This window comes from Slackia piriformis YIT 12062 (genome assembly GCF_000296445.1).
Taxonomy (GTDB): Bacteria; Actinomycetota; Coriobacteriia; order Coriobacteriales; family Eggerthellaceae; genus Slackia; species Slackia piriformis.
The window spans coordinates 463,872-517,500 of record NZ_JH815198.1 but is presented as its reverse complement, the minus strand read 5'-3'; the positions used below and the strand labels follow the sequence as shown (position 1 = coordinate 517,500).

Annotated in this window: 46 protein-coding genes and 2 tRNA genes (2 of these 48 only partly in view); 13 read left to right on the top strand and 35 right to left on the bottom strand. The window is 59.3% G+C overall.

Annotated features, from left to right (window positions below; genetic code table 11):
• Nucleotides 1-2,338 carry the 5' portion of a U32 family peptidase gene (locus tag HMPREF9451_RS02320; protein WP_009138687.1) on the bottom strand. It extends 131 nt beyond the left edge of the window, so 2,338 of the gene's 2,469 nt are visible here — the first part of the coding sequence; the start codon lies at nt 2,336-2,338; the stop codon falls past the left edge of the window.
• A 37-nt stretch (nt 2,339-2,375) separates the two neighbouring features.
• On the opposite strand from HMPREF9451_RS02320, the gene HMPREF9451_RS02315 reads away from it, so the two are divergent.
• Together HMPREF9451_RS02315 and HMPREF9451_RS02310 are read left to right on the top strand one after the other, a co-directional pair.
• On the top strand, nt 2,376-4,772 hold the full coding sequence (locus HMPREF9451_RS02315; RefSeq protein WP_009138686.1) for a transglycosylase domain-containing protein: 2,397 nt from the start codon (nt 2,376-2,378) through the stop codon (nt 4,770-4,772).
• 214 nt (nt 4,773-4,986) lie between these two features.
• Complete coding sequence (locus tag HMPREF9451_RS02310; RefSeq protein ID WP_009138685.1) at nt 4,987-5,826, top strand: P-loop NTPase; 840 nt, start codon at nt 4,987-4,989, stop codon at nt 5,824-5,826.
• A 313-nt stretch (nt 5,827-6,139) separates the two neighbouring features.
• Here HMPREF9451_RS02310 and HMPREF9451_RS02305 read toward each other — a convergent pair.
• A tRNA-Ala gene (locus HMPREF9451_RS02305) sits at nt 6,140-6,215 on the bottom strand.
• A gap of 294 nt (nt 6,216-6,509) precedes the next feature.
• Here HMPREF9451_RS02305 and HMPREF9451_RS02295 point away from each other — a divergent pair.
• Nucleotides 6,510-9,947: a SpaA isopeptide-forming pilin-related protein gene (locus tag HMPREF9451_RS02295; RefSeq protein ID WP_009138683.1), complete on the top strand. Its 3,438-nt coding sequence runs from the start codon at nt 6,510-6,512 to the stop codon at nt 9,945-9,947.
• Between the two features lie 118 nt (nt 9,948-10,065).
• Here the strand turns inward: HMPREF9451_RS02295 and rplT are convergent, their stop codons facing one another.
• Genes rplT through infC form a run of 3 tightly spaced genes read right to left on the bottom strand, consistent with a single transcriptional unit; the run spans nt 10,066 to nt 11,233 of the window.
• Nucleotides 10,066-10,422 carry a 50S ribosomal protein L20 gene (gene rplT / locus HMPREF9451_RS02290; protein WP_009138682.1) on the bottom strand — a complete coding sequence of 119 codons (357 nt, stop codon included), beginning with the start codon at nt 10,420-10,422 and terminating at the stop codon, nt 10,066-10,068.
• A 17-nt stretch (nt 10,423-10,439) separates the two neighbouring features.
• Entirely contained in the window at nt 10,440-10,637 is a 198-nt protein-coding gene (rpmI, locus tag HMPREF9451_RS02285; RefSeq protein ID WP_009138681.1) for a 50S ribosomal protein L35, read from the bottom strand.
• Nucleotides 10,638-10,675: 38 nt separating this feature from the next.
• The gene (infC, locus tag HMPREF9451_RS02280) at nt 10,676-11,233 is read right to left on the bottom strand and encodes a translation initiation factor IF-3 (RefSeq protein WP_009138680.1); all 558 of its coding nucleotides are present in this window, start codon (nt 11,231-11,233) and stop codon (nt 10,676-10,678) included.
• Nucleotides 11,234-11,582: 349 nt separating this feature from the next.
• Between infC and HMPREF9451_RS02270 the strand changes: the two genes are divergently transcribed.
• Nucleotides 11,583-12,458: a PHP domain-containing protein gene (locus HMPREF9451_RS02270; protein ID WP_232204085.1), complete on the top strand. Its 876-nt coding sequence runs from the start codon at nt 11,583-11,585 to the stop codon at nt 12,456-12,458.
• A 132-nt stretch (nt 12,459-12,590) separates the two neighbouring features.
• Here HMPREF9451_RS02270 and hisE read toward each other — a convergent pair whose 3' ends face one another.
• The 14 genes from hisE to HMPREF9451_RS02205 all read right to left on the bottom strand — a co-directional run bounded on the left by hisE (nt 12,591) and on the right by HMPREF9451_RS02205 (nt 24,623).
• On the bottom strand, nt 12,591-12,908 hold the full coding sequence (gene hisE, locus HMPREF9451_RS02265; RefSeq protein ID WP_009138678.1) for a phosphoribosyl-ATP diphosphatase: 318 nt from the start codon (nt 12,906-12,908) through the stop codon (nt 12,591-12,593).
• Nucleotides 12,909-12,910: 2 nt separating this feature from the next.
• Nucleotides 12,911-13,237: a phosphoribosyl-AMP cyclohydrolase gene (gene hisI, locus HMPREF9451_RS02260; RefSeq protein ID WP_009138677.1), complete on the bottom strand. Its 327-nt coding sequence runs from the start codon at nt 13,235-13,237 to the stop codon at nt 12,911-12,913.
• A 45-nt stretch (nt 13,238-13,282) separates the two neighbouring features.
• A complete protein-coding gene (hisF, locus tag HMPREF9451_RS02255; RefSeq protein ID WP_009138676.1) occupies nt 13,283-14,065 on the bottom strand; it encodes an imidazole glycerol phosphate synthase subunit HisF in 783 nt (260 codons plus the stop codon).
• A gap of 13 nt (nt 14,066-14,078) precedes the next feature.
• Entirely contained in the window at nt 14,079-14,816 is a 738-nt protein-coding gene (locus HMPREF9451_RS02250; protein ID WP_009138675.1) for a 1-(5-phosphoribosyl)-5-[(5-phosphoribosylamino)methylideneamino]imidazole-4-carboxamide isomerase, read from the bottom strand.
• Nucleotides 14,813-15,493, bottom strand: coding sequence for an imidazole glycerol phosphate synthase subunit HisH (gene hisH, locus HMPREF9451_RS02245; protein ID WP_009138674.1), 681 nt, complete (start codon nt 15,491-15,493; stop codon nt 14,813-14,815). The genes HMPREF9451_RS02250 and hisH overlap by 4 nt, the downstream gene beginning before the upstream one ends.
• A gap of 9 nt (nt 15,494-15,502) precedes the next feature.
• On the bottom strand, nt 15,503-16,087 hold the full coding sequence (gene hisB / locus HMPREF9451_RS02240) for an imidazoleglycerol-phosphate dehydratase HisB (RefSeq protein WP_009138673.1): 585 nt from the start codon (nt 16,085-16,087) through the stop codon (nt 15,503-15,505).
• A complete protein-coding gene (gene hisC / locus HMPREF9451_RS02235; protein ID WP_009138672.1) occupies nt 16,084-17,166 on the bottom strand; it encodes a histidinol-phosphate transaminase in 1,083 nt (360 codons plus the stop codon). The genes hisB and hisC overlap by 4 nt, the downstream gene beginning before the upstream one ends.
• Nucleotides 17,167-17,172: 6 nt before the next feature.
• Nucleotides 17,173-18,552 (bottom strand): histidinol dehydrogenase, encoded by a 1,380-nt coding sequence (gene hisD / locus HMPREF9451_RS02230; RefSeq protein WP_040625964.1) that lies wholly within the window; start codon nt 18,550-18,552, stop codon nt 17,173-17,175.
• Complete coding sequence (gene hisG, locus HMPREF9451_RS02225; RefSeq protein WP_009138670.1) at nt 18,549-20,171, bottom strand: ATP phosphoribosyltransferase; 1,623 nt, start codon at nt 20,169-20,171, stop codon at nt 18,549-18,551. Before hisG ends, hisD begins: the two co-directional genes overlap by 4 nt.
• A 254-nt stretch (nt 20,172-20,425) precedes the next feature.
• A complete protein-coding gene (locus HMPREF9451_RS02220; RefSeq protein ID WP_009138669.1) occupies nt 20,426-21,355 on the bottom strand; it encodes a hypothetical protein in 930 nt (309 codons plus the stop codon).
• An 84-nt stretch (nt 21,356-21,439) separates the two neighbouring features.
• A complete protein-coding gene (locus tag HMPREF9451_RS09790) occupies nt 21,440-21,580 on the bottom strand; it encodes a hypothetical protein (RefSeq protein ID WP_156789199.1) in 141 nt (46 codons plus the stop codon).
• A gap of 165 nt (nt 21,581-21,745) precedes the next feature.
• Nucleotides 21,746-22,672 (bottom strand): SufB/SufD family protein, encoded by a 927-nt coding sequence (locus HMPREF9451_RS02215; RefSeq protein WP_009138668.1) that lies wholly within the window; start codon nt 22,670-22,672, stop codon nt 21,746-21,748.
• A gap of 22 nt (nt 22,673-22,694) precedes the next feature.
• The gene (locus tag HMPREF9451_RS02210; protein WP_009138667.1) at nt 22,695-23,471 is read right to left on the bottom strand and encodes an ABC transporter ATP-binding protein; all 777 of its coding nucleotides are present in this window, start codon (nt 23,469-23,471) and stop codon (nt 22,695-22,697) included.
• A gap of 141 nt (nt 23,472-23,612) precedes the next feature.
• The gene (locus HMPREF9451_RS02205; protein WP_009138666.1) at nt 23,613-24,623 is read right to left on the bottom strand and encodes a substrate-binding periplasmic protein; all 1,011 of its coding nucleotides are present in this window, start codon (nt 24,621-24,623) and stop codon (nt 23,613-23,615) included.
• A 533-nt stretch (nt 24,624-25,156) separates the two neighbouring features.
• Here HMPREF9451_RS02205 and HMPREF9451_RS02200 point away from each other — a divergent pair.
• Both HMPREF9451_RS02200 and HMPREF9451_RS02195 read left to right on the top strand, forming a co-directional pair.
• On the top strand, nt 25,157-25,843 hold the full coding sequence (locus HMPREF9451_RS02200; RefSeq protein WP_009138665.1) for a ComF family protein: 687 nt from the start codon (nt 25,157-25,159) through the stop codon (nt 25,841-25,843).
• A gap of 202 nt (nt 25,844-26,045) precedes the next feature.
• Nucleotides 26,046-27,353 carry a glycosyltransferase family 2 protein gene (locus HMPREF9451_RS02195; protein ID WP_009138664.1) on the top strand — a complete coding sequence of 436 codons (1,308 nt, stop codon included), beginning with the start codon at nt 26,046-26,048 and terminating at the stop codon, nt 27,351-27,353.
• 6 nt (nt 27,354-27,359) lie between these two features.
• Here the strand turns inward: HMPREF9451_RS02195 and HMPREF9451_RS02190 are convergent, their stop codons facing one another.
• Together HMPREF9451_RS02190 and HMPREF9451_RS02185 are read right to left on the bottom strand one after the other, a co-directional pair.
• Nucleotides 27,360-28,226, bottom strand: coding sequence for a TIGR03915 family putative DNA repair protein (locus HMPREF9451_RS02190; protein WP_009138663.1), 867 nt, complete (start codon nt 28,224-28,226; stop codon nt 27,360-27,362).
• A 7-nt stretch (nt 28,227-28,233) separates the two neighbouring features.
• Nucleotides 28,234-29,538, bottom strand: coding sequence for a putative DNA modification/repair radical SAM protein (locus HMPREF9451_RS02185; RefSeq protein WP_009138662.1), 1,305 nt, complete (start codon nt 29,536-29,538; stop codon nt 28,234-28,236).
• Between the two features lie 171 nt (nt 29,539-29,709).
• Here HMPREF9451_RS02185 and HMPREF9451_RS02180 point away from each other — a divergent pair, with 171 nt between their 5' ends.
• Nucleotides 29,710-30,072, top strand: a complete 363-nt coding sequence (locus HMPREF9451_RS02180; RefSeq protein WP_009138661.1) for a hypothetical protein — start codon at nt 29,710-29,712, stop codon at nt 30,070-30,072.
• A gap of 64 nt (nt 30,073-30,136) precedes the next feature.
• On the opposite strand, the gene HMPREF9451_RS02175 is transcribed toward HMPREF9451_RS02180, so the two are convergent.
• The 4 genes from HMPREF9451_RS02175 to HMPREF9451_RS02160 all read right to left on the bottom strand — a co-directional run bounded on the left by HMPREF9451_RS02175 (nt 30,137) and on the right by HMPREF9451_RS02160 (nt 33,630).
• Complete coding sequence (locus tag HMPREF9451_RS02175) at nt 30,137-30,913, bottom strand: HAD hydrolase family protein (RefSeq protein WP_009138660.1); 777 nt, start codon at nt 30,911-30,913, stop codon at nt 30,137-30,139.
• Between the two features lie 121 nt (nt 30,914-31,034).
• A tRNA-Thr gene (locus HMPREF9451_RS02170) sits at nt 31,035-31,109 on the bottom strand.
• Nucleotides 31,110-31,250: 141 nt separating this feature from the next.
• Entirely contained in the window at nt 31,251-32,264 is a 1,014-nt protein-coding gene (locus HMPREF9451_RS02165; protein WP_009138659.1) for an aspartate-semialdehyde dehydrogenase, read from the bottom strand.
• Nucleotides 32,251-33,630, bottom strand: a complete 1,380-nt coding sequence (locus HMPREF9451_RS02160) for an aspartate kinase (protein ID WP_009138658.1) — start codon at nt 33,628-33,630, stop codon at nt 32,251-32,253. Before HMPREF9451_RS02160 ends, HMPREF9451_RS02165 begins: the two co-directional genes overlap by 14 nt.
• A gap of 297 nt (nt 33,631-33,927) precedes the next feature.
• Here HMPREF9451_RS02160 and thrC point away from each other — a divergent pair, with 297 nt between their 5' ends.
• Nucleotides 33,928-35,409: a threonine synthase gene (gene thrC / locus HMPREF9451_RS02155; protein ID WP_009138657.1), complete on the top strand. Its 1,482-nt coding sequence runs from the start codon at nt 33,928-33,930 to the stop codon at nt 35,407-35,409.
• On the top strand, nt 35,406-36,293 hold the full coding sequence (thrB, locus tag HMPREF9451_RS02150) for a homoserine kinase (protein ID WP_009138656.1): 888 nt from the start codon (nt 35,406-35,408) through the stop codon (nt 36,291-36,293). The genes thrC and thrB overlap by 4 nt, the downstream gene beginning before the upstream one ends.
• 108 nt (nt 36,294-36,401) lie before the next feature.
• Here thrB and HMPREF9451_RS02145 read toward each other — a convergent pair whose 3' ends face one another.
• From HMPREF9451_RS02145 to HMPREF9451_RS02110, 8 genes are all read right to left on the bottom strand, one after another.
• Entirely contained in the window at nt 36,402-37,376 is a 975-nt protein-coding gene (locus HMPREF9451_RS02145) for a protein kinase family protein (protein ID WP_009138655.1), read from the bottom strand.
• A 15-nt stretch (nt 37,377-37,391) separates the two neighbouring features.
• On the bottom strand, nt 37,392-37,805 hold the full coding sequence (locus tag HMPREF9451_RS02140) for a zinc ribbon domain-containing protein (RefSeq protein ID WP_009138654.1): 414 nt from the start codon (nt 37,803-37,805) through the stop codon (nt 37,392-37,394).
• Nucleotides 37,806-38,061: 256 nt separating this feature from the next.
• Nucleotides 38,062-38,943 carry a radical SAM protein gene (locus HMPREF9451_RS02135; RefSeq protein ID WP_009138653.1) on the bottom strand — a complete coding sequence of 294 codons (882 nt, stop codon included), beginning with the start codon at nt 38,941-38,943 and terminating at the stop codon, nt 38,062-38,064.
• An 87-nt stretch (nt 38,944-39,030) separates the two neighbouring features.
• Nucleotides 39,031-39,957, bottom strand: a complete 927-nt coding sequence (locus HMPREF9451_RS02130; protein ID WP_009138652.1) for a DegV family protein — start codon at nt 39,955-39,957, stop codon at nt 39,031-39,033.
• Nucleotides 39,958-40,084: 127 nt separating this feature from the next.
• Entirely contained in the window at nt 40,085-40,984 is a 900-nt protein-coding gene (locus HMPREF9451_RS02125; protein ID WP_040626313.1) for a DegV family protein, read from the bottom strand.
• A 125-nt stretch (nt 40,985-41,109) separates the two neighbouring features.
• Entirely contained in the window at nt 41,110-41,832 is a 723-nt protein-coding gene (locus HMPREF9451_RS02120; RefSeq protein ID WP_009138650.1) for a GltB/FmdC/FwdC-like GXGXG domain-containing protein, read from the bottom strand.
• Nucleotides 41,833-41,935: 103 nt separating this feature from the next.
• Nucleotides 41,936-43,444 carry a glutamate synthase-related protein gene (locus tag HMPREF9451_RS02115; RefSeq protein ID WP_009138649.1) on the bottom strand — a complete coding sequence of 503 codons (1,509 nt, stop codon included), beginning with the start codon at nt 43,442-43,444 and terminating at the stop codon, nt 41,936-41,938.
• Nucleotides 43,434-44,537 (bottom strand): class II glutamine amidotransferase, encoded by a 1,104-nt coding sequence (locus HMPREF9451_RS02110; protein WP_009138648.1) that lies wholly within the window; start codon nt 44,535-44,537, stop codon nt 43,434-43,436. The genes HMPREF9451_RS02115 and HMPREF9451_RS02110 overlap by 11 nt, the downstream gene beginning before the upstream one ends.
• A gap of 469 nt (nt 44,538-45,006) precedes the next feature.
• Between HMPREF9451_RS02110 and HMPREF9451_RS02105 the strand changes: the two genes are divergently transcribed.
• Genes HMPREF9451_RS02105 through purC form a run of 4 tightly spaced genes read left to right on the top strand, consistent with a single transcriptional unit; the run spans nt 45,007 to nt 50,859 of the window.
• The gene (locus tag HMPREF9451_RS02105; protein ID WP_009138647.1) at nt 45,007-47,100 is read left to right on the top strand and encodes a glutamine synthetase III family protein; all 2,094 of its coding nucleotides are present in this window, start codon (nt 45,007-45,009) and stop codon (nt 47,098-47,100) included.
• 8 nt (nt 47,101-47,108) lie between these two features.
• The gene (locus tag HMPREF9451_RS02100) at nt 47,109-48,728 is read left to right on the top strand and encodes a CTP synthase (RefSeq protein ID WP_009138646.1); all 1,620 of its coding nucleotides are present in this window, start codon (nt 47,109-47,111) and stop codon (nt 48,726-48,728) included.
• Complete coding sequence (gene purF, locus HMPREF9451_RS02095; RefSeq protein ID WP_009138645.1) at nt 48,725-50,146, top strand: amidophosphoribosyltransferase; 1,422 nt, start codon at nt 48,725-48,727, stop codon at nt 50,144-50,146. Before HMPREF9451_RS02100 ends, purF begins: the two co-directional genes overlap by 4 nt.
• Complete coding sequence (gene purC / locus HMPREF9451_RS02090; RefSeq protein WP_009138644.1) at nt 50,143-50,859, top strand: phosphoribosylaminoimidazolesuccinocarboxamide synthase; 717 nt, start codon at nt 50,143-50,145, stop codon at nt 50,857-50,859. The genes purF and purC overlap by 4 nt, the downstream gene beginning before the upstream one ends.
• Before the next feature lie 164 nt (nt 50,860-51,023).
• On the opposite strand, the gene HMPREF9451_RS02085 is transcribed toward purC, so the two are convergent.
• A complete protein-coding gene (locus HMPREF9451_RS02085) occupies nt 51,024-52,556 on the bottom strand; it encodes a nicotinate phosphoribosyltransferase (RefSeq protein WP_009138643.1) in 1,533 nt (510 codons plus the stop codon).
• A gap of 119 nt (nt 52,557-52,675) precedes the next feature.
• Nucleotides 52,676-53,629 carry the 3' portion of a PSP1 domain-containing protein gene (locus tag HMPREF9451_RS02080; RefSeq protein ID WP_009138642.1) on the bottom strand. The gene runs 426 nt beyond the window's last position, so the window shows 954 of its 1,380 coding nt (coding positions 427-1,380); the start codon falls outside the window, past its right edge; its stop codon occupies nt 52,676-52,678.

Sequence of the window (53,629 nt, the reverse complement as noted above, 5' to 3'; positions counted from 1 at the left end):
TGAGCGTCGTGTCCACCATGAAAGACGATATACCGACCGCGATAAGCTTGCAGGCTAGGTGAGCGGCGTCGAGCTGTACCGCGTTGTAGAGGTGGCTTCGGCCGCACGAATCGGTGACCACCTGGAACTGGTAGCCCTTTCTGTCTTCCAGGAAATGCGGGCTTTTGCGGCGGACGCATTCGCTGCATTTCTGGTTACAGGGACCCTGGCTCATAAGCAGACAGTGCTCGGTGGTCATAAGCTCCTGATAGCCCGAGACCGTCAAGCCCAAAGCGACAGGCGCGTCCTTGCCGATCGCCTCGATCTGGTCGAGGGTCAGCTCCGGAGAAAGCCATACGCGCTTGGCCCCGAGGTCGGCAGCAAACTGAAGCGAAAGCGCATTGGTGAGAGGCACATGGGAGCCGATTTCGAACTCCATGCCAGACTCGCTGGCACGCAAGGCCTGCCCGAGATTTTCGACAAGAAGGGGCTTGCCGGGCTTTGCATACTCCCAAACGTCGAAAGGTTCCTCGGCGTTCATGGGCGCCTTGTCGACGACGGGCAGAGCCATTACGCATTTGCTCGGATAACCGGCTTGGGATGCAGTGGCCGTAAGCTGGCCAGCAACGCACGCTTCGCCGCGGCGGTAGTTCAGAACAGGAACGTAGATGACGTCCGCCCCAGCGCGCTTCGCGGCCCGGGCGCATGCAGGATTCGTCGCCAGCGCCACGACCTCGCAGCGTTGATTTTTCGCGGGAAGGGCGTGCACAGGCTCGGGAGATTTCGTCAACGGCCGCTCGCGGCGCCCGGAAAGCATCGCATCCTCAAGACGCTTCAAGGCTTGGGTGCGCGCCTTATGCAGCGCCGAGAACCCAATGCCGACGCCCTCGTCGACCGACACCTCGAGGGACTCGAAGTAAAAGGGGGTGTTCCCGAGGCGGTCGATATGCTCACGCGCCTCTTCTTCGCTCACCGCCTTCGTCCTGGCCTGTTCGATAATTGGACCCTCAAAGCGAATCGACGCCTGGGCGCAAGACGCCTCGATGACGAGAGGCTCGCCGATACGCAGAAACGCCTTGGCGTTCACGGGAAGACGCGGTTCCATGGCATCATCCTCAAACGCCATGGAAGCATCCCTCACGCGAAAGACCCGATCGCCTTTGCTGACGCGCTTTTCGACGCGGAAGCGCCATTGCGACCCTTTTCTTGAAAAATCGGAAAGCGTGCAGGCGAAATGGCCCTTGTTCGTCCAGAATTCGAGCAAATCGCCTTCGTGCAGCTCGATTTCCGACGAAAGGAAGACCTCTCCGTTGCGGACATCGCCGACGCGCCCCACAAAAACGCCTCTGTTGTTCGGCCTTCCGTAGCTCATGATCTCGTTTCCACGACGGCCCTTCAAATAGCCCTCGGTGAATCCTCGGCTGAACGCCTCCGTAAGGATTCGGCGTTCGTCTTCGGTGGGGCCTACATGCGAAGCGCGCAGCTGCTGCGCAAGCTCCACCTCGTCTTCACAGCAAAGCGCATCCGCCGCATCGGCCAGGCGGTCGAGGACGCGGCGATACACGCCGACCACGGAAAAGACGTATTCGGGGGATTTCATGCGACCTTCGATTTTGAGGCTGTCAACGCCAGTTGCTCCCAGCTCTATAAGCATATCGATAGAGCAGAGGTCTTTTGGGGAAAGGAGATGGTCGCCCTCGGAAGGAAGGGCGTTTTTCACCGATGCGTTGTGGAGCGAATAAGGAAGACGGCATGCCTGGGCGCACATTCCCCTATTCGCCGAACGACCGCCGATAAGCGAGCTCATGAAGCACTGCCCCGAATAGCAGATGCAAAGCGCGCCATGCCCGAAGCATTCAGCGCTCATTCCGCACTCGTGCGCCGCTGCGCTTGCCTCCGCGACCTCGAGCAGTGTCAGCTCGCGTGCCAACGTTACACGATCGGCTCCGAGGCGCGCCGCCGCGCGCACGCCGTCTACCCCATGCGTGTTCATCTGGGTCGAAATATGCAGGCGCGCCTCGGGAAGCACGCGCTTCACTTCGGCCGCAATGCCGAGGTCTTGAACGATGAACGCATCGACGCCCCGCCTCCATGCCTGACGCACGAGCTCGACCGCCCGCTTCGTCTCTTCGGGCAGCACGGCGATATTCACCGTCATATAGACGCTGACACCGCGCAAATGGGCGTAATCGCATGCCTGGGAAAGGTTTTCGAGCGTGAAATTATCAGCCCCTCGGCGGGCGTTGAAGTCTTCGCAGCCAAGATAGACCGCATTCGCCCCCGCTTGAACGGCGGCGTGCAGACAGGCCACGTTGCCCGCCGGAGCGAGCAGTTCAAGGTCTCTATATGGGTTCGTCATGGAAAAAATCCTTATCGTCGTATAAGCAACTTTGCGAATGATACCGCTTTCGGGTATCGTAGCCATCATGAAATCACGGAGAAAACAGCGCGAATCGCGCGCACACGCTGGGCTGTGGACCGTACTCGTCGTTACGGTGGGTATCGGAGCGGCCTTATTCGGTTGCTATCAGGGCGCTATGGCGCTTGTCGACGAATGGTGCAAAGACTTGCCAGACGTCAACGACACGGATGCCTTCCAGCTTCCCGAGCAATCTACGATCTACGCCAACGATTACGACCCGTCCACCGGCACGGGCACTGTCTTGGCGGAGCTTTACCTGGAAAAACGCGAGCCTCTCTCTTCGCTTGACGAAGCGGGAGCCTACGTTGCCCAAGGAACCGTCGCCACCGAAGACGTTCGTTTCTACGAGCATAAAGGCGTCGACCTGCAAGGCATCGTGCGAGCCCTTTTCGTAAACCTGGCAGGAGGCCAGGAGGGAGCCTCCACTATTACGCAGCAGTATGTGCGCAATACCATCATCGCCGACGAGATGACCGACATCTCGATCAAGCGCAAGGTGCGCGAAATCGATCTCGCCGTCAAACTCGAGCAAATCTACTCGAAAGACGAGATTCTTCTCATGTACCTCAACACCATCAATTACGGCGATGGCTGCCACGGCATCGAGGCCGCCGCCCAGCATTATTATTCGAAGCACTCCAACGAACTAACCATCGCGCAGGCGGCGACGCTTATCGGCATCCCGAACTCGCCCACGCTGTACAATCCCGTCACCAATCCGGAATCCTCCATTCAGCGCCGCAACGTGGTTCTTTCCCGCATGCTCACCAACGGTGTCATCACCGAGGACGAATACAATGCCGCAATAGCGGAAGACCTCAACCTCAACGTTGCCCCCGAAGAGGGAACGAATGGCGTATACAAATACGAATGGTTCACGACCTACGTTCGCGACCTGCTGCAAAGCGACGAATATCTCGCAAAAGGCGTCACGTACGACAAGCTTTTCGAGGGCGGTCTCACCATCGTGACGAGCCTCGACCCCGTCATGCAGGAATACGCAGAAGAAGCCGTTGCCATCCAATATGAAAGCGGCGCGGTGAAGCAAGGGCAGGAGTTTGCCCTTACCCTCGTCGACCCGAACACCGGATTCATCAAAGCCATGATCGGCGGCAAGAATTTCTACGAGGGCGATCAGCTTAACATCGCGACAAGCTCCGACGGCCGTCAGATCGGCTCTACCGCCAAGGCGTTCACCCTTGCAGACGCCATCGAAAAGGGCATCAATCCGGCAACCCGCATCAACTGCGACCGCGGCCCCGTCAAAGTCAACGGAGCATCCATCTATAACTACGGCCAGCAAAACTACGGCACGTTGAGCATCGCTGACGCCATCGCCGTCTCCTCCAACACCGGATTCGTGCGCCTGTCCTACGTAGATTCAGAGAAGAGCGGCATCACGCCCGAAAGCATCGTCGCCATGCAGGAACGTCTCGGTCTGCGCGGAGGCAAGCTCGTGAACTACCCGACCGCCGACAAGCTTCCCGCCGTGGCCACCACGACGCTTGGCGTTGGCCAAGCGAACACCACCGAGATGGCTTCAGCCTTCGGAACATTCGCCGCAGAAGGCGTGCATCATGACGCCACCGCCATCTTGACCGTAACGGACCGCAGCGGCAACGAGCTGGTCAACAACACCAATCAAGAGGGTGAGCAGGTCCTTTCCAAATCGGTAGCCTATGCGGTCACGCAGACGCTCGAAGGTGTCATCTACAAATCCATGGGAACGGCCTCTGCGGCAGCCCTTTCTTCCGGACAGATTGCAGCCGGTAAAACCGGAACGACGGACAATTGGCACGATCTCTGGTTCGTCGGATACACGCCCCAGCTTTCCTGCGCAGTATGGACGGGCGATCGCTCCAACCAGCTTGAGCTATACACCGATTCGTGGTGCCAGGAGATTTGGCGCTATGTCATGGAACATGCTCTCGAAGGCGTCCCCAACCAGGAATTCACCCCCGCCCCCGAGCCCGATTACAAGAACTCTTTCGGAGGCTCGTCCGTCTCGAAGGATGATGAGGACGACGAGAAAGACGAGAAGGATGAAAACGAGGAGTCCGACGATTCCTCCGACAGCAGCTCTTCCGATTCGTCCACGAACCAATCGGGTAGCAACGGCAACTCCTCGGGCAATACGGGAACAAACGGCCCCACGACCGACCCCACCCCCGATCCGGACCCCACACCGACGCCCGATCCGGAGCCCACTCCCGATCCGGAGCCGACGCCCGACCCAGAGCCCACTCCCGATCCGGAGCCGACGCCCGACCCAGAGCCTACTCCGAACCCCACGCCGACGCCCAGCGCGCTCTATGCAAGGCAACCGGTGTACGAGGTTTCTCAGCTTGTTGCCCACCGAGCGGCCGCGTAGATTCCCTCGACACACAAAAAACCTTGGCGTGACCGGTTTCGACACGTCTCCGCGAAGAAGCGAGCCCCCACGGGCTCGCTTCTTTTGTTTCTGGGAAAGATCTGCGGCCCTCTTGCCGCACGCAGGCAAGGGCGTTCTCCGGGGTTGCGGTAGTGCTATTATGGAGCGGTAGATTAAAGCCGGGCATTGCCCAGGCCGCACGAAAGAGGCGAATATGAACGAAACCCCAGAACAGCAAACACCCGAAACATGCTCCCACAACTGCGGGTCCTGCTCGAGCTCCTGCGGAGAGCGCACGGAGCCGCAAAAGCTCTCCCCCAACGCCGCATCGAAGATCACGAAGGTGATCGGCGTTGTCTCGGGCAAGGGAGGCGTCGGCAAAACCCTCGTCACGTGCCTTCTCGCATCGGAGCTTCAAAAAGCAGGAAAGCGCGTCGGCATTATGGACGCCGACGTGACCGGCCCCTCCATCCCCAAGGCTTTCGGCGTCAAGGGACCCTTGTCTGCCGATGCGAACGGCTTGAACCCCGGAGAGACCGAATCCGGCATCAAGATGATTTCAACCAATCTCATGCTCCCGCAGGAAGACATGGCCGTAGCGTGGCGCGGGCCCGTGGTCTCTGGCATCATCAGCCAGTTCTTCAATGAGGTGAACTGGGGAGAGCTCGATTACCTCCTGATCGATATGCCCCCGGGCACAAGCGATGTCTTGCTGACTGTTTTCCAACAAATTCCCCTTGACGGGATAGTGACCGTATCTGCGCCGCAGGAACTGGTGGCCATGATCGTGGGCAAAGCCGTCAATCTTGCCCACGACATGAAGGTGGATGTTCTTGCCCTGGTGGAGAACATGGCCTACTTCGAATGCGACGATTGTGGCAAGAAGCACTACATCTTCGGCGAGCCCCAGGGTGCAGACGTTGCGAAGCGCTACGACATACCTTCATATGCAACCCTGCCCATGGATCCCGCTATTGCAACCCTGGTCGATGCCGGCGAAGTGGAGCGCTACGACGTCAAAGACGCCCTCAAACCGGTTCTTGACGTACTGTAGGCCCTTTCTGCCCTCCTTTACGCAAATAAACGCCCTCTTGTCCTCCAAGGCCAAGAGGGCGTTCTGCTGTCGAGATGCCGCCGTGCGCCAAGCCTCTACGTTTATAGGTTTTGAAAAACCACGCTTTGAGGCCTTGGAAGAACGCCGACTCGTATCTTCACGTGATCTGTATTCAGGGGTTCAAGACCCCTCCCTACGGGCAGGGTGAACAAAACGCCGGCGTGAAGAAAGTCCAAGCTGCCGCTCCCCCTTCGCACCCCATTTGAACAAAAAAATAAAAAGACCAGGACAATGTCCTGGTCTGATGTTTCAATGGTGGAGCCTAGGGGGATCGAACCCCTGACCTCATGGCTGCCAGCCATGCGCTCTCCCAGCTGAGCTAAGGCCCCGTATCATCCGCTCTGAGTTATTTTCTCTTGCGCGGTGCGAGAACTTATTATACAGAATCGATTTTGAGGGTCAACAACTTTTTCCAACTTTTTTTGAAAACTTTTTTCGCCACGCAATCCCGCGAAATACCGCCGCCTCGCGCGCGAATCATGCGCGATAGCTCAGGCCGCCATTCGGCCAAGACCGCCGCATGATATGCGCCATTTCTCGCCAAGGTTCCCGAAGGATTCCGCCAAAGAAGCGCCAAGGCCGCCTCCGTACCATGAGACCAAGCTTTACTGAAAGGAGCGGCCATGCCTGCACATGAGAACAACCTTCCGTCGGAAAGCGCCTGCATCACGCGACGCTCGCTTCTTGCCGCGGCGGCCGGCGCCGTGGCGTCCGCTGCTGCACCTTCCAAAATCGCGCATGCCTCCCCCGCCCCGTCAGCGTCCACCCCCAATGAAGCCTTCGTGCCCCTGGACGTCTACCTAGGAGCATCGAAACGTATCGTCGACGAGCTCTCCGCCCACGAGCACGACTCCTACTACCTCTCCACGCCGTTTGGCAACACGGGCCCGAACGGCGAAGGAGGAAGCATCGATAGCTGGGATTGCTGGCATCCGAACGGCCGACCGAAAGAGAACGGACAGTCCTACATGAACTGCGCGGGCTTTCTCGTCGCGGTCTTCGAGGCATGCGGGGCCGATTGCGACATCGTGGGTTCGTACGTCGGTTCGTCTGGCTATAACAGGGGGAACAAGGCGAACCTTTCACGATGGAAGTGCTTTCTCGACGACCACGCCTCCATGAAAAAGGAGTACCAGTCGAAAGAAGAGCTTCTCTCCAGCGGGGAGCTTCGCAAAGGGGACATCATCATCGCAGAACCAAACGACTGGAATGCGCCCGGAGCTGACTGCCATGTCATGTTTTTCTGGGGCGATTCGCCCTCGGAAGACAAAGCCTGGCATTCCAGCGGCCATGCCGACGGGGTTGTCGCGGGAACGGTTCCAGGCAATGCCATCTCGCGCATCTCGGCCAAACACGCCGACTGCTACTGGATACACGCCCCCCTTGAAAACCTCATCGACATAACCATCAGGAAAACCTCTGCCGACATCTCGGTAGCCGACGGCACGGAAGAGGGATCGTACTCTCTCGAGGGCGCGTCCTTCAGCGTATTCGAAAGCTTCGACGGCGAAGAGTTGTCGGGGCTGATAACCTCCTTTACCACCGATGCAAGCGGGTCCGCCGCAGTAAGCCTCCCTCCGAATTGCGACGTATGGATCAGAGAAGACGAGGCTCCTTTGGGATTCGTCCCATGGAGCGAGCCGAAACGCTTCCACGTCGAGAGAGGCTCCGAGGTAATAGAACTCGCCGACAGCCCCTGCAGCGTCAGACTTATCCTGAAGAAGGTAGACTGCGAGACGAATGGCGGCGCACAGGGGCACGCATCCCTCGAAGGGGCGCTTTACGAACTTGTCGACTCAAAAGGCAAGGTTCACCAAGCAAAAACGACATGGGACGAATCTAGAGAGGCATGGGTCGCCGTCTTCGAGAAGCTTCCTCGGGGAAAGGCGCGCATACGCGAGGTTCAACCTTCCCCGGGATATGTCCTGGACGACTACGGCGGAAGCCAGCATGACGGATGGATGGAGGTAGAGCTTACACCCAATTCGCACGAACCGGAATTCGAGATGCCCGTGCACGAGCATGCGGAGCAAATCGTGCGAGGAGACATCTGCGGGGCGAAATACGACGGGTCGAGCGAGGAAGAAATCCGCTCCCCTCTTGCGGACTGCGAGTTCGCATTCTGGCTCGAAGACGATGGGTCGCTGGAGGCAAAAGGCTACGAAGTCACCGAAGTGCTCGACGCTTTCGGGCTGCCGATAAAAAATAGCGACGGAACCGTCTTGAAAGGATCGTACATCGGGTCGGTCACATCGGGCGCGGACGGTCGCTTTTCGAGCAGAAGCCTTGCCTCGCCCGAATCGAACAAAGGCTCGCAGGAACGCGGCGCCCTCGTGTACGGAAGCTATACGCTGGTCGAAACATCGTGCCCGAACCCCTCTCTGGCCCTCCTAGAGCCCATTTGCCATATAGAAGTGCACGCGGAGGGACAGGAGGTGTTCTTTATCCTAGAAGACCGCCTCATAGCCTCTCCTGTTCGAATTCGGAAGACCGATGCCGCAAGCGGCAAGACCATAGGAAAGCCGGGAACGCTCATAGAGCTCCTCAGGAAAGGAGAGGACGGAACGTATGAGGTCGTGGAATTCGACGCGCACTACCCCGACAGCCACAAAGTCTCGGTCTTTTCCATCCCTGCTTCAGGAATCGTGCAATTCCCCGAAAAGCTCGCCTACGGGTCCTACGCCATCAGAGAAGTAGAAGCCGTGGCACCTTATCTGCTGCGAACGGAACCGGTCTATTTCGAAGTAAGCGAAGAGCACGACTGGGCAAGCGATGACCTTCTGGAGATAGACCTTCCCAACGAGGCCGCAACGGGAACGATCAAGGCAGCAAAAATAGACGCAGAGAGCAAAGAGGCCGTCGCGGGAGCACGCTACGAAATCATCGCGAAAGACGACATAGCAACCCCCGATGGAACCGTCCATTACAAAAAGGGCGACGTGGTTCAAACGGTAGAGACCGACGAGCAGGGGGCCTGGACGGTAGAGGGTCTGTCTCTTGGAAACGGCTCCGTGACGTATCTAATCGTAGAAACCGCATCTCCTGACGGCTACGTGGCGGAAAGCGAACCCCGCGAAGTGACGCTTTCCTACGAAAGCCAGACCGTTGCAATCGTGGAAGAGGGCATAACGATCGAGGAGCAGCCCTGCCGCCTCGTGGCGACCAAGAAGGACAAGGCCTCGAAAGAGCCTATCGAAGGCGTCGTGCTCGACGTGTACCGAACCGAAAGATCAAGCGCGATTGAAGAGGACGCTCCTTTCTTGAGCGCCTCGACAGACAGCGAAGGAAAGGCCGTCTTCTCTAAGTTTCCCCGCGATGCGACCTACCGAATCGTCGAGGCGGAAAGCCGCATCGACCTCGGATACCCCACGCAGCATGCTGAGGCGGCGCTCTATCTCTCCCCCGACGGACGCTGGTACAGCGACTTTGCGGCCTACGAAGAGGAAAACGCGACTTCGACGCAAGCGCAGGATCAGAAACAAGAGCAGAAGGAAGACGAACCGGACCAATCGCACCAAGAGGCTGCGCCCCACGGCGCAATCGAAGGAAGCGTGGCTCTTGAGAACGATTTCACCAAGGTGTCCATCTTCAAAGTCGACCGGGACGCATACCAAAACATGAACAGGAATCAGACCGAAGAATCGGAGACATTGCGCCAAGGCTCGGATATACGTAACGCGCTGCTGGAAGGAGGAGAATTCGAGCTCGTCGACGAAAAGGGCGAACCCGTCCCTTGCGCCGAGGGGGTTTCTCGATGGTCCGCCTCGCCGCAAGAACCGCAGACATTCACCCGCCTCGTTCCCGGAGCGGAATATACAATCGTCGAACACGAAGCGCCGAGCGGATACCGGCGGGCAAAAGACGCGACGACATTTCGCGTCGAAGACACGAACGAAGTACAGATCGTCATCGTCGAAAACGAAAAGGAGCCTGCGACGCCGTTTGCGAAAACGGCCGATTGGGGATCGTCTGCTGCGACAATTTCGGGAGTGCTGGCCGCAGGGAGCGCCGCATATCTTTGGTATGCGCGAAGAAGGGCCTCTTTGGAAGAGGAATCGTAGGCAAACGCGCCTACGAGTCCGCCCTACCATGGTGCAGGTGCGGCATGCCCGACCAATCACCGAACATGCACCATGCAAAAAGGGCCGCATATGCGGCCCTTTTCATACGGGGTAGAGGTTATTTCTGAACAGCCTTGGCAACCTCGACGAGCTGAGCAAATGCGTCGGGGTCGGAGATGGCCATGTCGGAAAGAACCTTGCGGTCGAGCTCGACGCCAGCCTTCTTAAGACCGTTCATGAACACGGAATAAGACATACCGTTGATGCGAGCCGCAGCGTTGATGCGGGTAATCCAGAGACGACGAATCTCGCGCTTCTTGTTGCGACGATCGCGGTACTGGTACTGCAGCGAGTGCTGGACCTGCTCTTTAGCAGCACGGTAGGTACGGGATTTCGCGCCGTAGTAACCCTTTGCACGGTTGAGAATGACGCGACGCTTCTTATGGGCGGAAACTGCACGCTTTACACGAGGCATTGACTATCACTCCTTGATTAACGGATACCGAGGTTCTTGCCGACGACCTTGCGGTCTGCTGCGGAGAGTTCGGTCTCATGGCGGAAATTACGGATGCGCTTGGGGCTCTTCTTGGTCTTGATGTGGCTCTTGAAAGCCTTGGCACGCATGATCTTGCCAGAGCCGGTAACGCGGAAGCGCTTGGCAGTGCCCTTGCGAGTCTTCATCTTAGGCATGACGTATGTCCTTTCTCCTACTCGTTTCGGCGCCTCAGTTATTTGGCGTCTTTTTCTGCTGCCTTTTTCGCACTTGCCGGCAACGGAGCAATGAGCATGTGCATGTTGCGGCCTTCCATCTTCGGCGCATTCTCGATAACGGCTACGTCCTTGAGGTCGTCTGCCAAACGTTCGAGAATGGAAAGGCCCTGTTCGGGGTGAGCCATCTCGCGACCACGGAACATGATCGTGATCTTGACTTTCGCGCCGCCCTCCAAGAAACGAAGCACGTGCTTCTTCTTGGTGGTGTAATCGCCGACGTCAATCTTGGGACGGAATTTCATTTCCTTGATTTCGATCTTCGTCTGATTCTTGCGGGCCTGCTTCGCCTTGATTGCCTGGTCGTACTTGAACTTGCCGTAGTCCATGATTCGGCATACGGGCGGTTCTGCGTTCGGTGCGATTTCCACCAAATCGAGACCCTGCTCATCAGCGATGCGCTGAGCCTCGCGAGTGCTGAAGATGCCCATCTGAGATCCGTCGTAACCGATCAAGCGGCATTCGCGAGTACGAATTTCGTCGTTGAGCCTTGGCTCCTGAGCTGCTATCGCGCTCACCTCCTCTATCTCTCGCTTTCGCGAGTATTGCTGCAACAAAAAACCCTGCGCGCATGCGACAGGGCTTCCGAATGCAGAATTCTTTTATTCAGAAAACCCATCAGCTTGCGCCGAAATAGGCGGAGGGCACCTGCCCTCACTTGAAACAGCTTGCATATAATACCACACATGCCGCGAATGGCAATGCATTTTTTAGATTTCTCCGCAATGGACCATCGGCTCATTGGCTCCTGGCTCGCCAACGAAGACCGATGCGCAAGCCCAAACGAACACTTTGACGGCAAACCGGTAAAACCCGCGTTCGACGCATGCATCGGCCGTCATTATACGCCGCAATAACGAACCGAAGATGAAAAACGCAGCCGAGAAACGCCAAAGCGCGTATCCTGACAGCAGCACCGCACGCCATTGCCATAAACCAGGAGGAACCATGGAGCTCGTGGATTGTCACACCCACACCATCTATTCGGACGGCGGAAGCACGCTGGACGAAAACATCGCCGCCGCCGAAGCACGAGGCCTGACGACCATAGCCTGCACGGATCACTTCGCCCATCCCGCCTTCATGGATTGTGCCGTCGACGAATCGCGCATCGCGGAGCTTGGCAGCCGCATCGAACAAGCACGCCTTTCCCACCCGAACATCGATATCGTGTTCGGGTGGGAAGCGGATTGGTACGAAGGGTGCGAACGAGACATTCCTCTGTTCAAGGCGGGGGCAACGTTTCTTCTGGGCTCGGTGCATTATCTAGGCGAGTTCGCCATAGATTGGTCGGAAGATATGCGCATCTGGGACGCCGAAGGAGCCGACGAAGTATGGCGTCGATACGCCCAGGCCTGGTGCCGCGCATGCTTTTGCCCCGTAGGCTTTGACAGCATGGCACATCCCGACCTGCCACGCCTTTTCGAAAACGAAGGGTACGCCCCCTCTTTGGACCTAGGTCCGCTTTGGGACGATATGGCCGAAGCGGCGCATGAGTCCCACGTCCGCATCGAGCTCTCCACGGCGGGACTGCGCAAAAGCGTCCGAGACTTCTACCCCGCCTTCGAGCTCCTCAAGCGATTCCGCACCGCAGGGGTTCCCCTGACCGTCGGATCCGACGCGCATTCCAGCAAAGACATCGGCTACGGAATCAACGAAGCTTACGCATGCGCACGACGCGCAGGATATGCAAGCATCGACGTCCCCACCTCTTCGGGGGAATGGCGCCGCGTGGCCTTGTAGAAAGCCGGGAGACATAACGCCGCGCGACGCCGCAAAGCTTTAGAGGAATGACGCCGCGCGCCCGTCAGATGGATAGAACCTGTTGACTCCCCCATACACCGAGCAGTTCCGAAATCTTCGGGAAAACGGCGCCTACTTGCGCCGGGCGTCGAGCTCCCCCGCAAGCTCGTCGATTCCAACGCCGTGATACTCAAGAGCCACCAGCAGGTGGTATATCAAATCGGCGGCCTCGTAGCGAATGTGGTCGTGATCGCGGTCCTTGCATGCAAGCGCAACTTCCACGGCCTCCTCGACCACCTTTTTCAAAACCTTGTCTTCTCCGCTCTGCAGAAGAAGCGCCGTATAGCTTTTCTCGGGATCGGCGTCGCGGCGAGAGCCGATGACCTCGGCGAGGCCGCATATGGTCTCTCCGATATTCCCAGGTTGCACGTTCGCTGTGCGCTCGCCCATGATTACCTCTCTATCTTCTTGAAAAAGCACGTCTTGCTGCCCGTATGGCATGCGGGCCCTTCGGCATCCACTTCAACCAGAAGCGTGTCGGAATCGCAATCGGCGTAGAGGGCAACCACATGCTGGATGTTTCCGCTCGTAGCCCCCTTGTTCCAGAGCTCCTGGCGCGACCGCGACCAAAACCAGGTCGTAGACGTCTGAAGCGTCAGACGAAGGGACTCCTCGTTCATCCAGGCCATCATGAGCACTTCTTTTGTATCGTGCTGTTGGACGATGGCGGGAATCAGCCCTTGTTCGTTATATTTCAATGCAGCCTCTTCAAGCTTCATATGGCCCTGCCTTTCACTCAAGCCGCCAAGGCGAATGCGTACGCATCAGAAGTCGAGACGAACGGGAATCCCCTGCGCCGCCATGTACTCCTTCACCTGCTTGACCGTATACGTTCCGAAGTGAAACACGCTCGCAGCAAGCACGGCATCGGCCTCGCCGTCGATGATGCCTTCGGCAAAATGTTCTAAAGACCCCACGCCCCCCGACGCGATGACCGGGATGGGGACCGCACGGGACACGGCGCGCGTCAGCGCGATATCGAACCCGTCTTTCGTGCCGTCTCTGTCCATGGATGTAAGAAGAATCTCGCCTGCGCCCCGCCGCGCGCACTCCTGCGCCCACCACACGGCATCGATACCCGTGGCCTTTCTTCCTCCGGCAACGAACACCTCCCAGCGGTCGGCCCCTGGAGCGCCCGGAACGCCCACGCGCTTCGCATCGATCGCGCACACGACCGCCTGGCTGCCGAACGCCGCCGCGGCAGCCTCGATCAAAGAAGGGTCTGCCACCGCCGCAGAGTTGAGCGAAACCTTGTCGGCCCCTGCAGCCACCATGGTGCGCATGCCCGCCACATCGCGAAAACCGCCGCCGACCGCATAAGGAATAGAAAGCTGTCGTGCAGCTTCCGACGCCATTTCGATCGTGGTCTCCCTTTTATCGCTCGTGGCGGTTATGTCGAGAAAAACCACCTCGTCCGCGCCCTCGGCATCGTAGAAACGGGCCAATTCGACAGGATTGCCTGCATCGCGCAAGCCAACGAAGTTCACGCCTTTGACGACGCGCCCGTCCTTCGCGTCAAGACACGGTATGACACGCTTTGTCAGCATGAGAGCATCCCTCCTAACCGCGAGCGGCCGCAAGAGCCTGCGAAAGCGTAAAGCTGCCCTCGTAAAGGGCGCGCCCCGTAATGCATCCTTCCACGACCCCGTCTTCCAGGCGGGCAAGCTTCTCGATATCGCGAAGGGAGGCTATACCGCCCGATGCGACGACGGGAAAGCCCGCGACGTTCGCAATGTGGCGATACGCCTGGTCGTCGATGCCCGTCTGCATGCCGTCGCGGGCGATGTCGGTGAATACCAGGTGTCGAAAGCCGAAATCCGCCAAGCGGGCGACGAGGTCATCGGCCGAAACGCCCGCGCCCTCGCGCCATCCATTCACTTTCACCATACCGTCTCTCGCCGCGACGTCTGCGACAAGCAGCTCGCCATAACGAACCGCCGCCGCTTCGGCGAACGACGGGTCGCGCACGACCGCCGTGCCAAGCGCAATGCGAGAAGCCCCCGCCTCAGCCAATTCGTCGATACGGTCGAGAGAACGCACGCCGCCGCCCACATCGATCGAAAGCCCCTCGATGGAGCAGAGCTTCTCAACGGCCTTTCTGTTCGCCTCAAGCTCGTCGGCCCCTTCTTCGAAAGCGGCGGAAAGATCGACAACGTGCACCCAGCGCGCACCCTGGTCGAGAAACGAACAGGCCACGGCAACGGGGTCTTCGGAATACACCTTCGCATGCTTGCGGTCGCCCTTTTCGAGCCGAACGACTTTGCCTGCGATAAGGTCGATTGCGGGAAAAACGATCACGACAGACCCTCTCCTTTGCGCTCTTCGAGATGGCGGGATTGTTCGCAGTCCTGCACGATATGCACGAAATTGCGCAAGACCTCCCGGCCTTTCCCCGAGGATTTCTCGGGATGGAACTGGCAGCCGAAGACCAGACCGCTTGCGACCGCCGACGCAAACCGCACGCCATAGTCGGTCCAGCACGCCACGACTTCGTCATCGTCGGCATCGACGATGTAGGAATGGGTGAAGTAAAAATGCGATCCGCTCGAAACGCCCTCGAAAAGCCTCTCGCCCCGATCCGTGATGGAAACGTCATCCCAGCCCACATGCGGTACCTTGAGACCGCACGACGGCAATCTCACGCACGACCCGCGCAAGATTTTAAGCCCTTCGACCCATTCGCCGCACGAAGCGCCCTCTTGTCCGCGGTCGAATAGCAGCTGCATGCCAAGGCAGATGCCCAGAAAAGGGCGCCCGGCACGCACCGATTCAACAACGGCTTCGGCCTGCCCGCTTTCGCGCATGTACGCCATGGCATCGGCGAAGCTGCCGACGCCCGGCAGCACGACGGCGTCGGCTTCGCGGATGGAAACAGGATCGTCCGAGACGAACGCGTCCGCCCCCGCCGCGCTCAAACCGCGCTCGACCGACATCAAATTGCCCTTGTGATAATCGACTACGACGATTCTCGCCATGGACGCCTCCTACAATGATCCTTTCGTGGACGGAACGCCGGTCACGCGCGAATCGGGCTCGACCGCTTCCCTTAAGGCGCGGGCGCATGCTTTAAACGCCGCCTCGACGATGTGATGACCGTTTTCCCCGCACACCAACCGCACATGAAGCGTAATTCCCGCCTCACGCGCGAAAGCGAGAAAGAACTCCTTGGCAAGCTGAGTGTCGAAAGACCCTATTCGCTCCACCTTCGGATCAACCTCGTAAAACGCCTGGCCCCTGCCCGAAATATCGACGGCCGCCATGACGAGCGTCTCATCCATGGGGACGAACGCATCCCCGAAACGACGGATTCCCTTCTTGTCCGCAAGCGCCTCGCGAAACGCCGCTCCGAGCACGATGCCCGTATCTTCGACCGTATGGTGGTCGTCTACCTCGTAATCGCCCTTCACGCGCGCGGAAAGATCGAAGCATCCGTGACGGGCGAACGCGGTGAGCATATGGTCGAAAAATCCGACACCGGTCGATACATCGGCCGTTCCCGCCCCGTCGAGGTTCAGCGCCACCTCGATGTCTGTCTCAAGAGTTCGGCGTGCGATTGTCGACTCCCTCATTTCATTTCCTTTCGAAGCATATCGAGCGCCGATACGACGCGCTGGTTCTCCCCCGGCGTTCCCACCGTGATGCGCAGGCAATCCTTCAATCCCGCCGAGCGCGAGAAGTTTCTCACCAGGATAGAGAACCTGTCGCGCAGCCGTTCATAAACTTCAGAGGCATTCGGCATGCGGACGAGAACGAAGTTGCCCTCGCTCGGCCACACCTCGATGCCGTCTATCTCAGAGAGTCGATCGATAAGACGCGCACGCTCGCGGCGAATCTCCTCGATGTCGAGCTGATAGGCAGCCCGACCCTGCACCGCAACGCGTGCGACGGCCTGGCTTAGCACATTGACCGAATAGGGCTGGCGCACAGCGGCGATTCCCCGGACGACATCGGCCGGTCCTATCAGATATCCGCAACGCGCTCCCGCCAAGGCGAACGCCTTGGAAAACGTGCGTAGCACGGCGACGTTGCCGCAGGACGAAACCAGAGGCAGACACGTCGAGCCTTCTTTCGCGAATTCGACATATGCCTCGTCAACGATGACAAGGGCGTCTGTGGAAGCGGCCAGCTTCTGAACCCATGCCGGGTCGACGAGATTGCCCGTGGGATTGTTGGGCGACGTGAGCATAATCAAGTCGGCTTGCGCCGCCGCCTTCTCGACCGATTCGCAATCAATGGAGAAATCCGTCTCGTCGCGCACGATGGTCACGACGTTCGTTCCCGTGAGCTTCGCATACAGCGCGTAGATGCTAAACGTGGGAGGACAGTCGATCAAGGTGCGCTGCGAGCCGCCGAAAGCAAGCAGCAGGTCAAAGATGATCTCGTCTCCGCCGTTGCCCACGATCACGCAATCGCGCGAAACGCCATGCCAAGAAGCGATATCCTCGCGCAGGGCATCCGCCAGAGGGTCCGGATAGCGATTGAACGCCGATTGCGCCACCGCTTCGTTCATGGCTTCGCGCAATGCGCGAGGAACGCCGAAAGGGTTTTCGTTCGCAGAAAGGATGACTTCCTGAACGCAGGCGCCGGGATCGTAAGGCTCGAGGTCGACGAGGTCGTCGCGCATACGCATTGCATTCTGTGCTGGCATGGTTCTCTACATCTCCAAAAAACGAGGGGCGGCAAGCTTCTCGGGCCAGGCTATCGATCCGATGTCGCCGAGGTCTGCCCCATCGTAGCCGTCAAGCCCCTCTTCGATAAGCTTGCGACGCAGGCCCACCGAAAGGGCATGGGCCCACAGACCCTCCGCCTGTGCAAGCGTCTGAGCCGCCGGACCGTCCGAGGAAAGGCCTTCGGGCGTATAGCACACGACCGACGAGCGCTTGACGAAATCCTCCACCGACAAGGGATTGGAGAAAAGCGCCGTGCCGCCCGTGGGAAGCGTATGGTTCGGGCCCGCCACGTAATCCCCGAGCGGCTCCGAGCTCCACGGACCGACGAAGATGGCGCCCGCGTTTTCGATCTTTCCCAGAAGGCCCATGGCGTTTTCGCAGTGCAGCTCCAGGTGCTCGGGGGCGATGACGTTGACCGCATCGATCGCGGCGTCCATATCGGAGGCGACAACCACCACTCCCTGGGTATCGAGCGACTCTTTGGTGATGGCGGCACGCGGGCTCGCGGCGACGAGCACCTCGATGCGCTCCTGGACCTTTTTCGCAAAGTTGGGGTCGCACGTCACCAGGTAACATGCGGCCAAGGGGTCATGTTCTGCCTGGGCCATCAGATCGGCCGCCACAACGGTTGCGTCGGCCGAAGAATCCACGAGCACGCACACCTCGCTCGGACCCGCGACCATATCGATGCCGGCGTCTCCGGAGACAAGACGCTTCGCCGCCGCGACGTAGGCATTGCCCGGGCCGGTTATCTTGGCGACGCGGGGAATGGACTGCGTTCCGTACGCCAAGGCGGCGATGGCTTGGGCTCCTCCGACCGCGTATATCTCATCGACGCCCGCGACCTTCGCGGCGGCGAGCGTATAGGGGGAGATTCCTCCGTCTTTCTGCGGAGGCGTGACCATCACGATGCGTTTTACGCCGGCAACTTTCGCAGGAACGGCATTCATGAGAACCGTAGACGGATACTGCGCCCGTCCGCCGGGAACGTAAATGCCTGCCGAAGGAACGGGGGTCACCTTCACGCCGAGGATAGTGCCATCTTCGCGAGCGGTGAACCACGACTGGGCAAGCTCTCGCTCGTGGAAATCGCGAATCTGGTCGGCGGCTTTTTCCAACGCATCCAGAAATGCGGGGTCGACGCATTCGAGCGCCTTATCCATGGTGTCAGAGTCGACGGAGAAGCTTTCCGGGACGACTCCGTCGAATTTCAGGCAGAAATCGCGCAACGCGTCGTCTTCGCGCTCCTGCACCTCGGCGATGATGGCCTGTGCCGATTCCGTGATGGAGGCAGGAAGCACGCCCTGGCGCGGAAGCTGAGAAGAGGCAAGACGCTGGCCTTCGGACAATACGATCGTGTTCATGAACATACCTTTCTCGAAGCGGCCAGCGCGTCTGCGAGCTGGCGCACCCTTTCGTCGCAACGCAAACCGACGGGGCTTGCGAAAAATCTTGCACTGCATTCGATGACGTCGTCGACAACAACGAGATCGTTTTCCCTGAGCGTCGTGCCCGTGGCCGTGATGTCGACGATGCGGTCGGCCATGCCCACCATGGGGCCGAGCTCGATATTGCCGTGGAGGGTGACGATATCGACCTGCTGTCCTATGCGGTCATAATACGCCTGGGTGATGCGAGGATACTTCGTCGTCACACGAATGCTCCCATGGCTGGCATAGCGGGCCTGGGCCTTGCCTTTCGCCGTACGCGGCTCGGCCACCACGAAGCGGCAGCGGCCATAGCCTAAATCGGCCATCTGAACGAGGTCGAGGTTCGCCTCGATCAAAGAATCGCGACCGCATATGCCGCAATCGGCGCCGCCTGAAGCGACGAACGCGGGGGCGTCGGTGGGGCGAACGATCACGTAATCGACCCCTTCGGCGTGAACGACCAGCTTGCGACCCGGATTGCGCAAGGCCTCTACATCGAAGCCGGCCTTTCCCAGGGCATCGACCGTGTCGTTGAAAAGCGAGCCTTTGGGAACCGCAATGCGCAAAGGGCGCTGCTGGGGGGCGTACGCGAGCGCCTCTTCAATCTGCTCGAGAGACAAGGCGAAGCCCGCCGCAGGCATGTCTTTCTCCCCCAGGCGTGAAAAGGCATCGTCGTATCGACCGCCCGATCCGAGAGGAAAGAACACGCCGTCGGCATATATGCTAAACACCAAGCCCGTGTAGTAATCGAAAGAATTCATGATCGAGAAGTCGATCACGAGCCGGTCCCCGAATCGCAGCGCACGAGCCGCTGCGAAGAGCTTCTCCAGCTCGTCGACGCACGAGGTGTCCACCCCGCACGGAGCGAGCAGTTCGCGAACCTGCTCGATAGCCTCCGCGCCTCCGCATACGCGGGCAAGCCCGCAAAGGGCGCGGCGAGCGTCCTCGGACACTTCGAGGGTCTGCACAAGTTCATCGAGGTCGACGAAGTCGGACCCGTGTATGCAGCCCAACACTGCCGCACGGTCGTCCTCCTTAAGGCCGCATGCATCGAGGAGTTCTTTCATGGGGCGGACGCTGCCGCAGGCAATACGCCATTTCGACACGCCCGCGGCATCGAGGGCTTCGGCGGCGAGAGATACGACCTCGATGTCGGCAGAAGCCCCGGCATCGCCGATGAGCTCGGCACCAAGCTGGGTGAACTGCCTGGAACGACCCATGAACTGAGCCTGCTCGCGCACGATAGGGGCAGCATAGCGCAGCCTGAACGGAGCGGCCGCATGCTCGAGACGCGTCGCGGCAAGACGGGCGATTGGCATGGTCAAGTCGCTTCGCACCATAAGAAGCCTGCCGTCCGCGTCAAAGAGCTGAAACGGAGTGTCGTCGACGCTGGAGGCGCGTTCGAGCGAACGCCGGTCTTCGAGAAGAGGCGTTTCCACAGGCAGATATCCGTGAACGGCAAGCACATCGCTCACTGCGCGCGTTATGCGTTCGCGTTTCAACGCCTCCTCGGGCATGATGTCCCTGAATCCCCGCGGGGTAACCGGTTTCACTTCGGCCGCACCTCCTGATGTATCGACTCCAATGGCGGAAAAGCACAGACGATTCCCGCGCGATTACTTCCAGAATGTACTTTAGCATAGTAGAGTGCTAAAGCGAAGCATTATTACACGAATATGGCAAAGCTTTGCCAGACGCAAACGAGGGGCTCGAAAGCCCCTCGTTTGCTGACCCTTTCCTGCGGCGGATTCATGCGCGCCGTAGGACGTTTTTCAATTGTATTCGCTTCGCTCGCGAACAACAGGCGCTAAGCGCTCTTGACGTACAGATACACCTGACGAATCGTATCGGCAAGATTACCCGAAACATTCGCGGCCGAATAATCGTAGCTGAGCTTGCACGACCAGGCATACGACGCCCCGTCGGCCTCGCCGGTCCCCTCGAATGTGTACATCTCCTGGGCAATCGTCTTTCCATCGTCGGCGTAGCTGCGATAGCTTTCGGGAGAAGGCATCTCGACAGCGCCTTCTTCGGTCGGCACGCCGGCCATGCTCACCAGGTTTTCGACCAAATGCTCGGTCTGAACCGCATCGACGAAGCTCACTTCCCCGTACCCGAGAGAGCCGACCGATGCCGAGTATCCGGCCTCGGTAATCACGCCCTCCTTGTCGAGCGTCAGATACACCGACGGCGTATTGCCCTTGGAGTCGCTCGTCTCGTCGGTCAGCGCCAACGTCACATTGCGGCCGACGACCTCCGTGGTCTTCTCGTCTCCTTCGCCCGTTTCCTCGGTGATCTCTGAAGAGCTCGTTTCAGTCGCGCCACGGCCGATGAGAGCGACGGCTTCATCTTCCGTTTTCCCAATCAGCCCGACAAGCTCGGGCGTTTCCTTGCGGTCGGCCGACGTGCTTCCCGCATCGAGCGTGGAGGCGGAGTCTTTGGAATTCTGGCTCGACTGAATCGTGCTTTGATAGGCGACGTCGCGCGCTTCGCCGATAAGCATCCATGCGAAATAGCCAAGAGCCGCCATCAGAAGGACAAGCGCGACCGACACTACAATCAAAGCCGTGCGCATCCTTCGGGATTTCACATGGTGTGCCGGCATCTCCTCGCGATCGTCTTTTTTCCCGAAACCAAGGCCTTGGTCCTCGGAGGAAGCGTCCTTGTCGGCACCCTCCATCGAATCATTGAGCTCCTCTTCGTTCAAATCGCTTTCGCGCTTAGCGTGCTTAGCCATATATCGCCTTCCTTTCATCAATCGCGCGCAAGCCTGCGCCAACCCAGGAATCGACCCGGGCACGCACGTTTGCCGCGAAGCGGCTTACGAAAGTACAAAATACGCAATGCCCACAGCAACCCCGATGGCAGCGATTGCAATAATGACCTTTTGGGTCGTGCTCATCGGAGGAACGCTTTCGAGGTCTTCTTCCGTCTGGCGACGGTAATCGTCGTGCTTCATCATGCGGCATGCACCGTCCTTCATTCAATCCGTCGCGATCGGCGCGGCATCGTTTTCATGCATTATACGGGCAAGGCCCGCATTCCGCGGGCCCTGCTTGTAAGATTCACAGCGTCTCGAAGCGTTTTGAACATCTTCGCGCGCTCTGTTTGTGCGAAGCGAACGACGCTACGAAAGGAAATCGTCCAGAATCTCCGCTTCGGCCTCTTCTTCGGTCAGGCCGAGCGTCATAAGCTTCACGATCTGGTCTCCCGCGATCTTGCCGATGGCGGCCTCGTGGATGAGCTGGGCGTCTTCGCTTGCCGCCTCGATGCCAGGAATGGCCTTCACCTTCGCGGACCCCATGATGATGGCATCGCACTGGACGTGGCCGCGACATGCAGCCTCGCCGACGACCAAGGGGTTGAAAATCTGGACAGAATTGTCCTGAGCGACGCTTCGAGAAATGACCTGCACGCTCGAATCGTCACCCTTCAGATAGACGTTCATGTTGGACGTCGCCGTCTGGTCGCCGTGGGTGAGCAGTTTCTCGGTCAAGACCAGCTTGGCGCCCGCTGCAAGCTCGGCGTTGGTGTCGCGAATCGTGGAGGAGACGCCTCCGAGCTGGGTCATCTCCATCTCGCAATGAGACCCTTCGTCCATGTACACGTTGGTCGTGGGGTTCAAGACGCGCTCGCCCGTTCCCTCCCCTTCGCCGTAGTGCTTCTCCATGTAGCGGACACGGGCGTTCTTGCCGATCCAGAAGCTGTGGATGCCGTCATGCTCGGCCTTTTGGTCGCTCGTGTTATGGATGCCGCAGCCTGCGATGATGGTGACATCGGCGTCGTCTCCGATATGAAAATCGTTATAGACCACGTCGGTCAGTCCCGCCTTGGTGACGATGACGGGAATATGAACGGTTTCGTTCTTCGTGCCAGGGGCGATGGTGATTTCGATGCCCTGCTTGTCCGTGAACGAGTCGATGGTGATGTTCGCGCTCGAATGGCGCTCGACAAGCTGGCCGTCCTTGCGGATATTGAAAGCGCCTCGCGGCATGCCGTGCAAATCGGCAATCTGCTCGAGCAGTTTCTCGTCAAGAGTGGAAAGATCTGCCATGACGTATCTCCTTACAGAATCACTAGCAGTTCGTGGAAATCTCGGTAAGATGCAGCTCGGTCGGCTGGGTGAGCTGGCAGCCGTGGAAGCCGCGGTCGGTGAAGCCGAGCTTGGGAAGGATTTCCTCGCGCGGACCCATGTCCTGAATGCGTCCGTCGCGAAGACAGACGATGTCGTCGGCGAGCTGGATGATGCGTTCCTGGTGCGAGATAATCACGATGCTGCGGTCGTCGCGGGTCTCGTGGATATCGCGAAACGTCTCGGTCAGACGGTCAAAGCTCCACAGGTCGATGCCCGCCTCGGGCTCGTCGTAGATGGCCATCTTCGGGTCTCGCGCGAGCATCGTTGCAATCTCGATGCGCTTTACCTCGCCGCCGGAAAGGCTCTTGTCCACCTCGCGCGTGAGATAGGCCGCAGAACACAGGCCGACTTTCGCCAAATACTCGTTGCACTCAAGGGCCGGAAGGCGCTTGCCCGCTGCGAGCTCAAGAAGCTTTTTGACCTTCATGCCCTTGAAGCGAGCGGGCTGCTGAAAGCCGTACCCGATTCCGAGCTTGGCGCGCTCGGTGATGGATGCATGGGTGATGTCTTGGCCGTTGAAGACGATGGAGCCGGACGTCGGCTGCTCGATACCCATGATGAGCTTCGCCAGCGTGGATTTGCCGCCGCCGTTCGGGCCGGTTATGACCGTGAATCGACCGTCTTCGATCGTAAGGGAAAGGTCGTCGATGATGCGCTTCGTCTCAGAGACTCCCCCTTCAACAGGCACCTCGAATACCAGATTCTTTAGTTCAAGCATGACTACGTCCTCTATCTCATGTCTCGTATGCTAATTGCTACTAAAACAATATCATATAAATAATGCGGGGCATCCTTCGTGTCAAGGAAACCCCGCATTGTGCAGAAAAAAGAAGCGCATGACGCCCTTCGGACGGACGATTTAAGCCGCTGAGGACGTTCCCTGAGGAAGAACCGCGTTCGCCCCAGCTTCCGTCTTCGGCTCTACGCCGTCATCCGTCGAAGCGGACGAATCCTCCGAAGCCGACGTATCGGCACCCGTCTTCTCGGAGGAGGACTCGTCGGAATCGCTCGTCTTCGCAGAGGAGGCTTTCGACGTGGAAACCTCTATGACGGGAAGGGAGGAAAGGTCAATGGCGGAACCGAGCCATTTCGAGCACACGACGTTTGCCACGCCGTTGCCGCTGATGGTTGCCAGAGCGTCGGAGATAGCCTTTTGCAAATCGGTGTTGCTGGCAGACACGGCGACGCCGTAGCCGCCCACCGTTCCAAGCACGGCGACGGGCTCGACATCGACGTTTTGGCCCAAAGCCGCATACGAGCCGATAACGGCATCGGCGGCAACGTAGGTGGCGCTTTTCGTCTCCACGGAGGACAGCGCGGAAAGCAGGTCGCTATTGGCGACCAGGGCATCTTCCCCGAAAGCGTTCGTGACGGCCCATGCGCTCGTGGACGACGACTGGGCGGCTATCTTGGGAGCATCGCTTTTCGAGGGAGCGGCGGTGCCCGGACTTGCGAACAGCGCGATTCCCGTCTGCGTATACGGGTCGGAAACCCACACCGAATCGCCCTTGTCGGAAGAAGTCGCGCTCATAACGATGTCGACGTCGCCTTTCGCGAGGGCGGATTGCACGTCGACTTCGCCCGTGCCGAGAGAGACCACCTCAAGCTTGAGACCAAGCTGGTCCGCCAGGGCAGCGGCCATATCGACGTCGAGACCCGACGCCGCACTGCTCGAATTCGTCGAAACGTAGAACGGCGCGCCTCCGCCGATACCGACGCGCAGCGTGTTGTCCTTGCCGATCGTGGGCGACGAAACCGTGGGATTGAGCGTTTCAGGGGTATAGGCGGTGCTCTGGCTGCAGCCAGCAAGCGTCATTACAAGGCAGACCGCACAGGCGAACACGCCTATAAGCGACACGCGATGCTTCATCGTTTCGATCCTCTTTCCGTTTTCGTATTCCGTCTTCTTCCGGCTGACCTAGTCTTTGCCCCCACACTCGCGCACCGGGGGTTTGCGGCAATCCGCTCCACCCTCTCCTTCGGTGCAGCACCACGCCGCAAAACAATCTCCGAAGGGTGCGTCTTACTCCTAGGATACGCCATGCTCGCACGGGACAAGCCCGATGCTTACGTGGATCCTTTCGACCGCATCTGCCATGGACTAGGGGGCGCAAGCCCCCGCAACTACAGACCCGAAAGAAGTTCGGGGTAAGTTTAGCAGATTTGAACAAGACCAACGGCGGTTCCCCAGAAGCGTCAAATCTCGGAGATGAGGCAGCATCGCATGCGTGGAAGGAACGCTCAAAGCCAACTTAGAAGACGAATTCGGGAAGAAAGCGGCGAGAGAGTCGCAAGAGTGGAGGCAAAACGGGCAAACGACGAACCGTTAGCATCTTTCTCGTCCTTCCCATCCCCAAGACCCGTCGGAGAATTCAGACGAAAGCCGCGCGAGAAAGGAGCGCCGTGGGATTCATCGCACAATCGATCTGCGAAACGCTCTGGCCAACCCGATGCGCCCTTTGCGATACGCCCGGAAAACTTCTATGCCCGCGATGCGCGCGGAGCCTGGAGTTCATCGACTACTACCGAGCCTGCCCTCGCTGCGGCTCTCCCTGGGGAAGCCTGCAATGCGACCGTTGCAATCCCGTGACCGAACGCGAGCTCGCCGACGTCTCCCCCTGCGTGAGCTGCTTCCGCTACGAAGGAGGAGCGGCCCTTCTGGTGAAAACATACAAAGACAAAGGCGAACAGCGGCTGGCGGATGTGCTGGCTCGTTTCCTCGCCGACGTGGTAGACCCCGCCTGGAAGGAGTGGGCCCAGGCCGTTTCCTACATTCCCGCGACGACCAAAGCGCGGCGCCGGCGCGGGTTCGACCACATGGCGCTCGTCGCACAGAGCTTCTCGCGCATGACGGGTCTGCCGTGCACACAGACGCTCGAAGAATGCAAAGCGGCCGATCAGAGAACCTTGAGCCGGCAAGAGAGGATCGCCAACATGCAAGGGAGATTCCAGGCGATCAAGGCGCTCGGCCTTAACAGGGTCCTGCTCCTCGACGACGTGATAACCACGGGAGCGACGCTCTCGAGCGCACAATGCGCCTTGGACCGATCCCGATGCTCAACACGCATCGCCACCATCGCCCGCGCCTGAAAAAAAACGGGCGCGAAGGCGCGACCGGACAAAAAGCGCAAGTGTCCTCGCCGTGCGAAGATATGAAAACGCCCTGCAATATTCTGCATTTTATGTCCATATGCCCCATGCGCTAGCGCAGGCTTACCGGATACCACTATACTTTTGAAAGTTTTGTTCATTTCTTTCTAGTCTTACACATGGAGCTGAAAGGCAGGGCCTCGTGCTTGACCAGATTCTCTCACAGGTCACATTCGTGGACGCCTTCAATATCGGCGTCTTTTTAGCATTCACCATCTGCTACGTCTACCAATTCTTCTACATTTTCACCGTTCTGACGAGAAAACCTCCAAAGCAGGAGGCGAAGAAGAACCATCGCTACGCCGTGATGATTTCCGCCCGAAACGAAATCGCCGTCATCGGGGACCTCATCCACAGCATCCGCATGCAGAACTATCCCCAGGAGCTCATCGACATCTTCGTCATCGCGGACAACTGCACCGACGATACGGCATCCGTCGCCCGCAGCGCAGGAGCGACGGACGTCTTCGAGCGATTCAACAAAGACTATATCGGGAAAGGGTATGCCCTCGACTTCGGATACAAGCGCATCCAACAGCGCTACGCCGATCGCGGCTATGAAGCCTACTTTGTATTCGACGCGGACAACGTACTGGACGTGAACTACTTCCGCGAAATGAACAAGGTCTACGATGGAGGCGCCGTCGCATCCACCAGCTACCGCAATTCCAAAAACTACGGAAGCAATTGGATTTCCGCCGGATATGCGGTCTGGTTCCTGCGCGAGGCGAAATACCTCAGCCAGGCGCGCCTGACCCTCAACACAAGCTGCGCTATCTCCGGAACGGGCTTTTTCATCGCCGCCGAAGTCCTCGAGAAACACGGCGGATGGAAATGGCATCTGCTCACCGAAGACATCGAGTTTTCCGCACAGACCATCATTGACGGCAAGCGTATCAGCTACTGCCCCACTGCCATGCTCTACGACGAACAGCCCATTACCTTCAAGGACTCCTGGAATCAGCGCTTCCGCTGGGCGAAGGGTTTCTATCAGGTGTTCGCCCATTATTCCTGGAAGCTTCTTAAAGGCATCTTCACCAATAAGAAGGGCGCGCGGTTCGCGTGCTACGACATGCTCATGACCATCGCCCCGGCGATGCTTCTTACCATCATCACCATCGGGTTCAACGGCACCATCGTAGCGCTCGCCCTGCTTGGTTATATGTCCGCCGGCAGCATGATCGTAAGCTCTCTTTCGAGCATGTTCTTCTGCCTGTTCAATTACTGCCTGTTCATGTTCATCCTCGGGGCGCTCACCACCTTCACGGAATGGAACAACATTCACTCGACCACAGGAAAGAAGATCAAGTACCTGTTCACCTTCCCCTTCTTCATGCTCACGTACATCCCCATCGCACTTGTCGCCCTGTTCAAGAAGGCCAAGTGGAAACCGATCAGCCACACGATTTCGGTGGACGTGGAGGAAATGAGCAAAGCATCTCAGAAGTAGAGGGCTTCAATCGGCGAGGGCGACGGGAGCTCGTTTCGCTCGGGCCGATATCGGCAATCCTCCCGTTACAGTGGGTTCGCCAATCTGAACAGAAGAATCACCTGCCGAGGCGCTCTTCCGGGGCGCCTCTTCTTTCATCTCTGTCATATCGCCCCAGAAACGTTTGGGCATGAGCTGCCTGCGTAAATCGGGGTTGAGACGCTCCTTCACGGCGATGGCATCGTAGAACGTTTTCCAAGCACGCGCGTACGACCGCTCCTCAGCCGTGTCAGAAGGCACCTCCAGAGCATCGGTTTTCACCAAGGCCCAAGACCCGCCGTGCGAGATTCCGGCAAGGGCATGAACCTCGTCGTAAATCATGAAGTCCTGCGTGTTGAAACGAGCCGAAAACCATCCCATAAGCAGCGGGACAACGCTCGCCTTCGGATTACACTGAGCAAAATACAGCCCTCCTTCCGCCTGGCGAAAGCGAAGAAACTCTTTCCAATGATGCACCTCGTTGTAGACGAACCTATTGATGACAACGAAATCGGAGGCGTCTGGATGAGCCACGTCGTCAAGAGCCTGGGTTCCGCGCTTCATTGCATACCGCACGAAAACGTGAATTGCCGACCCTTTGCGTCGATCGTCCGAAAGATACACCGCCCGAACGGCCTCATACGCCCTGAAACCGCACGTTCGGATAAGCCCGGCTCTCACGCGGCATGCATGGTCGATGTCGGTCTGCACGTAGCGGACCTTTTCTCCCAAGCGTTGCTGGAACAGACCCCGAACCACGATATCATCGGGAAACTCCCGATGTTCGTATGCTTCGAAGACCGCCGAAAGCATGCCTTCCAAGGAGTCTTCGCATATGTACGCAAGCGTTTCCATGAGCCTTCTACCCCCAAAGCGAAAGCTGGCCCTCAAGAGCCCTGTTGGCACCTCTTCCGGAATTACCCGAGCGTATTGGAGCGGACAGCCTGGCCCTCAACGCCTCGGGGGCAAATTCGACCCCTTCGCCAAGGTATTTCCCACGACAGGTTATAAAGTAACGAGCCCGCTTCAATGCGATTCCGAGCTTGCGAAGTTCGCATTCTCCCAGGCTAGACGCCTTTCGGGCTCTTACAATCAACTTCGCGCTGCGGACCCCTATACCCGGAACCCGAATAAGGGATTCGTAACGCGCGGTATTCACCTCTATGGGAAACTGCTCAAGATGCCGCAAGGCCCAAGCCGCTTTCGGGTCAAGGTCGGTCTCTAGAAAAGAAGAACCCCCCAGAATCTCTTTCGCGTCGAACCTGTAGAACCGCATGAGCCAGTCCGCCTGATACAACCTATGCTCTCTATCAAGCTGGACCGCGCCGGAAGACGGAAGACGTGCGTCCTCGTTCACGGGAAGATACGCGGAGAAAAAGACGCGCTTCAGCGCCATGGACGCATACAGCGCCGAAGAAAGCATCAGAATCTGGCGGTCGGATTCGGGCGTTGCGCCGATTATCATCTGGGTGCTTTGCCCGGCAGGAGCGAATGCGCGACTTGTTTTTCCGGACCTACGTTCGGCCATGTAGCATGCGTTTTTGCGAGCGAGAGAACGAGCGTCTTTATCTTCTTCTATGCGTTCTTTGATTTGGCGCATAGGAGAGATGATGGAGCTTTTCGTTTTCTCGGGGCAAAGAAGCGCTAGGCTTTCGCGGGACGGAAGCTCCATGTTGACGCTGATTCTATCCGCAAGAAGCCCAAGCCGGGCAACCAGGTCGGGAGAAGACCCCGGGATTGCCTTGGCGTGAATGTATCCGCGAAAGCCGTATTCCTCGCGCAATATGCGAAGGGACTCCATGATGAGCTCCGACGTGTAGTCGGGGTTGACCAAAACGCCGCTCGACAGGAAAAGGCCTTCGATATAGTTGCGCCTATAAAACGCGATAACCAAATCGGCAAGCTCCCGAGGATCGAACACGGCACGAGGAACATCGTTGCTGCGCCTGTTCACGCAGTACGCGCAATCGTATACGCACGCATTGGTGTACAGAACCTTCAGGAGCGTGATACAGCGCCCATCCGCCGAAAAACTATGGCAGATTCCCGCCGAGACCGCATTGCCGAGCTTTCCAGGCTGCGCTTGCCGGTCAAGGCCACTCGAGGTGCAGGCCACATCGTATTTCGCAGCATCCGCCAGAATGCGAAGTTTGCTCTCCGTGTCCATGCCGCCTCCTTGAATCGAACATTTATTCGATAATAGTAATACGAATAAATGTTCGATTCAAGCATGGGTTTCGATGCCAATTCGTCAACCCTCCATCGGAGTCTTCGCGCATGGTTGCGATATGATTGAAGCATACGTTCGAATACGCCGCATCGGCGAAAAGGAGTCATCATGCCGGCCTTCATAGCAGCCCGTCTTTATCGCATCGCGCCCCTTTTGATAATTCTGGCGATCATCGCCCTTGCCATCTACCTCGTTGTATCGTGGAGGTCGACCCCTGCACGAGCGAAAGAGGTCCTCATCAAGATATTCATCGTGCTCAACGGCGGCCTTTCGGCGCTGTTTCTGCTCGCTACGCTTTATGCGCTGCTCGAGGGAAATCTGTTCGTAGCAGAATTCTTCGCCACATGCATGGCAACCACGCTCATCGTCTTGGGCATCACGTTCGTATGCAGATTCCGTTTTTTGAAAAACAACCCCAACTACCGCTGGCGCATCACGGGAAAGGTGGAAAAGAAAAGCCACCGTTCGTAGTAGCACGCGCCCATCCTGGATTCATACCCAGCACAACACTTGCGCCTAAAGCCGGGCAGGTCGGTCAGGAAACCCATCCGTAATGTCTGCACGCGTTCAAAATACCGTCCTTGTCCGCGTCGGTCGTCACGAAGTCGGCACGCGCCTTCAGCTCGTCGATGGCGTTGCCCATGGCGACACAGGTCCATTCGGGGAGAAACATGCTGATATCGTTCGACCCGTCTCCAAACACGACGGCGTCCGCATAGTCCGCGCCGTACACGTCCATGACGCGTTTCACCCCGTTGCCCTTGTCCACGGGCTCGACAAAAAGCACATAGGGGCTGAAACGAGCAGTCGGAACGAAGGAAAGCGAAGAAAGCGGCGCCTCTTCCCTTTCGGTGCACGGCAGGAACAGCTTGTAGAAACAATCGATGGCATGATAGTCAAGATTGGGATCGACGACGGTATCCATGTAGGCGTCGTGCGCCAAATCGTCGAATTCGGGCACGCGAGTGTAGCGACGCCGAGTAAGATCGCAGGAAAGGGCCCATGGCCGTCCTAGCCTGTCGCACTCCTCGAGCACGCGAATGCACGCCTCCCTATCGAGAGGCTCTACGCCGCGCAACACTCCGTCAAGCACAATGCCGTTGCCGCCGTCGCATACCATATCGGAAAAGCCATGTTCCTTCAGATACGGCAGAGCCATGGCGTAGCCGCGACCGGTGCAGATGGCCGTGAAGTGGCCTTGCTCGCGCAGGTGCTGCAACGCGAAAGCGGCGCTTTCGGGAACACGACGGTTCGCAATAGGGCCCGCAGCCAAGGTTCCGTCTATGTCGAAAAAGAAATAACGCTTCCGCATGATGACCGACCCCCTAAAACCATAAGAGCGCGTTCGCTCTCGCTATATGATGCGTTTCGCTCGAACGAGCAAAACTGAAAAACAAACAGGCCGAAACATCCGTTTCGGCCTGTGAATCTACTGGAGCCAGTGACAGGAATCGAACCCGCAACCCACTGATTACAAATCAGTTGCGCTACCGTTGCGCCACACTGGCAAATTGTGCGTGAGTGATTCTACCATAGCGATAGCGCATCCACAAAATGACTTCAAGGAAAATGTCCACGCCGGCCTCGAGCGCTTTGCCGAGGCTGTAGCCAATCTGCCGGCCATAAGAATCGCTCCGAAAAACACTCCTCTATTCGGCGAGCATCTTGGCGATCTGCACAGCGTTTGTGGCCGCACCCTTGCGAATCTGGTCGCCGCAGCACCATAGCGTAAGACCATGCTGGCCTTCGCCGGCAGAGATATCGTCGCGAATACGGCCGACGTAGATGAGGTCTTGGTCGGTCGTATCAAACGGCATGGGATACAACTGGGCCGCAGGGTCGTCTACGAGCTTGACGCCAGGGGCGGCCGCGAGGGCTTCGCGGGCGGCCTGGACGCTTACCGCACGGTCGAATTCGAGCGTGATGCTCTCGGAATGGGAGCGCATCACGGGAACGCGCACGCACGTGCAGTTCACACGAAGATCGGGAAGATGCATGATCTTGCGCCCTTCGTTTTGCATCTTCATCTCCTCGGAGGTATAGCCCACCTCATCGAATCCGCCAATCTGGGGAATCAGATTGCACGCAAGCTGATAGGCGAAAGCCTTAGGATCCTCGACCTTCTCGCCCGCTGAAATGCGAGCCATCTGCGCTTCGAGTTCGCGAAGCCCGCCAACACCGGCGCCCGATGCGGCCTGATACGTAGACACGACCATGCGCTTGATGCCACCGAGCTTATGCAGCGGATTGACGGCGACAAGACCGATGATCGTAGCGCAATTGGGGTTGGCGATAATGCCGTTGTGCTTCGCTATGTCCTCGGGGTTGACCTCGGGGATGATCAGGGGGACATCGGGGTCGAGGCGGTATGCGCTCGAGTTGTCCACCGTCACGGCTCCTTTTTCGCGAGCAACGGGAACGAATCGTTTGGCAATGTCGTTTTCTGCCGCGCCAAGCACGATGTCAACGCCGTCGAACGCTTCGTCGCGAGCCTCTTCGATCACCACGTCTTCGCCCTTGAACTGCGCGATTTTGCCGGCGCTTCGAGCGGAGGCGAGCAGTTTAAGGTTATTCACGGGGAAATCCTGCTCGGCGAGGCACTGGAGCATCTGCTGCCCCACGGCGCCCGTGGCGCCCAGAATGGCAACGTTATACGACTTCATTGAAGGAACCTTTCTCTTCGAGCTCGTCGACGGTGATCACATTTTCGTCCGAATCGACGAATGCATTGTAGATGACGCGAATAGCGTGCTCGAAATCCTCGTCGTTAACGCCGACGATGATGTCGAACTCCTCCGAGCCCTGGGCGATCATGCGAATATTGACGCCCGCGCTGCCCAGCTCGCCGAACAACCGTCCCGAAATGCCCGGACGGCTCGACATGTTGCGACCGACGGTGGAGATGAGCGCGAGGCGCTCGACGACTTTGATCTCGTCGGGCTCGAGCTCGCGTTGGATGTCGCCCACGATGGAGTACAGGCAATCCTTCACATCGGCCCCCTGCACCACGACGGCGAATGAATCGATGCCCGAGGGAAGGTGCTCGATGCTCACGCGATAGCGCTCGAAGATGGAAAGCGCCTTGCGCAGGTATCCGACCTGATTGGACATATGGTTGGTGCGAATATGAACCGCCACGAAATCGCGCTTGCCCGCAATGCCCGTGATGATGGGCTCAGCCATGCCGGGCTCGGTCTCCTCGCTGATGACCGTGCCCGGATCGTCTGGGCGGTTGGTGTTCTTGATAACCAACGGGATTCCGGCGTCTTTCACGGGGAAAATGGCCTCTTCGTGCAAAACGCTCGCGCCCATGTAGGAAAGCTCTCGAAGCTCGGCATAGGTGATGCGCGAAATGGACTTCGGATTGTCAACGATGCGGGGGTCGGCCGTCAAAAAGCCCGACACGTCGGTCCAGTTCTCATACAGATCGGCGCCGATCGACTGGGCAAGAATGGCGCCCGTGATGTCTCCGCCGCCGCGGTCGAGCAGGCGAATTTGGCCGTCTGCAGTAGCGCCGTAGAATCCGGGGAGCACGAAGTGCTTCTCCTCGCCGATGGCGGCACGCAGCTGCTCGCCCGTGCGATCCATATCAAGCGTTCCGTCCTGGTTGAACGCGACCACGTCGGCGGCATCCACGAACGGAAACCCAAGGTATTCGGCCATCATGCGCGCGGTGAAGTACTCGCCGCGGCTGACGATGTACTCAGGCGTGAAATCGCCGCGCTTGGCGCGTTCGCGGAACACGCCGAACTCGTGACCGATCGGGTATTGGAGGTCGAGTTCCTTCGCGATCTCGCAAAAACGCTGCCCTATGGTTCCCAGCAGATCGTCGCACGATACGTGGTACTGAAGATGGGCGTTGACCAGATACAGCAAATCGGTAATCTTGCTATCGGTCTTGTCGCGCTTGCCTGCCGCAGAAACGACGACGAAGCGACGGGCCTCGTCGGCCTCGACGATTTTCTTCACCTTCTTGAACTGCTCGGCGGAACTTACGCTCGAGCCGCCGAACTTCGTGATTTTTATCATACGCCCACCTTTGCATACAAAAACATTCCCGCCCTGGCGAATGAGGACCGCGGCTGTGCGAAACCGTGCAGGAGACTACGCTGAAACGCAGCCGTGCGGCGGATGCCGCAGAATCACCCGCCCGAACAACGTCCGAAACGAGCAAGCGCGCCTGCGCACAAGCCCCCATTGCCGCACCGTCAACGACACGTGCATTTCCCCGACCGCTCGCCCCGTAGATTCGTTTTCTTGCTACTATTAGCCGAAAGCAGAGCCTGCAAGGGCTTTCCCATCCGCAAAACGCCAAGGAGTAGTCGAATGGCATCAATGTATCACAGTACACGCTCTAATGCGATGGAGTGCTCCGCTAAACGGGCGGTGCTCGACGGCCTCGCGCCCGACGGCGGCCTGTACGTGACCGACGAGCTCGGCCGCACACCCATCGATCTCGGACGCGTCGTCGCCCAAACCTACCGAGAAAACGCTGCCGACATCCTCGGCACGCTGCTCGATGACTACACCGCCGAGGAAATCGAGGCCTGCGTCGACGCAGCCTACGGAAAGACCTTCGCCTCAAAAGAAGTTACGCCGCTCGTCTCCGTGGGAGACGATTATATCCTCGAGCTGTTCTGGGGTCCCACAAGCGCATTCAAAGACGTCGCTTTGCAGATGCTGCCCCAGCTCATGAGCCGCGCCGCATCCCAAACGAGCGAACGCATCATGATTCTCGCCGCCACAAGCGGAGACACCGGCAAGGCAGCGCTCGCCGGCTTCGCCGACACCCCCAACCTGGGCATCACCGTGTTCTACCCGCACGGCGGCACGTCCGAGATCCAGCGCCTCCAGATGGTCACGCAAGCCGGCGACAACGTAGCCGTGGGAGCCGTGCGCGGCAATTTCGACGACACCCAAAGCGCCGTCAAGCGCATTTTCGGCGACGAGGAGCTGCGTGCCCGCCTGGCAAAGCAGAACGTCGTGCTTTCCAGCGCCAACTCCATCAACATCGGCAGGCTCGCTCCGCAGGTGGTCTACTACTTCGACGCCTACGCCCAGTTGGTCCGCCAAGGCGCGATCGCTTGCGGCGATTGCGTCGATTTCTGCGTTCCCACGGGTAATTTCGGAGACGTGCTCGCAGGGTATTTCGCACGACGCATGGGCCTTCCCGTCCGCAAGCTCATCGTCGCGAGCAACGCGAACAATGTCCTCACGGATTTCTTGGCCACCGGCGTCTACGACCGAAACCGTCCCTTCTATAAAACTATCTCCCCGAGCATGGACATCCTGATTTCGTCCAACCTGGAACGCCTTCTCTACTACATGAGCGACGGCAACGCATCCTATGTCGCAGGCCTTATGAACGACCTTGCCGAAACGGGTCGCTACAAAGTCTCCGACGAGATGCTTGAGCGCATCCAGGAAGTCTTCGACTGCGGATTCGCCACCGACGACGAAGCACGCGAGGTTATGAAGTCCTGCTTCGACGAGCACGGCTATGTCCTCGACCCGCACACGGCGGTCGCGTGGCACGTGTCCCGAAATACGCCTAAGGAAGACGGCGTTGCACGCATTGTCTTGTCCACCGCAAGCCCCTACAAGTTCTGCCGAGACGTCTGCGCCGCGCTCGGCGTCACCTCGGAAGGCTCGGATTTCGACTGCATGCGCGCGCTCGAGGCTGCAAGCAAGACGCACGCGCCCGCAGCCCTTTCGGCGCTCGAGGCCGCTTCGGTACGCTTCGATGACGTTATGAACGCCGACGATATGTCCGCCTACGTTGAAAAGAAATGCGGTGAGCTGCTGTGAGCGTGACCATTGCTGTGCCGGCAACCTCGGCAAACCTCGGCATCGGATACGACTGCCTCGGCATGGCCGTAAGCCTCTACTCGCGCTTCACCTTCGATCGCGCGGAGAAGCTGACCATCACAGGCTGCCCCGAGAAATACCGCAACGAGGACAACCTCGTCTATCGCTCGTTCGTCCTTGCCCTCGAGCACTGGGGGGAAGAACCCTTCCCTATCGCCATCGACATCGACACGAGCATTCCCGTGTCGCGCGGCCTGGGGTCTTCTTCCACCTGCACCGTTGCAGGCATCATGGGCGCCGCCGCTTTGACGGGGCGCATCGTCGGGCGAGCCGAAGCGGTGAGCATAGCAACCCAGATGGAAGGCCATCCCGACAACGTGGCGCCCGCCATCATGGGCTCGCTCGTCTGCTCTTTTACGCCCGAAGGCGCGCTGCCCCACTGCATCCGCTACGACGTGAACCCGCATCTGAAATTCATCACCATCATCCCGCCTTACGAGGTCAAGACCGAAAGCGCCCGAAAAATCGTCCCGAAAGAAGTTTCCCTTTCCACCGCCGTGTGGCAGATGGGCCGCATCTCAGGCCTTACGCGCGGGCTCGAAAGCGGCGATGTCGAGCTGATCGCCGCCGCCTGCGAAGACAAACTGCAGGAGCCGTATCGCAAGACACTCATCCCCGATTACGAGGACGTCCGCCGCATCTGCCTCGACGGCGGCGCATGCACCATGTGGATTTCGGGATCTGGATCGACCATGATGGCCGTCACGGCCGACGGGCTTGTCGCAGAAAGCCTGCGCGCCCGATTGGCGTCGCTCTATCCTACATTCGAAGTCCACGTGCTCGAATGCGACACGAAAGGCGTGCGCATCTCCTACGACGCATAAGGACGCCGTATCTCGAAGCGAAAACGAGCATCGCGCGAAATCCTCTGCCGAAAAGTCCGAAGCACATTGTTGCTTCGGACTTTTTTTGCGTTCGACGATGCGACGAAATCAGGAGCGGAAAGAAAAGGCGGCGGCGAAACGCGATCCGAATTCCTCGAACGAATCGAACGATTCCTTGCGAAAGAACGCGTCGTGAAGAAACGACCGCTGACGCTCGCTTATGGCGAGTTCTTCAAACCAGGGGCGGCCGCTCCTGTCGGCACGAATCCGGGCACGGTCGGAATACAGCAGAAACAGCAGCGTTTCGACGATGCCGTCCACGTCGTCGGCCGCACAGGTAAAGACCGCGCTTTCCGCGAGGGACCTGTCGAAAAAGCGAGCAAGGCCGAAATCCACAAGCGAAACACGCCCTTGCTCGTCCACGAGGACGTTTGCCGGTCGGATATCGCCGTGAAGCACCCCGCGCGAAACACAATGGGCCACCGTCTCGATAAGCGAGGCTCCGATGGATGCGATTTCATCCATGGAAAAGACATGCCCTTCGCAAAGAAGAAGGTGCAGGGATTTCCCTGGACACCTCGACTGGACGATGCCGTAAAAAGCCGCATGCCGCGGCAGAAGCGCACGAACGCAAACGCGGGAGCCGCACGTCGTAACCCGCCCGTTCACGATTCCGAGCCAGCGCGCGATTCCCCGATGGTCAAGCAGGGAAAGCGCGGCGCACTCCGTCCACACGGCCTCGCGAACGCTCGTCGACTCCGCTCGGTCGATCTTTTTGATGACGACCTCCATGCCATCAGCTCGGCGAATGCCCGAGAAAGACGTGCCGTACCGCCCCTGGCCGAGCACGGATTCAAGACGATACTCTCCCGCATCGCAGCCGACGATGCAACGGTCGAAAAACGCCGTAAGAAAGCGCGCCGCACGAGACGAAGAAAAGCGCAAACGGGGAAAATCCGCCGTGCGCAAAGAAAGATCCGGCGCATGCGCGTCGGATCTTCCATCTGAAAACGCGCCGCTTTCGCGGAAGGCGTTTTCGCGTTCGTCATCAATCGAGATTTCGCGCTTCGAGCGAAAAGGCATAAGGCGACCGCTTCGTCATGCGCGCGGGGTTCCGCATGCGGGACAGAATTTCGCACCGGGAGGCAACGCGGCACCGCACCCGGCGCAGAAACCGCCGCCGATCTTATTGCCGCATTCAAGGCAGAATTTCGAGCCCGCGGGAACGGAGGCGCCGCATGCGGGGCATGCGATGCTCCCGGAAGAGGCCTGGGCAGAAACGGCAGCAGCCGGCGCGGCCTGAGGGGTCTGCTGCACGACTGGATTTTGATGGATAGCGGCTTGCTGCTGGGCCATCTGCTGCTGATACATCTGCCGCTTGCGCGACGAGCTCGAAAACGACCCGAACATCCCCATCATGCCGCCAAGGCCCCCAAGACCCGGCTTTCCATACGAGCTGCTACCGCCGTAATAGCCCTTTTTCTTCTTGCCGCTCATTGAGAAAAGGCCCATTTCGAAGCCTCCTTCCATATAGTATCGCCCCGAAAGGCGACATCCTCAATCGCACCGTAGCATCCGCGCGACTCATGCAGACGTCGCGCCTCGAACAGAGCGCTTTGACACACCCTACCACAGCCTTCGACGCAGCGATGGGCTGAAAGCGCGCAGCGAAACAAACCCATCACCGAACGACCTTAGCTCCGAGGCGAACGCACGGATATCTTCCGGAAGGCATCCTTGAACCGCTCGGATTTCAAAGCGCTTGAAGCTATTCGGGGCCCAAAACGCCTTCGAGGCTGTAGAAATCAGGAATGAAGCTCTCCTGCGCCGCATCGCCCTCCTGCCAGAAGTACTCGTCGCATCCGATCGCATCGGCGAAATCGAGCAGCTCTTCGAATTCTTCCAGGGAAACGCGCCGGTCAAGCTCAGGATGTTCAGGATGGCTTCCCGCAGGCGTGTACTGGCTCATCATGCTTAGCACAACCCGATCGCCGTAGGTCTCGTAGAGATAGCGCACGGCGTCTTTCGCCTCGTCGATATGTCCTGGCAAGGCAAGAATGCGCACGATGACGTCCGCATCGCCCCGAACCATTTCGTCGAGTGCGGCACGGGCGACATGCGGGTAATCAGGGGCATGGGAATATGCTCGCGCGGTCTCGGGATCCGTATAGCGAAAATCGGTCAGAAACGTCTGGACATACGGCGCAACAAGCCTCACGGTCTCGACGGTTTCATATCCCGAGGTGTTCCAGACAACCGGCAAACGAAGCCCCTGAGCGCGCGCTTGCCGAAGCGCCTCAAGAACATGGGGGGCGTAATGCGTCGCCGTCACAAGATTGATGTTCAGAGCCCCTTTTCCCTGAAGCTCGAGAAAAATCCGCGCCAGGCGCGCGACGGAGACGTCCGCTCCTGCACGACCGTTGGCAATGCAGGCGTTTTGGCAATAGACGCAATGCAGAGGACAATTCGAGAAGAACACGGTTCCGCTGCCCGCCTCGCCCGATATCGGCGGCTCTTCCCAGAAATGAAGCGCCGCACGCGCGACGCGCAGCTCGTCCGCCGCGCCGCACACTCCGCGCCTGCCCGCAGCCCTGTCGGCTCCGCAGCGACGGGGGCACAGTTCGCAGCGCGCCAAAAAATCTTCGAACACGTATTCCTCCACTATGGCCGAAATGCGGGCCGCGCAAAAAGCGTCGGCCGGACGAAACCGCGCCGACCGACGACATCAAAGCGAACCCTAGATTCCCTTCACCTTGCGCGCGATGCGGTCGGCGACAGACAGGTCCTCTCGACGGTCTTTGCCCCAAAAGACGATGGCGATCATGCCCGGGCCGACATGGCTACCGATGACCGGACCGATTTCGCCGTCCATGAACAGCACGCCTTCGTCCTGCTTGGAGACGATATCGTGCAGACGCTCGAGGTCCTTCGGACAATCGGCATGACCGGTTACCACACGCTGAGACGGATTCTCCAGATCGCGACGTTCGAGATAGTATTCCGCAAGCTGCTTGATGCCTTTCTTTCGACCGCGCGCGACGCCCTTGAGGGAGAGCTTTCCTTCCAAGTCGATGGTGAGCAGCGGCTTCACGTCAAGCTTTGCTCCCGCATAGGCGACGGAGTCGGGAATACGGCCGCCGCGACGCAGGCTTTCAAGATCGTCCACCATGAACAGGGCGTTCACGAAATAGCGGGCCTCTTCGGCCCATGCCACCATCTCGTGCGCCGTCAGGCCCTTCTCGCGCTGGCGAATGGCCTCGTAGACCAGCAGCGCCTCGGCAACCGATGCGAGTTTGGTATCGACGATGTGCAGCTCCATATCGGGATACTGCCCTTGCACCTGTTCGGCAACAATATGAGAGACGTCATAGCTGCCGGAAAGCCCGGAGGAAAAGCTCAGATACACGGTGGGAATGCCGCTTTGCGCCACCTTCGTGAAGGCTTCGGTAAACGCGGGAATGGACACCTGCGCGGTAGTCGGGCACTCCCCGTGGCGCATGCGCTCGTAGAAATCATGGGCCGACATGCTCTGGCCGAGATCGTCCAGATGCTCTTGATCGCCAAAAAGAAACGGGAATTTGATGAGATAGACCCCTTCCCTATCGACGACCGAATAGGGAAGATCGCAGCACGAGTCGATAATCAGATTGCATTGGGCAGTCATATGGCTCCTTCTTGGGAATAGGCCTTTCGTTCACCCGGAAAAATCGCACGATGCCGATCGGCAGAAACCGAGCAAGGCGGCAACAACAAGAGCGCGACACTCCGCCGAAAGGACGCAGAAAACGAGGCTACAGGGACACGATAAGGTTTTCCCGCATGGTGAGCTTGCCTTCGAGGGGACGCTCGCATTCATAGGCGATGCCCATGGCGGGACCGACATGCAGGCCGACAACCGGGCTGACGGGCAGCACGCGCACCGGTCGGCCCACATACGGCTCGACCTTCTCGCGCGCCCATTTCTCGGCATCCTCGGAAGATCCTATATAGTGCACGACGGCGTCTTTCAGCCCGTGTTTCTCAACGTCGGACTTGAACGTCTCGAAAAGCGCCGCGACGGCTTTTTTCTGCGTGCGGGCCTTCGCCACATCCACAGGAAGCCCGTCGCGCACCGTGAGAACGGGCACGATCTGGATGATGTTTCCCAGAAGGGCTTTCGCCGCGCCGATGCGGCCCCCTTTCTGAAGAAACGTCAGATTCGTGGGCGAGAACAGGAAGCGCGTGCGCTGCACCGCATCGGCCGCCGCCTTGGCGCATTCGTCGAGCGATTTGCCAGCCTTGATGGCATCGTAGGCGGCCCACACGCAAAACGCCTGGTCCCATCCGGTGGAGTAGGTATTGACGAAAGACGCTTTAAACCCGATATTGCGGGCATGGACGGCGCGCGCCGCGCGCAATGCGCCGTCGAAGGTGCCGGAAAGCTTCGAAGAGATGAACACGCCGAGCACCTCGTCTCCCGCAGCGGCGGCACGCTCGAAGTACTCTTCGAATTCGTGCTGCGAAGGCTGCGACGACGTGGGGATGTTATCGACCTTGGAGGGAAGGTCTGCGTAGAACGCATCCAAATCCATGGTCGCGTCAGCGTATTCGACGCCGCCGTCGTTAACGTAAAGGGATATGACGTCTATTCCTGCATCCCTGGCATCCTGTGCAGGAATGGATGCGACCGAGTCGGTGAGAAGCTTTATCATGGCACCCCTGTCTTGCGCCGCGCCGAAGCGGGCGGCGCGCATTGATTCCTTCGGCATATTGTAGTGCAGCACGGCGCCGTTGCCGAAGAAACTGCAGCACCACCACATACCGCCGAAACGCAGGGCTAGTTTCCCACGTACATCTGCCGATAGGGGTTGTTCGTATTCGGAACGACCTTGACGAAGGGGCCCTCGAGCAGAAAGCCCTCATCGTAGCCGAATCGGTCGCAGAACTCCCGCACAAGACCTTCGATGCGATCGAGCTCGTCTTTTCCGACGGTTCGCGCGCTCACTTGTTCGGGAAACGTCACGCCCTCGCAAGCCCCGCGCAGATACATCTCGCCTCCGTGCATGCCCGCGCAGGGGAAATCCCCCACGATCCGCCTTCCATTCGCGCCGATACCGAGCACGACAATGATGCCGCCCGCCTGGTATTCCCCCAAAAAGCTGCCGGCAACACCGCCGACAACCAGACTCGGCACCTTTTCCTCGAATTCCTTCATATGAATGCCTGCGCGATAGCCCGCGTCTCTCTCGACGAATATCCCGCCTCCGCGCATGGCGTAGCCGACGGCGTCGCCGATACTACCGTGAACCACGATCTCGCCGTCGTTCATGGTATCGCCCACCGCATCTTGGGCATTGCCCCGCACGACCACCGTGGCGCCGTTGAGATACGACCCCAGCGCGTTGCCAGGAATGCCTTCCATCTCGAATACGCCTTGCTCCATGCCCGCCGCGAGAAAACGCTGTCCGAGGCATCCTTTCACTATGCAGCCTTCTTCGTTCTCTCTCAGCAAAGCGTTCAAAGCCCTGCCGTCAAGGCCGTTCGCCTCGATAACCTTCATGGTCCAGACCCTTCCTCGTTAATGTCGCCTTCCTCTGGCGCCCCAGCACGCAAAGCGCCCCGCCGCACGCGAGACGCGATTGCTGAAATGCGACGAAAGCCCGCTACTCTCCCGCATGAGCCACGCCAAGTATGGCAAGCTCGCGACTGCTGAGCCCCACGCCGCGCAGCATGAGACGATTGCCGCGCAACGCCTCGATGGAGTTGATGCCCATCGCCCCCATGAATTCCATAATCTCGCGCTGCCAGGCGCGCATGAGGTTCACCAGCCGCTGCGCTCCCCGGTCAGGATTCAACCTCTTTTCCAAGGAGGGGTCCTGCGTGGCGATGCCCCAGTTGCACACGCCCGTCCTGCAGGCTCGGCACAGATGACAGCCCAAAGCAAGCAGCGGGGTCGTGGCGACCCCGCATGCGTCAGCCCCCAGAGCGACGGCTTTGACGACGTCTGCAGAGCTACGAATGCTTCCGCTCACAATCAGGGACACTTCGTTGCGAATGCCTTCGTCACGAAGACGCTGGTCGACCGAAGCAAGTGCGAGCTCGATGGGAATGCCCACGTTGTCGCGAATCCTCGTGGGAGCCGCGCCGGTCCCGCCGCGAAAACCGTCGATGACGATGCCGTCCGCGCCGCTGCGCGCGATGCCGCTTGCGATGGCGGCGATATTATGCACCGCCGCGACCTTGACGAAGACCGGCTTCTCGTAATCCGTCGCCTCCTTAAGCGAATACACCAGCTGCCTGAGGTCTTCGATGGAATAGATGTCGTGATGAGGCGCCGGAGATATGGCGTCCGAGCCTTCGGGAACCATCCTGGTCCTCGACACGTCGCCCACGATTTTCGCGCCCGGCAAGTGTCCCCCGATTCCCGGCTTGGCGCCCTGGCCCATCTTGATCTCAATGGCGACGCCGGCCTTGAGATACCCCTCGTACACGCCGAAGCGTCCGGAGGCGACCTGCACCATCGTGTTCGAACCGTAGCGATACAGGCCCTGATGCAGCCCGCCTTCTCCGGTGTTATAAAGGATTCCCAGCTCTTCGGCCGCCCGCGCCAGCGCTTCGTGGGCGTTGTAGCTGATGGCGCCATAGCTCATGGCAGAAAACATCACCGGCATGGAAAGCGTCACGTGAGGGGGCATTTCGCATACAATCCTACCCTGATCGTCGCGCTTTATGGAACGTGGCGTGCGCCCCAGCGACACGCGCGTCTCCATGGGTTCGCGCAAAGGATCGATGGGAGGATTGGTGACCTGCGAGGCGTTAACCAAGAGCTTGTCCCAATATACTGGCTGCGCAGCGGGCGAGCCCATGGAGGAAAGAAGCACACCGCCTGTCGCCGCCTGTTTGTACGTCTCCTCCATCAAGGAAGACGGCCAGTTGGCACCGCCCGCGCGTAGGCCTTCGGGAGCCCGATAGATTCTCAATGCGTCCTCGGGGCAGAAAGCCGCGCATCGCTGGCAGTTCACGCACAGCCGCTCGTCGCATTCCATCGTCGCACTCTGCTCGGAAAAACGATGAACCCCGTTTGCGCACTGCTTCTCGCATACGCGACAGTTCGTGCAGCGAGATTCGTTGCGAACCACCTCGAAGAGAGGATACGAGTAATCAATTCCCATAAGGGCTCTCCTTTCGAACCGTGAACACCACCGGCTGTCCGCCGGCAGGAGCCCAGATGTTTTCGGCCGTCGGCTCCATTGCGCGGATGGCCGCCTCTTCGCTTGCGATGTAGGCCATGTCGCCTTTCTCCCCCACCGCCATCGAACGAAGCTTCAATCGGTCGTTGAGAGCCATGAGTCCCCCGTCGAATCCGACCACGATGGAAAACGGCCCCGTCACCAGCAGGCTCGGAAACACGGTGCGCAGATACGCCGCGAGCCTCCCGCGCTCGGCATCGCGATCGGATTCGATAGCTTCCCAGAACGGGGCGGCGACCACCGCGGCCGCCTCCTCGAGAACGAGCCCTTTCTTTCGAACCAGGTAGTCGAAAAGGTAGGTGATGACCTCGGTGTCCGTCTGCAGCGTGCACTGGTACCCAAACATCTCTATGAAACGACGATTGGCGTCGTAAGACGATATTTCCCCGTTGTGCACCACGGAAAAGTCGAGCAGCGAGAACGGATGCGCGCCGCCCCACCATCCCGGCGTGTTGGTGGGATAGCGCCCATGAGCGGTCCATGAATAGCCACGGTATTCGTCGATCCTGTAGAATTCGCCTACGTCCTCGGGGTAGCCGACCGCCTTGAACACGCCCATGTTCTTGCCGCTCGAGAAAACGTAGCATCCCGGCATGTTCGCGTTCACGTCCATGACCATGCGGGCCACGAACTCGCGCTCGTCAAGCTGCATCGAGGCAAGCAGGGAGCGCAAGGGGTCGACGAAATAGCGCCAGATGACCGGTTCGTCGGAAATCTGCGGAATGGTTCTTGTAGGCATACGCTGCGACTCCACAATCTCGAAGCGCTCTTTCAGATACGCCTCGAACGATTTGCGGGCGCTTCGGTCGTCGAAGAACATATGCAGGGCGTAGAAATCGCGGTATTCGGGATAGATGCCGTACCCCGCGAATCCGCCGCCGAGACCGTTCGAGCGATCGTGCATGGGGCGCATGGCGTCGATGAGCCTGCCCCCCGAAAATCGGCGACCCTCCCTTGAGATGGCCGCCGCTATAGCGCATCCGGAAGGGATGCGGATGTTTCCTTCTTTTTCCATGCCGCTCCTCTCTGCCAGAACGAATCGAGCGTGCCCCACAATCCCGCGCCAAGATGGACGAGAGCTGCGGCGCGGGCCGATTCGCCGAACAGCGCCCATGCCGCAAACGTACAGCGCGGACGCGATCGCAAGCAGCGCGGCCCGAATGGCAGCGCGACCGCCCCGCTTGCGTGCACTGGCGGCATTTTCGTATTCGACAGATTCGCCCACGACGAAAAACGCGGTTGTTTTCACAGTCGAAGCATGCTCGTAACGAGAAGGACACAGAGCGGTCCTGCAGTTTTCGAACATGTTTCGACCGTGATTCAACTTTGAAAAATGCTTGCCTCGTACAGGCGGAAAAGCCCTTGTCGAACCTATAGTGTGCATCCGTTGAATACGGCCGGCCGACCATCGCCCGTTCGGCCTGCAGGCTCATCATCCTGCTCGCTAGCCCAGAGCGCTTCGGCCACAAAGAAAGGATGCAGCAATGAAGTCGGTGCCTGAGTATTTCGGAAGCATGGTCTTCGATGACAAATGCATGAAGGCGACGCTTTCGGCCGATGTCTACAAATCCCTGCGAAAGACAATCGACGAAGGCGCGCAGCTCGACGAAGGCGTGGCCAACGCCGTTGCCGCGGCCATGAAGGACTGGGCCCTCTCGAAAGGCGCGACCCACTACACCCACTGGTTCCAGCCGCTGACCGGAATAACCGCCGAGAAGCACGACGGCTTCATCGCCCCGTCTCCTGACGGAGGGGCCATCATGGAGTTCTCCAGCAAAGAGCTCGTGAAAGGCGAACCCGACGCATCTTCGTTTCCCTCGGGCGGCCTGCGCGCCACCTTTGAGGCGCGCGGCTATACGGCATGGGATCCCACGTCGCCCGCATTCATCAAAGGAAACACGCTGTGCATCCCCACGGCGTTTTGCTCGTACTGCGGAGAAGCTCTCGACAAAAAGACGCCGCTTCTGCGCTCTGCGGCCGCGCTGAACGCCCAGGCTCTGCGCATCCTTCGTCTTTTCGGCAATACCGAAGCAAAATGTGTACGCGCCTACGTCGGGCCCGAGCAGGAGTACTTCCTAATAGACAAGGAGCTGTTCGACCAACGATACGACCTGCGCTTCACGGGCCGAACCCTCTTCGGCGCCCGCTCCCCCAAAGGCCAGGAGATGGAAGACCACTACTTCGGCGTTATCAAGCCCCGCGTGGCCTCGTACATGCAGGACTTGAACCGCGAGCTGTGGAAGCTCGGAATCCTGGCGAAGACCGAGCATAACGAGGTGGCGCCGGCGCAGCACGAGCTCGCGCCCATCTTCACCACCGTGAACGTGGCGACCGACAACAACCAGCTGACCATGGAGATCATGCAGAAGGTCGCCCTGAAGCACGGCATGGTCTGCCTGCTGCACGAAAAGCCATTCGCCGGCGTCAACGGTAGCGGCAAGCACAACAATTGGTCCATCGGAACCGACACGGGAGCAAACCTTCTCTCCCCCGGAAAGACCCCGTACGAAAACGCCCAGTTCTTGCTTTTCCTCTGCGCCGTGATCAAGGCGGTCGACGACTACCAGGACCTCTTGCGCCTTTCGGTGTCCACCGCGGGCAACGACCACCGACTCGGAGCGAACGAGGCCCCTCCGGCAGTCATGTCCATCTTCGTCGGAGACGAGCTTTCCGGCATCCTCGACGCCATCGAAAAGAACAAGCCCTATCAGGAATCTCGCGACACCCTCATGAAGCTCGGCGTCGACGTGCTGCCGAAGTTCAGCCGCGACACCACCGACCGCAACCGAACCAGCCCCTTCGCCTTTACCGGCAACAAGTTCGAATTCCGCATGCTCGGCTCCTCCGACAGCATTGCCTGCGCGAACATCATGCTGAACAGCGCCGTCGCGGAAAGCCTGCGTATATATGCCGACAGGCTCGAGCGGGCCGAAGACTTCGAAACGACCCTGCACGAGATGATTCGCAAGACCATCAAGAACCACAAGCGCATCATCTTCAACGGAAACGGCTACGACGACGCATGGATCGAAGAGGCGCAGAAGCGGGGGCTTTCGAACTATCCCACCACCCCCGACGCCATGCCGCATCTGCTCGATGAGAAAAACGTCCGAATGCTCACCTCCCACGGGGTCTTTTCCAAGGCGGAGCTCGAGTCCCGCACCGAGATCATGCTCGACAACTACTGCAAGAGCGTCCGCATAGAAGCCGACACGATGTCGTTCATGGCGCGCACCCAGATAGAGCCGGCCGTCGCCTCCTATTCGCGCGAACTCGCCGAAACCTGCTCGGCGAAAAAAGGAGTCTGTCCGGCAAGCGCCTGCGCCTACGAGACGAAGGTCGTCATGCGCCTCTCCGAGCTGCTCGATGAAATCGAGCGCCGCACGGACGACCTCGATGCGGCCGTGTCGGCCTTGGACGGGTCTTCGGATGTCATCGCCCAGTCGACCATGATCCGCGACAGCGTGATTCCGGCCATGAGCGACCTGCGCAGCGTCTGCGACGAAGCCGAAACCGTGGTGTCCAAGAAATTCTGGCCCTTCCCCGTATACGGCGACCTGCTCTTCAGCGTGCAGTAGGAGCGAACATGACGAAATACATCTTCGTTACCGGCGGCGTGGTGTCGGGCCTCGGCAAAGGCATCACCGCCGCCGCCCTCGGACGCCTGCTCAAAGCACGGGGGCTCAAAGTGACGGCACAAAAGCTCGACCCCTACATCAACGTGGATCCGGGAACTATGAGCCCGTATCAGCACGGCGAAGTCTTCGTCACCGAGGACGGCTCCGAAACCGACCTCGACCTCGGCCATTACGAGCGATTCATAGACGAGAACCTGAACAGATACTCGAACCTGACGGCGGGCAAGGTGTACTGGAACGTTTTGAACAAAGAGCGTCGCGGCGAGTATCTCGGGTCAACGGTGCAGGTCATCCCCCATGTCACCAACGAAATCAAGGAATTCGTCCGCAACGCGGCCCGCAAGACCGACGCCGACGTCGTCATCACCGAGATCGGAGGCACGATAGGAGACATCGAATCGCAGCCTTTCATCGAAGCCGTTCGCCAGATATCCCTCGAGGAAGACCCGCAAGACAGTCTGTTCATCCATGTGACGCTCGTGCCGTACCTCAGCGGATCGGGCGAGCATAAATCGAAGCCGACCCAGCACTCGGTCAAGGAGCTGCGCGGCTTAGGCGTCAGCCCCGACATCATCGTCCTGCGCTGCGACCGCCCCCTCGACGAGGGGATATTCGGCAAGATATCCCTGTTCTGCAACGTCAAGCGAGACTGTGTGATCGAAAACCTCACGCTGCCCGACCTCTACGAGGCACCCCTTATGCTCGAGCGCGAGGGGCTTTCCGACGTCGTGTGCCGCGAGCTCGGCATCGATGCGCCGAAGCCCGACCTCGACGAGTGGGGGGCGATGATAGACAAGAGCAGGAAGAGCAGAGCGAATAAGCGCTCGGTCCGCATCGGCATCGTCGGCAAATATACCGAGCTGCATGACGCCTACCTTTCCGTGGTCGAGGCGGTCAAGCACGCCGGCGTCGAATGCGGAACGAACGTCGAGCTTTCCTGGTTCGATTCCGAGCAGCTCGAAACGTGCGCCGAAGAGGCCTTGGCAGACGTCGACGCGGTGATCGTCCCCGGCGGCTTCGGGGAACGAGGCGTGGAAGGCATGATTGCGGCCGCCTGCTTCGCTCGGAAAAACGCCGTCCCGTTCCTTGGCATCTGCCTCGGCATGCAGGTGGCCGTTATCGAATTCGCACGCAATGTCGCGGGGCTCGTCAACGCGAACTCGGCGGAATTCGACGGCACGTCGCCTTTCAAGGTCATCGACTTCATGTCGGGCCAAAGCGATGCAATCGACAAGGGCGGCACGTTGCGCCTGGGCGCATATCCCTGCGTTATCGAACCAGACACCACGATGCGACGCTGCTATGACGCGAAAGAAATCAGCGAACGGCACCGCCATCGCTACGAGTTCTCCAACGAATGGCGTGCGCATCTGCAGCAGGCAGGCCTTGTCATAAGCGGCACCTCCCCCGATGGAAATCTCGTTGAAGCTGTCGAAGTGCCCGACCATCCGTTCTACGTCGGCGTACAATTCCACCCCGAATTCAAGAGTCGCCCCAATCGCCCGCATCCGCTGTTCGTGGGCCTCGTCCGCGCAGCGCTCGAGCGCTCACAAGGAGGAAACGAATGAGCATCCATGAAGAATGCGGCGTATTCGGCCTGTTTTCGCCTCGGCCGATAGATGCCGCCAACACGGTCTGCTACGGACTGCACGCGCTGCAACACCGAGGCCAGGAAAGCTGCGGCATAGTCTGCAACGACGACGGGGTCTTCGTCTCGCATAAAGACCTGGGGCTTGTAGGGGACGTCTTTTCCGCCGAGGTCCTCAAGGCATTCCCGCCGTGCAGCATCGCCGTCGGCCACGTCCGCTACGCCACCACCGGGGCCGGCAACCGAAGTAACTGCCAACCGCTTGAGGTGAACCATCAGAAAGGCAGCATGGCCATAGCGCACAACGGCAACCTCAGCAACGCCGATGCGCTGCGCGACGAACTCGAGCTGAGCGGCGCGATCTTTCATACAACGAGCGACACGGAGACGATCGCCTACCTCGTCACGCGCGAACGGCTGAGCGCGCCCTCCATCGAAGAAGCGCTCGCACGCACCATGGGTTCCCTCGAAGGCGCGTACTCCCTCATCGTCATGTCGGCCCAGAAGCTCGTCTGTGCCCGAGACCCGCGAGGATTCCATCCGCTCTGCATCGGCCAAACGCCCGACGGCACCTGCATCGTCGCCTCCGAAAGCTGCGCCCTTTGCGCCGTCGGCGCGACGTTCGTGCGCGATGTCGAACCGGGCGAAATCGTCATCTTCGGGCCAAACGGCGTGAAAAGCGACCGCAGGCGCTGTAAGACCAAACCGCTGACGATATGCTCGTTCGAGCACATCTACTTCGCCCGTCCCGATTCGGTCATCGACGGCGTTTCCGTGCATTCGGCCCGCGTCGAGTCGGGACGTATCCTGGCAAGGACGCATCCGGTCGAAGCCGACGTCGTCGTGGGCGTCCCCGACTCGGGGCTCGACGCCGCGTTGGGATACAGCGAGGAATCGGGCATCGCCTACCGCATGGGACTCATCAAGAACAAATACGTAGGACGAACCTTTATCGCGCCGTCGCAGGACGAACGCCTCGACAAGGTACGCATCAAGCTGAGCGCTATCGCCGAGACCGTGCGCGGCAAGCGCATCGTGCTCGTCGACGACTCGATCGTCCGCGGAACCACGAGCGCACGCATCGTCGCCCTCTTGCGGGAAGCGGGAGCCGCCGAAGTGCACCTGCGCATCTCGGCGCCGCCTTTCCTGCACGCGTGCTATTACGGAACCGACGTCGATTCCGAGGAGAACCTGGTCGCGCGCGGGCGTACCGCAGAAGAAATCGCGCAGATCATAGGAGCCGATTCGCTCGGCTACCTCCCCATAGAATCGCTTGACGCGATCACGGGCGGCAAGGGATGCTGCCGCGCATGCTTCGACGGGAACTACCCCACCCCCATCCCCGCCAACACGAAGAAAAACCGTTTCGAAACCAAGCTAGGAGAGAAAAACCGATGATGAAAACCCCGGCAAAAAAAGAAATGCTCTACGAAGGCAAGGCGAAAAAGGTATGGACGACCGATGCGCCCGACGAACTGGTCATCGAATACAAAGACGACGCCACGGCGCTGAACGGAAAGCGCAAGGAGACCATCGAAGGCAAGGGCCTTTTGAACAACCGCATCTCCAATCGCATCTTCGCCTTCTTGAACGACCAGGGCATCCCGACCCATTTCGTAAACGAGATAGACGAGCGAAACGCCGTGGTGAGGCATGCCGAGATGATTCCTCTCGAAGTGGTGGTGCGCAATATCGCGGCAGGAAGCTTTTCGAAGCGCCTCGGCATGACGGAGGGACAGCCCCTTTCCAGACCGGCGATCGAGTTCCATCTGAAAGACGACGAACTCGACGACCCGATGGTTTCGGGCCACGACGCGCTTGCTTTGGAACTGGTCGACGAATCCGAGCTCGATCGCATCGTGGAGCTTGCCCTGGAAATCGACAAGGCCCTCAGCGGCTTTTTCCTGGAGCACAAGCTTACGCTCGTCGATTTCAAGCTCGAGTTCGGACGCTTCAAAGATTCGATCATCCTCGCCGACGAGGTGTCTCCCGACACCTGCCGCATCTGGGATGCGGCAAGCGGTGAAAAGCTGGATAAAGACCGCTTCCGCCGCAATCTGGGCAATGTAAAAGAAGCCTACGAGGAAGTTGCCCGCCGTCTGGGCCTTTAAGTCTTCGACCCGCAAACCCCTCGTGGAGTTTTTCTTCTTGCTTATCGCCTGTTTTTCGAACGGCGCCGCCGACCGCCAGGCCTGCGGCGCCGCTTTGCGTCGAAGGGCCGCGGACCTGTTCACCGAGCATCGGATCTGCGTCTGCGGCGCCGCTCGATAAGGGCCTAGCGCAATCCGTCAGCGCGCCCCGATTCGCGCAGTGCGGCGGCCATCGAGGCGCGACGATGCCACAGCCCCGCCTCAAGCCCCACCGGATAGGAATGAGGATTGAGGAAGCGCTTCTGCGATTCGTCGAGACGAGAAATGCCGGCGGCCGTCCTTTCTCGGGCGGCGAGCGCCGAGCGTTCTTCGTCCGAAAGAACGGAAACGCCGCGACGCGCAAGCGGATGCAAAAGCGTCTCGAAAGCGTACCCCGCGAGTTTTTTCTGACGAAGGATGTCCGCCGGATCGATGATCGCGCCTTCCCCATCCACCGGTTCATTCACGTCAAAGACCATATCGCCCGCGATGCGGCCGTCCGCGAAAGAATAGCGACGCACGTCCAGCACGCCGGGAAGCGTGAGCTTGGAGGACTGTTCGGACACCTTCAATCTGTTGGACCACGCCTTGCAGCCGGCAACGCGCGTTGCCGAGAGCTTGTAGACCCCGCCCAGGGAAGGCTGGTCGTAGGCGCAGGCGAGCTTCGTGCCGACGCCCCACGACATAACGTCGGCTCCTTGATCGCGAATGGACTTGATGGTGTATTCGTCCAGATCGTTGGAAAGGACGATGCCGCAATCGACAAGACCCGCGGCATCAAGGCGCTCGCGGGCGTAGCGAGCAAGCCAGGCGAGGTCTCCCGAATCGATGCGTATGCCAGCAAGCCTCTCCCCCTGAGCGCGCATCTCCAGACCGACCTCGATCGCATGCTCGATGCCCTGCTTGACGTCGTAAGTGTCCACGAGCAGGATGCAATTCTTAGGAAACGTCTTCGCATAGGCGCGAAATGCTTCTATCTCGCTATCGAACGCCATGACCCACGAATGGGCATGCGTGCCGGAGACCGGGATATCGAACATTTTGCCCGCGAGCACGTTCGACGTGGAAGCGCAGCCCCCCACCACCGCAGCGCGGCTCGCCCACAGCGCGCCGCCTGCTCCCTGGGCACGACGAAGACCGAACTCCGCCACCGGGGCTTGGGCGGCAAGACAGACGCGCGCCGCCTTCGTCGCGATGAGCGTCTGGAAATTCATGCAGCACAGAAGAGCCGTCTCGAGCAGCTGGCACTGCAGGATGGGACCTGTGACGCGCACAATGGGTTCCATGGGAAAAACCACCGTGCCTTCACGCACCGCGTCCACGTCAAGCGTCAGCCGCATCTCGCGTAGATACGCGAGGAACCCCTCGTCAAACAGCGGACCCCCGCCCGGAGCCTGCAAAGATCCGAGATAGGCGACGTCTTCGTCGGAAAACGCGAAGCCGTCTATCATCTCCGCAAGCTGCGCGGCTCCGCACGCTATGGCAAAGCCCCCTTTGAAGGGGTTTTCGCGGAAGAACATGTGAAAGCACGCTTCTTCGTCCAGTTTTCCGTTAGCCCAGTATCCTTGCGCCATCGTGAGCTGATACAAATCGGTCAAAAGCGCATACGCGAGCGTCCGACGAGGCAATTCGCCCGATGGCGCATCCTGCGTCCCCAAAACGGCATCTTCAAGCATCATGCAAGCCTTCCCTCATATCGCCTTGCCGCAATCGGCGAAGGCAAGCCGCCTCCGTTGGGGAGGCGCAACGTATCCTGACGAAAAGGCTGCCGCATGAGATCATACGACAGCCTTGAAGACTAATTGTCTTGACGAGCCTCTCCGCCTTGGGCCTTATGGCTGCGACGGCGCGATTTGCGGTGCTCGCTTGAGGCGGGACGATTCGATGAAGACGAGCGGTCGGCGACGTTGCGACGCTGCTGGGAATCCCGCGTATCGGAAAGGCTCGAGGAGCGCTGCCCAGGACGAGCCGCAGAGCGGGTCTTCTGCTTATCTGCAGCCCCCTGCGAACGCTGCGGCTTCGAAGCGCTGCGCTGCTGGTTTTTCGGCTGCTGCGAAGAATTCTTCGTACCTTCGCGCTTCTGGGAGCCGGAACGCTGCTGGCGAGGGCGATCGGCGGAAACGGAAGACCCTTCCGCGCCACGACCGCGACCCGAACGACGGCGACGGCGGGACGAAGACGACTTTTTCTTCTCCGCCGCATCCGCGTCGGACTTACGCGACGATGAACGACGGGCGGAGGGTTTTTCGGCGAGCTTGTCGGTCCCAGTGAACATGGGCGTTATCAAGGTCTCGACCGATGCCGAGGGCGTCCGGTCGCCGTTGACGCACTCTTCGTACACATCGCGAGGAACGATGCCCGGCTTGCCCGTCTTCTTGTCTATGTCCATCTCGGAAACGGGAATCTTCACGCGCTTGTCGCCCGCCATGATGGTGACCGTCTCGCGCGGCACGTTGACCTCGATGACCTTGGCATCCCCTTCGGGGGTGGACACCATGGAGTTCATTTTCGGGCAGCGCGTCTTGAATTCCTTATACGTGTCGGCCTCGTAGCGCAAACAGCACATCAAGCGTCCGCAGACGCCGGAAATCTTCTGGGGATTCAAAGACAGGTCCTGGTCTTTGGCCATGCGAATGGAAACGGGATTGAACTCGCCGCCGAGACGCTTGCAGCACAGTTCCTGGCCGCAGTGGCCCAAACCGCCCACGATGCGAGCCTCGTCGCGCACGCCAATCTGGCGCATGTCGATACG

Coding starts and splice junctions, on each gene's coding strand:
- HMPREF9451_RS02110 (WP_009138648.1), bottom strand. CDS start 44,537: ATGGAAAAAGAAGGAAACATCCGCATCCCTTCCGGATGCGCTATAGCG.
- HMPREF9451_RS02295 (WP_009138683.1), top strand. CDS start 6,510: ATGCCTGCACATGAGAACAACCTTCCGTCGGAAAGCGCCTGCATCACG.
- HMPREF9451_RS02210 (WP_009138667.1), bottom strand. CDS start 23,471: ATGCTTGAACTAAAGAATCTGGTATTCGAGGTGCCTGTTGAAGGGGGA.
- thrC (WP_009138657.1), top strand. CDS start 33,928: ATGGCATCAATGTATCACAGTACACGCTCTAATGCGATGGAGTGCTCC.
- HMPREF9451_RS02215 (WP_009138668.1), bottom strand. CDS start 22,672: ATGGCAGATCTTTCCACTCTTGACGAGAAACTGCTCGAGCAGATTGCC.
- HMPREF9451_RS02270 (WP_232204085.1), top strand. CDS start 11,583: ATGAAAAACGCAGCCGAGAAACGCCAAAGCGCGTATCCTGACAGCAGC.
- HMPREF9451_RS09790 (WP_156789199.1), bottom strand. CDS start 21,580: ATGATGAAGCACGACGATTACCGTCGCCAGACGGAAGAAGACCTCGAA.
- rplT (WP_009138682.1), bottom strand. CDS start 10,422: ATGCCTCGTGTAAAGCGTGCAGTTTCCGCCCATAAGAAGCGTCGCGTC.
- hisH (WP_009138674.1), bottom strand. CDS start 15,493: ATGGCGAGAATCGTCGTAGTCGATTATCACAAGGGCAATTTGATGTCG.
- HMPREF9451_RS02180 (WP_009138661.1), top strand. CDS start 29,710: ATGCCGGCCTTCATAGCAGCCCGTCTTTATCGCATCGCGCCCCTTTTG.
- hisB (WP_009138673.1), bottom strand. CDS start 16,087: ATGAGGGAGTCGACAATCGCACGCCGAACTCTTGAGACAGACATCGAG.
- HMPREF9451_RS02220 (WP_009138669.1), bottom strand. CDS start 21,355: ATGGCTAAGCACGCTAAGCGCGAAAGCGATTTGAACGAAGAGGAGCTC.
- hisF (WP_009138676.1), bottom strand. CDS start 14,065: ATGCTGACAAAGCGTGTCATACCGTGTCTTGACGCGAAGGACGGGCGC.
- HMPREF9451_RS02140 (WP_009138654.1), bottom strand. CDS start 37,805: ATGGGCCTTTTCTCAATGAGCGGCAAGAAGAAAAAGGGCTATTACGGC.
- rpmI (WP_009138681.1), bottom strand. CDS start 10,637: ATGCCTAAGATGAAGACTCGCAAGGGCACTGCCAAGCGCTTCCGCGTT.
- purC (WP_009138644.1), top strand. CDS start 50,143: ATGATGAAAACCCCGGCAAAAAAAGAAATGCTCTACGAAGGCAAGGCG.
- HMPREF9451_RS02100 (WP_009138646.1), top strand. CDS start 47,109: ATGACGAAATACATCTTCGTTACCGGCGGCGTGGTGTCGGGCCTCGGC.
- HMPREF9451_RS02160 (WP_009138658.1), bottom strand. CDS start 33,630: ATGATAAAAATCACGAAGTTCGGCGGCTCGAGCGTAAGTTCCGCCGAG.
- HMPREF9451_RS02120 (WP_009138650.1), bottom strand. CDS start 41,832: ATGAAGGTTATCGAGGCGAACGGCCTTGACGGCAGGGCTTTGAACGCT.
- HMPREF9451_RS02085 (WP_009138643.1), bottom strand. CDS start 52,556: ATGATGCTTGAAGATGCCGTTTTGGGGACGCAGGATGCGCCATCGGGC.
- hisD (WP_040625964.1), bottom strand. CDS start 18,552: ATGAACACGATCGTATTGTCCGAAGGCCAGCGTCTTGCCTCTTCTCAG.
- hisI (WP_009138677.1), bottom strand. CDS start 13,237: ATGAAGCTTGAAGAGGCTGCATTGAAATATAACGAACAAGGGCTGATT.
- HMPREF9451_RS02130 (WP_009138652.1), bottom strand. CDS start 39,957: ATGACTGCCCAATGCAATCTGATTATCGACTCGTGCTGCGATCTTCCC.
- HMPREF9451_RS02145 (WP_009138655.1), bottom strand. CDS start 37,376: ATGCCTTTTCGCTCGAAGCGCGAAATCTCGATTGATGACGAACGCGAA.
- purF (WP_009138645.1), top strand. CDS start 48,725: ATGAGCATCCATGAAGAATGCGGCGTATTCGGCCTGTTTTCGCCTCGG.
- hisE (WP_009138678.1), bottom strand. CDS start 12,908: ATGGGCGAGCGCACAGCGAACGTGCAACCTGGGAATATCGGAGAGACC.
- HMPREF9451_RS02185 (WP_009138662.1), bottom strand. CDS start 29,538: ATGGACACGGAGAGCAAACTTCGCATTCTGGCGGATGCTGCGAAATAC.
- HMPREF9451_RS02205 (WP_009138666.1), bottom strand. CDS start 24,623: ATGAAGCATCGCGTGTCGCTTATAGGCGTGTTCGCCTGTGCGGTCTGC.
- HMPREF9451_RS02125 (WP_040626313.1), bottom strand. CDS start 40,984: ATGATAAAGCTTCTCACCGACTCGGTCGCATCCATTCCTGCACAGGAT.
- HMPREF9451_RS02190 (WP_009138663.1), bottom strand. CDS start 28,226: ATGGAAACGCTTGCGTACATATGCGAAGACTCCTTGGAAGGCATGCTT.
- HMPREF9451_RS02175 (WP_009138660.1), bottom strand. CDS start 30,913: ATGCGGAAGCGTTATTTCTTTTTCGACATAGACGGAACCTTGGCTGCG.
- HMPREF9451_RS02105 (WP_009138647.1), top strand. CDS start 45,007: ATGAAGTCGGTGCCTGAGTATTTCGGAAGCATGGTCTTCGATGACAAA.
- HMPREF9451_RS02115 (WP_009138649.1), bottom strand. CDS start 43,444: ATGGGAATTGATTACTCGTATCCTCTCTTCGAGGTGGTTCGCAACGAA.
- HMPREF9451_RS02310 (WP_009138685.1), top strand. CDS start 4,987: ATGAACGAAACCCCAGAACAGCAAACACCCGAAACATGCTCCCACAAC.
- HMPREF9451_RS02315 (WP_009138686.1), top strand. CDS start 2,376: ATGATACCGCTTTCGGGTATCGTAGCCATCATGAAATCACGGAGAAAA.
- hisC (WP_009138672.1), bottom strand. CDS start 17,166: ATGCCAGCACAGAATGCAATGCGTATGCGCGACGACCTCGTCGACCTC.
- HMPREF9451_RS02165 (WP_009138659.1), bottom strand. CDS start 32,264: ATGAAGTCGTATAACGTTGCCATTCTGGGCGCCACGGGCGCCGTGGGG.